The sequence below is a fragment of the Dysosmobacter sp. Sow4_B12 genome (assembly GCF_052116665.1).
Lineage (GTDB): Bacteria > Bacillota > Clostridia > Oscillospirales > Oscillospiraceae > Oscillibacter.
Genome location: NZ_JBQKKR010000002.1, coordinates 1 through 54,682, shown reverse-complemented (window position 1 = coordinate 54,682; position 54,682 = coordinate 1). Strand labels below are relative to the sequence as shown.

The window sequence follows — 54,682 nt, the reverse complement described above, 5'->3', positions numbered from 1 at the left end:
TAGGCGGCATTTCTGCCTACTATTATTATGGCAAAATTATACAAACTTCGCAAAAAATCAAACTTTCATCACCAAATGCCTTGTCGAAAAGCGTCTCAAATTGAGACGCTTTTTTAACCGCACATCATACCTCCACCGCTTTCACGCACCAGCGATATTCCCGCTGATCCCGGACGCAGGTAAAGAGCGTAATGCGGTTATCCGTTGTGGCAGCAGTATCGCTGGTATCGTTCTCGCTGATTTTCTCCACACTGATAACGGAATAGGTACGAGTCCCCAACTTCGTTGTCAGGGTGATCCTGTCTCCCGGTTCCAGCGTGTGGATCTTGGCAAAGTGGTTGTTCACACCCCGGTTATGTGCCGCGATGCAGGTATTCCCGGTAAAGAAGCTGGTGTTTTCAAAATGCCCCGCTCCTTTTGCCAAGGCCGTGCTGGTTCCTTCATAGACCTTGACGGTCAGGCCGATAGCAGGAATTTTCAGTGTCCCCAAATGGCCGCCGCTGTAATAGAGGTCAGAAGTCACTTCCGTAAAGGGTGCGGTGGTCGTCGTTCCAGTCCAGGTACTTCCGCCGTTGATGCTGGGATAGGTCACGCTGCCGACAGAGGGGATCAGGCCACCGTCTAAGGCACCGGGGACAAGGTTGGGAGTCAGGTACTCACCGCTGCCGGGCAGGTAGCTGGTGGGCGTACCGAAACCGGGCGGGATCAAAGCGGTATTCTTGCTCCTATCCACATTTACCGGCGCCTGTTCATAAATCGTCTCGTCGCTGGTGGGCCGTCCGAACAGGTAATCGTCCGGGGCGCCGATGTCATATTCCAGCGCGTGAGCCGGAGTAACGGCCAAAGATGCCATCAGAGCTGTGAAGATCAGCAGATGTTTCCAACGCTTCATTTCGTGAACTCCTTCCATTCCTTTTTGGATTTGAATTTCTTGTACTGGGACACTCCCAGGAAGGCCAGTCCTCCAACACCGGCGCAAAGGGGGAGCGCCGCAAGCCATGACAGGCCGCCTTTCTCTGCGTTATCATTCTGATCCGCAGCCTGCTCCTGTGCGTCCGCGCTTCCGCTGAATACGGCGGTATAGGTGACTGTGCCGCCTGTGATCCGGGAAACATCCCCGATGTAGTCGGCGGTAATGATGTAGCCCTTGACGTAGCTGCTGGTAGCAACGCCTGTGTAGGTTGCCGTGGCGTGATAGAGGCCGTTGTCCTCCTGCCAGTCCACATCAGCCAGGGTCAGCGTCCGCTTGTTGTCCTCTGTGGTTTTGGGGATCAGGGACACATCGGCATCGGACAGGTTCGGGTAGCTTCGGGTCGCGGTAACAGTACGGGTAGAGGAGCCGTAGCCGGACGCCTCGGTTTTAATGCTGGTGGTATCCAGCGTCAGCAGGCCGGTATAGCCGTCCTCTGTGGTGACTTCCCTGGTGGCCGCAAGTTGGGGTAGGATTTTCTCCATATCTTTGCTGTCGCTCTCCAGAGTAATGGTCTCCGTATGGGGCTTCGTCTCGCGTTCCACGTTATCCTGCCGGGTCATATCCAACAGGGTATAAAGAACGCCTTCCCGTTCAAAGTCAGCGGTGGGAATGGCGGCGGGGTCCTCCCAGGTGTTCAGCACATAGATTTTTTCCAGCCGCGGGCAATCTCCGTCAGTATGCTCCACGACCTCCGTGGGATAAAGGGCGGATGAGGGGGCGGTGTCAGCGGCCAGGGCCACGCAAGGCAGAGCGCCGCAGAGCGTGAACATGGCAAGGATAAGGGCAATCGTACGTTTCATGTGGTTTCCTCCTGATTCATTGTAAATGATCGAAATATGTCTCAAATTGAGACGTATTTCCAGACTGTTGCCCCGCCGATGGCTTGCGGCGGGGCGTAGGGCTGGCAAGTTTGCTGAGCGTGCCAGCCAGCGGGACGGCTCCCAGCATAGCAAAAGCCGCCATTGGCGGCTTTTGGGGTGTTTTCCCCTTGATTACCGCATAAGACGGCGAACGGCCCAGTCAAGGCCCGGCCAGTCCGCAGACTGGCCGGCTCGCGGGCGATTGCGCCAGCAATCGTCCGGCCTTGACGGGGATGCTTGCCGTCTTATCATCCCCGAAGGGGAAAACACCCCGTACAAAGGTTTTACCGGGCGGCCCGGTTGACGGGGGCACGGCTCCGCTGCTGGGGTGTGATGGCCTGCTCGATGGAACCGCCGATCTTCTTGCTTATATCCTGGATGCTGTCAAGGGCGCCCCGGCGCTGCTGTGCGTCCCAGCCCTCGTACAATTCCGGCAGGCGGCTCATATCGGGGAGGTCGCGTTCAATACCAAATCTTCGGCAAAGGATGTAGGACACGCTCTGGGCGTCCAGCTCACATTCCTGCCGGTCATAGGAGGCGTTGTATCCTTTCGCATGGATGCGGGTATGGGCGATCTCTGCCGCAATGGCGGAAAAGGCTTCGCTGTCCGGGTAGTTGGGATTGATATACAGCGCCATTTCCTGCATATCGTAGAAAGCGGCCTGGTCCAGTTCCGGGTCACTGTTCACCGGAACCACGGCATAGTTGAGAAGTGTAGCGAGGGCGTTCTCCATTTCTTTCGTGTCATCCTGAAGCTGGAAATGCTTCAGCTCCCGCCCTTGCGTCTGCGACAAGTCGTAGGCATCGGAGAGAGAATAGCCCTTGCCCAGCGTAGAGCGGGCAAAGATTTTCATGCCCTTGTTGGCTTCCGTATCAATGACGGAGCGGTTCAGGGTTTTCCAGCGTTCACGGGTGCCGAAGATCGTGGCCTTCTCGTTTTGCAGCATGGCAAGGGCGATGTTGCCGGCGCTGTATGTGGGGTTATCACCCTGCATTTCCAGATACCGGGCGTATGCCTCCGGGTTGCTGGTGATCTCCGTTACACCGGCGTCCTGCATAGCGACGATGCTTTCACGCTCTGCCTGCCGCTGGGCCTTCCATTGGGTATCTGCTTCCGTTTTTCTGCTGATAAGGGCTTCCAGATTTGCCATGATATATGTTCCTCCTATACATGATTATCGGGCCTTGGGTGGGGCGCTGCGGCCCTGCGGTGTTTTCGCTGTTTTCATGCTCTCGGACGCTGCTTGCAGGGCTGCCAGCCGTCCTTTGACGGACGGCTTTTCAGAAGTCGGTTCCGCCGTACTCGTCCTCCTCTGCGAGGGATTCGAGGTATTCCCGCGCTGTGGTGAGAAGCTGTCTCGTTGAGCGCGGGGGCCGTCTTTTTTTGGCGATTCCCCCTGGACCGGTGCGGGATAGCCCCGGCGCTCCATAAACAGATTGACCTGGGACACGAAATCCGCATTGGTGATAAGGTCTACCATACCGCTGTCGGAACGTTTATCCTTGACGGCCGCATACAGGACATTTTTCTTGGCAAACACCTGAAACTCCGCCAGGTCACTTTCCTTGACGCGGAACACTTTCAGCTCTTTGCCCTCTTTCAGCAGGCGGGCCATGTTGGTCTTGCCCACCAGTCTTTTGTTGTCCTTTGCCAGCGCCCAAAGAAATGCAGCCAGGTTTTTGCTCCCAGCCGCCAGCAGCTTGATACTGGCCTCCGTCAGTTGGATGCTCTCTTTCACCATCAGGTCGGCCACTTCTCCGCTTACATCCATGTTGGTTCACCTCCCGTTTTTCAAATATGGTTTCCTGGTTGGATGCTCTTTTCCAGGCCCCCTTTCATCCGCCTGCTGGTTCGATACACGTTCCCGGACGCTGGGGATGTCTCCCTCGATACGGGCGCACAGCTTCAATTCCCGGCGCAGCGTCCGCAGGCGGTCAGTGATGGCGGCGATCTCGCCGTCGATAGCAGTGCCGCCTTGGCCCGCCCTGCGCCATTGGTAAAGCTCCCGGCGCTGGTCTGTCAGGGCGTCGATCTCCGCCTGGATGGCGTCATACTGCATGGAAAGCTGCTCCGCTGTTTCTATGCGGGTTTTCATCAGATAGCGAAATTGTTCCTGATAGCGGTCAAACTTGATGATCTCACTCCGCATAGGAAAAGCCGCCCGGTTTCCCGGACGGCGTGATGGTATAGCTCCCAGCAGATACAGATACTTGAAGTACAGGGCGCGAAAGCCGGTCAGTTTCCGTGGCCGACCTATCCTGCCCTGAACACGATACCGCCGTCCCGGAGACAGGCGGCAGGCCATTGGAGGCGGTGCCGTTTCTGTAACAGGCGAGGGGACTTCGCCGGAACGGACGGCAGCCAGTCGGGCCGCCAGAACTTCCTCGGTATAGCCCAGCTTCTGACTGTCCAGGCGGATGAACCGCTGTCCGCCCGGCGGCTTGACGGCGGGGTGGACGATGTTGGGGCCGTGCTTGACGGTGTAGCCCATCTGCTCCAACTGCTGCCAGAAGGAGCGCATGGTGTAAGAATTGGCGATGGCGGTTTCTATATCCCGCCGGACCATGCCCCGGAATGTTGGCTTTCCTTTTTGCTCCGCCTCCCACTCGGCCCGGCTGACGACGGAGCCTTTCAGCGGTTCGCTGGGTTCGATGATGGACAGGCCGTGTTCCAGACAGATAGCGTCCGATGTGCCCCGGATGCCTACGCCGTCTCCTCCGAACAAGTCCTTGAAGGTGTCCCGGTACATGGCCCCGTCCAGAAAGGAAACGCTATTGAACACCAGATGCGAGTGCAGATGCGCTTTGTTCAGATGGGTGGACACGACAACCTCATAGCGGTCGCCCAAAAGCCGCTGTGCCAGCTCCACGCCAATGGCGTGGGCCTCCTCCGGCGTGACCTCTCCGGGGGCAAAGGACTGGATCACATGATAGCCTTTTCGCCTGCGGTCAGCCTTGCCCCAGCGCCGTTTCGTGTCCATCATGTCCTGATAGACGCGCTCACGGTCACAGTTGACGGCTGTTTCAAAGCAGGTGCGTTCTGTTTTTTCACGGTTCAGTGCGTAGTCAATGGCTGCTTCCAGCGAAGTCTTTTCCTCGTCCTGGGTGTAGTCCACACACTTATCCAGCCGATTGTGTATCACAAGTATTTTGGTGTAGGCCATCAGATATTCCTTTTGCCTTTTGTGTTGATTTAGATTTATCCACCAAACCTTTCGTCGATTTGACTGAAACAGGCAGAAAAAAGGCTCCACAGGATTTCGAGAATCTTGTGGAGCTTCTTTCGCTATATTCAGTTATGAACAGTAGTCTTTGTTGAGACAGGCAAACTGGAACTTACGCATATCCACATGTCATCAATCTCCACGGGCCGCCTTTAGAACGTGCAAGCCACCATCCCCAACCCGTATATTCTTCATCAACATTCCATGGCCCACTGTTTTCCTTAGGAGAGTGAAAATCACTTTTGAACATGATGCATTGGTCAAATTGTTCATTTAGATCATTAGCCGCTGCCAGTTCATTCATCCATGCTATGTTTTCAGAATTGCATTCATCATCCGATACATAGGTAATGCTGTGAAGTTCGCAACCCTCCCATGCGCTGAAGGTGTCTTTTATCAGCAGTATTGCTGCATTCATATCTTCTTCTGAATAGAGCGCGGAATTTCCATAATCTATTTTCACCTCAGATATGGAATTATCTCCACATCCAACCAATCCGAAAATACAAATCAAGGATAATAAAAGTTTTATGATTCTTTTCATGTTTTACCCCCAATAATTTCGATTTGTGGATTTCATCATACCACGTTACGGAACTGTCTGCAATAAAGGATAATTGGTGAGATTGCCAAAGATGATTTCATCAACACTTGGGGAAAAAGGAGTGTCAGAATGCGTCCTTGACCATCCGCCATGCCTGCCGTACCAGTTGGGCCGCCTCGCTGATCTCCGCTTTGGTGGCATCATCCCTGGCATTGGCTTGATGGGCAAGCTGGTTAATATTATTTCCGATGGCGGACAGTTCCCGGAGTAGGGCGGCATAGCTGTCGGGAGGACGGGGACGGAGATTGACGCCCATGATGAGCTGACGCAGCAGCGGCTCCATTTTCAGGCCGGTCATCTCTGTCTGCTGTTTCAGGTGGCTATATTCATCGGCGCTGAGCCGCAAGGTGATGGTCTTAAATACTTTGCCCATATTGAACTCCTTACCGGACACAGGCGGAACGGCGCCGCCGCTGTCTGGGGCGGGGATGAATCGTGCGGCTCTCCCGGCGGGCTTCCCAATAGCCGGGATTGTACCTTTGAAGGCTTCTGTCAATGTCCCGCTCAAAGGCCACTGTGTCTTTGACCCAGCTCGGAACATTCTGCCTGTCCCGGTCCAGCAGTTCCCGCAGGACAACACAGGCTTGACAGTCCTCCTCATAGCAGAGGTAGATACCATCCCAAAAGCCACATTCGCGGGCCGCGTCGGATAATGTCCGGGTAACGGTATTCGATACCAAGATGCCGCCGTGGCTGGCGGTCGAGATGAAAAAGATACCCGGCGCAAGTGTTTCACACCGCTGTATTTCGCCCCAGGGCGAGTATTCAGGTTCACAATACATTGGCATTCCTCCTGTAAAATGAAAAATGCGTCTCAAATCGAGACGCATTGCAAAACGTATGGGGTTTTAGGGGTCTGGCCCCTAACCAGTGGAATTTTGCTGTCAAAATTCCATGCTGGCGCGGACAGCGACGCCGAAGGCGCCGCTGTCTACCGTGTCGGGGTACTGCTCCTGTGCTTATGGGGCGGGGGCTTCTTATGGGGTGGCTGATTTGCATTTGCCACTGACGGTGAGGCATCCTCGTCCTCCAAAAAGCTAAGCAGTTCATCGGCCACCTCCTGGGGTGTCCGCTTTGGGGCTTCCACGGTGTAGCCGGGAAGCAGAACGCCATTGACGCAAAAGCGTTTCTCATGCTCTGCCGGGATAGGCGGTGAGATTTCTTTGAACAGGTGGACATAGGCATTGATGCGGCCTTGCAGATATTTTTCCATCGTGGCTTTTTCTCCAAAGCGTTTCCGCTCCTGCCCAGCGATTTGCCGTCCAGATCCGGTGAAGTCGGGTTCTCTTGGCGTGTTGTAGGTGAGATACCAGGATAGTTCCCATGAGACCGGCACAGATTTTTTCTGCGTACTATCCCAGCGGGTATTCTCATAAGAGCGCCATATAAATTTGTAGACCATGTTGCTTATTTCATGCCAATCATATTCACCCTTGACCCACTGATTAGAGGTATGCGTGACAGGCAGCGTTCTCAAATAAGCCTGGGCCTTACGGTAAGCAACCGTTTCATACGCCTGCTGCTTCCACCGGGCAACTATCGCAAGCGCCTCTGCGTAGATAGTCTTTTCCTTTTCCATACTGGCCTGTGCCAGCTCATCTAACTTTGCTGGCGATAACTGTACCAGCGCGGACATGTCCGAATTGCCATCGCAGGAATACACGCGCTCAACGATCTCACATTCCTGCCCAAGCTCAAGGTGTGTATATCCCATTGCAGCTAACCTCTTTATCTCACAAATGTAGCCCGCTTTTTCTTTGGAGCGGGATCTTTTATCTTCGGCGTGCTGCTTTGGGATTTCGGGGGAGAGCTGACCGGTGCTGGCTGCACCGGAGACTTGGCGGGGTCCACAGCGGGCGGCATCAAGTCTCCGTCATCCAGCAGGCCCAGCAGATCATCGGCAACATCCTGGGTCGTCCTTTCTTTCGGCGCCATGGTATAGCCTTGAAGCAACTGCCCATTGACACAGAAAAACATTTTTGCCTTTGGGGGGATGGGTGGAGACAGCTCCATGAACAAATGCGCGTACTCGTCGTATTTGCCTTGGATATATTTCTGCGCTCCCTCCAGGGTCTTATACTTCTTGCTGCCTTCGCGCTCAATGCGGGGCCGGGGGCTGTTATCGTAGGGAGAGTAATAGGTAGGCGGTTTATAGCCCGGGGAGGTATATTCCAGTTCCCAGGTCAGCTTCCACTCATCCCTGACCTTCTCGATGGTATAGGTCATTTTGTAAACAAGGTTGCTGATTTCCCAAGTGCCGTCTTTCCGCTGTTTCCACTGATTTGCGGTATGCTGGACCTCCGGGGTTTTCAAATACTCGATTGCCTTTTGAAGCAAGAGGGTCTGCGCCCCATGCTCGTCCCAGGCTTTCGCCGCCTTTTGCAGTCCATCATAAATTTTCTTTTCCTCCGCCTTGCTGTCGTTCAACCGCTTTTCCAATTCCTTTTGTGGAATATTCAAAAATGGCTTGAAGTCAGCATATTGGCCTCGATAGGTCATTTGGCGCTGTATGCAGATTTCACTGCCTTCCCGCAAAACCCCGGTATAGCTTCCCACTTCGTAGAATTGATTTTTGCTGTTTGCCATACTCGCCTCCTATCGCTCTCTGCGCTGGGGAACCGTTTTTCCCCTGCCGTGTTTTGGGACAGTCGGGAACTCAAGTGCGATTTCAAACTGCCGCTGCAATTCCTCTATTCTTATACTGTCCAGCGGTTCATAGGCGTTGGTGTCTGGATTTCTGCGGGTCAATCGCTTTTCCTCCGGGATGTGGTTGCGCCGCTCCCATGCACCGACAGCCTGCGCCTGAACGCTCATGCGTTCCTTGATGTCGGGATTGTCTCTTGCGGGGCGCAGCTCATAATCATTGATCTGCTGCGGTGACAGAGGACTGTTGTATGCCAGCACGCCCCAGGCAAGAACTGTACCGTTCTCCACGAGTTTACGCTCACTGAAAAACGTCATGTTCACCGCGGGGGCATCTGGTAGCTTTGGGTATGTCCCTATATCAATAGGGCGCTGGGTGGAGTAGTATCTGTACTTCATACAGGGGTCACGGCCTTTCTTGCAAATATGTACCTTTTACCCGAAGTGTTGATGAAATCATCTTCGGCTATTTCACTAATTGCGTCTGTTGCAGGCAGTTCTGGATTATGATATGATAAATTTAATAAGAATTTACAGAAGGGAAAATGCCCGAAATGAGAAGACCACTTACAATTGCGATTGTGGTATTGCTTGGAGCATTAATTAAGGAAGGGAAAATCTGAATTTGTGTAAACCTATATATACTCTTTAGGAGAAAAATAATGGAAGTATGTAGTAAAAAGCAGAAACTGTATGTGCTGGGAATTGTATTAATTTTAATTGTCACAGGCTCCCTTTTATCAAAGAGAAGCAAACCTTCTGGAGAAAACACATTACAGCCCCTGTTGGTTCGTGAGATGTATGCGAGCGGGTCAATGCTTGAACGCTCAAAAACGTTTGCTGCTCGGTTTGAATCCTATATGGAAACTGCGGCAATTCCAAATATAAGAGAAGACTCAACAGGCCAAGATACAGCGATCATAACAGATCCGAAATCCGATTTGACACTGCTCCAGGAATTTCCCGAACAGGACATTTATATTTGGGGATATAATGATGTGGAGGAACCGGGGTATGGATTAATATTTGATGTTGGGGACACGCCGCATATTGATTCCTTTCCATATTTTTATGAGAGCAATCACGGAATCCCGCCGGATTTCATATTAAGCGCTGATGGAAAAACTATTTTCTGTATCTGCCATACCGGATTTGGAACGGGATTTTCAGTCTCCGAACTGATTCTATTTCAACTTGAAGATTTTCAAATTGAGCCATATTACTTAAATATAGATGAGCTGAGTGACAGGCTGAACGATACGATTCAAGTCGTGTATGATGCGGATATGGATGCTGTCACAGTTTCGGCAGGAGGATCAGATCCTAAATCATATCGCTTGAGTGCGGTTGGAGCAGAGTCTGGCGAACGGATCATCCCAACAGGATATTTCTGCGGGAATTTTCTTTCGTTTAGCTTACAGGGGGAACAGCTCTTTGTACATTTTAAGCCGACACTCTATACGGATGCTCCAAACGCAGCGATATATTTGGATGATTTTCTGGAAGTTACAGCGCAAATCGTTTTTCAATATGATGACTCTGGGAAAATAGATGGATATGAGATTTGCGAGACAAATATTTTGGAGAAAAAGTAACTCACAGGGCGAAAAGCCAAACCGCAGGACCTCTCCGTTCCTGGAAAGGTCCTGCGGTGTTGCCATAGATATCGGTAGTCCTTGTTCCTGCATGCCCAAGGATTGCTGCAATCGTTGCTAATGGAATACTGTTTTAAGCCATCGTTGATGCTGCATTATGGCGCAGCATACATAATTAGCAAATACGCAATATCAACATAAAGAGTAAACGGGGCCAAAATATCGGATACGGCCTTTAACCGAACCTTTGGAGGAAAACGTCGAAATGCGTCTCGATTCGAGACGCATTTCATCTAACTGCGACTGGCTGCCCCCGGTGCAAACGGCGGTACGCTTTCGGCGTTTCAAAGGGCCTTCCTGCAAACGTGATCTCACGCAAGGGGCGGTAATGCGACAATACGCCGTCCCGCAGGCTGGCAAATTCCATGTAATCGGCCTTGCTGAAGCTACGGTTACATCTCATCTGCCGCTGGGACATCGGCCATCCGTCACCATAGAGAAGATGAAAAATTTTGATGTTATCGGAGACCAGTTGCAGGGAACCGTCCGAATTATCATAGTAGGCTGGGGCGTCTCCCTCACGGCTGAGATAGCAGTTTTCGGATTTTCCCAGATACACCCGCCCATCCTGGCCGACCAGGGCGCTCATACCCTCGTAATTGCTGACAGCTCCCGACGCGATAGGAATATCACTCAAATAATCCAAATGGGTTCCTCCTTTATCTGACATTGGATGCCCGCCGCTTGGAGCGGCGGGTGTGTTGGGGCTTTTGCTCCCGCCTGGGCGGTGTTCTTTCCCGTCCTTCCATCCCGTCGATCAGTTCGGCAGCGGTGGCCCGTATGCGCTCAAGAGACGCTTTCAGCACAGTCATGTCCTGGTCCCGGCTCCAGCCCGCAACATAGGCAAAGGAATAGTCCGATGTGTCGATACCCAGGTGCTGACACACCACATAGGCGACGCTCTCGGCCTCTACCTCGCGGGCCGTCCGGCTTGGCCTTTCTGCGGGGTCTGTGCCTGTGGGAAGATGGAGCTTTGCATGAGCGATCTCATGGACCAGCGTTTTGACAGTCTGCTGTTGGCTCATATCCGGTTGTATTACGATGCGCTGCTCCGCATAGCTGCAATAACCCTTGGCGTCCCTGGGAAACGCCTCAAACACCACCGGCAGCGGGGACAGGGTTTTCAGCTTTTCCAAAATCCCATCGTATTCCATTACATCCCCGGTCAGCTCGGAAACGCCCAAAACAGGCAGTTCCTTTCCCTCGGTCTGGGATATATCAAACACACTCACGACCTTGTATCTGACCCGTTGCTCCCGGACCCACTCCATGACTGGCTGACCGTCCGCTCCTTGTACCGGCAGGCCGGTCTGCTCGTTGATCTTCTGCCGCTGTGTCCATTTGTTGCAGAAGCACGGGGCCAAAATCTGTATGCCCTTCTCATGGGCCTTTACCTGTCGGCCGAACACGTTTTTCCAGTCGTTATAGCCTGCAACATGGGTGGCATCCGGGCGCTGCATGAAAATCAGCAGGGAATTGCTGAAGCTGTAATGATGAAATCTTGACATGGCGGCGAGATATTCCGCATACTGGCCGCTCTGAAAAATATCCGAAACTCCATTTTCCAGCTTGTCAGTAAGGGCCTTTAGCCGTCCATTTGCGGAAGTGTTTTCCTGCATGGCGTTTTACTCCCGGCTATGAGGCTCATCCCGCCCTTTTTCATGGTGGGGATTGCTGTCCACGGTTTTGGGCTGTACCTTCAATGTGACTGGTGTATTTCCTTTTGCCCCTATCAGAATTTCCGCATTATGAAATTCCTTCTTATAGGTTTTAATCTGGTCCGGGGTCAGGGAGCAAAAATCTTCTGCTCCAACGCCGCAGACGAAAAACGGGCCAAACACACCACCGTACCCTCCAGGTACGCTGCGATTAAAGGGCATCCCTAAAAAAATGCCCTCATCATTACAGACGACTGCCACTTTGTCCTCAAAGGGATAGATGGCTTGAATCAGTCCGCCTACAATAGCCTGCATCTCATGCAATCCATTGATCTCGGCTTCATACGGGGCATATCCCGGCTTGACGATCAGCACCTTCGTGTTCCATCACCTCGCTGGTTCAGATTTTTTCTTAGGGTCCTTTTCAGCTTGAATTTTGGCTCTCTGACGCTCCAACGCCTTTTTCCGCAGGTCAAGTGCCTCAAACACGCCTCGCTTTACATCCGGGATCGTCGTCCGCTTATCCGGGAAGTAAGGCCGCAGGTCCTCCTCGGTCAGCGTGATTTTCAGCGGAGGGGTTTCTTCCCGCTTGGTGGGGGCCACAGCTTTTTCAATTTTCTCTGTTGTCAGCTTTCCTTCCTGACTGGCCTTTTTCAGTTCCACCGCCTGGGAACCGGATGGCACCTTGTCCTCCTTTTTGATGGCGTCGGCTACCGCTGTCTGTTCTTCCTTTTTCAAGTAGGAAAGGTCGGCGGCGGTATGAACAGGGAGTTTCTTTTCCTCTACCATCTGCTGCAATTCCGGGGTCAGGCTGTTCAGCCGGACAAGTTTCTGAATATTACTGCGGCTCTCACCGGTCTGCTGGGCCAGTTCCTCGTCAGCTCGCATCGGCTTTTTGCCAGCCGCTTCCATCGCGGCAACTTCTTCTTTGGTGCGCCGGCCAGCCTTGTGCTTCATGGCTTCCAGTTTCATGGCATAGGCGCGGGCCTTTTCCATGGGACTGATGTTTTCACGCTTTAGGTTGGCGTCCACCATGGAGATCACGGCCTCGTCCCGGTCAAGCTGACGGACGATGACCGGCATGGTGGTAATTCCGGCCAGTTCGCAGGCCCGACGGCGGCGGTGTCCAGACACCATCTCGTAACCGCCCGCCTTACGGGGGATGACTACCACAGGTTCCAGAACGCCGAACTTCTTTACGCTGTCCACCAGGTCCATCATGTCCTTATCATCCTTGACGTTAAAAGGATGGCCCTCAAAGGGGTGGATTTCAGATACTTTCAGTGTGGTGATGATTTCCGACTGTCCCTCTTTGGTGATGGGCAGTTTGAAGTCCTTGGGGATTTCTTCTTCCGTATCCTTTGCCTTGGGCGGTTCGTCGGGTTTCTTGTCCCCACCGGGTTTGCCGGGGTCAGCCGTGGCAGGGGCTTTGGGGTCAGTTGCAACCTTGGGCTGCTCGGTAGGTTTCTTGTCCTCTCCGGGTTTGCCGGGGGCAGCAGCGGCGGGAACCTTGGGGTCAGTTGCGGCCTTGGGCGGCTCGATAGGTTTCTTGCCCTCGGCGGGTTTGCCGGGGGCAGCAGCGGTGGGAGCCTTGGGGTCAGTTGCGGCCTTGGGAGGCTCGACGGGCTTCTTGTCCTCGCCGGATTTGCCAGGGGCAGCAGCGGCGGGGGCCTTGGGGTCAGTTGCGGTCTTGGACAGCTCGACGGGCTTCTTACCATCGGCGGATTTGCCGAGGTCAGCAGCGGCGGGGGCCTTGGGGTCAGTTGTGGCCTTGGGCGGCTCGACGGGCTTCTTGTCCTCGCTGGGTTTGCCAGGGACAGCAGTGGCAGGAGCCTTGGGGTCAGTTGCAGCCTTGGGCGGCTCAACGGGCTTCTTGTCCTCGCCAGGTTTTCCGGGGTCAGCAACAGGGGGCTTGGGGTCAACCGTAATCTTGGGCGGCGCGGCTGACTTTTTGCCCTCATCTGCTTGCAACGGTTCGGATGCCTTGGGCAGCGTTTCCGCCACTGGCGTTCGGAACGCTCCAATCAACGGGTTTTTTCTTCCGTCTGCCATAGGGATACCTCCATTTTTTAGAATTATGTCGAAAAATGCGTCTCAAACCGAGACGCATTTTCAACCGTTATCAAGGGCCGAAGTCATGCTGGACCGCTGCCTGGTAGTAGTTGCTGATAGTAGCCGGTGCGTTATATAAGGCAGTCAGCAGATAGGCCCGGATATTTCGGATCTCCGTTGTGTTTTTCCGCAGGCAGTCAAATACATATTCCAGATGCCCGCTGTCCAACTGAAAGAAACGACTTTTCACCTGTTCGGTGGGAAGCGCCTCTCCGCCAACACGGAGTGTAGACCGGGTGCTGCACAGAACATCGGTCATCAGCTCCACCACCTCATTTACATCCTCACGGTTGTATTGGGCGCAGAGGTTGTCGTATCCAATGTTTTCGCGCACTGCTTTCTGGCAATCGTACCGATCTATCAATCCTGTGCTTGGTGCGGAGGGTGATGGATGGATAGATGGATCAAGCTGACTGAACTCAGTCTGATTAGATTTAATATAACTTGCGTCCGATTTTCCGAAGTCTGCACTTCCGAAAATCCGAAGTGCAGACTTCTGTTTTTCCGACTTCTTGACTTCTGCTTTTCCGAAGTCTTGACTTCCGAAAACCGGAAGTCTGGGAATGTCTTGCGGCTCAGAGGGCTGCGGTGGTTTTTGGCGTGTGGTGAACCGCTTGACATAGATTTTCGTGGGCCGTCCCTGCCCCTGCTTCACGCGCTCGATCAAGCCAAAGCCTTTGCCGGTATCCAGCTCGGCCAACATTTTTACCGCCTTTTCGTGGCCGCAATTCATGTCTGCCTGTATCTCAGCCAGCGTGTAATAGATATACACCCGACCTTGTTCGTCGTACCAACCATGCTTGGCGGATAAGCCCATACGGTCCAGCAGCAGGCCGTAAAGCAGTTTGGCATCGGTGGAGAGATTTTTGAATCGCTGGCCGGTTACTAATAATCGGGGGAGGCGATAATAGCTAAATTGTTCGGATTCATCGCCGTAAAAGTAATCTGACAAGATAACTTTCGGCATAGCGGCATCCTCCTTTGAATTTTGAAAAAGAAAAAGCGCGATTTTTTCAATCGTGCTTTTTCGACCTTATCATATTGCTTGTCCATTGGAAAACTTGACAAATTCAAAAAACGTATACAGATATTGTTTCAAGAATCCTTGATTTGCAAGGGTTTCAGCGTGTGTGCTAACAATTCCCACTCATAGGTCATGAGCAGCACCGCGTCGGAGGCGGCGGCAACGGCGGCGTAGTCATGGCCCTCGTACAAAAGCCCCGGCTGGGCGGCGGAGGTCTTGGGGGCCAGGGCCGCCCACAAGAAGAAGCCCTGGGCCGCCAGCAGCCGCCGCAGCCGGGCCAGAAAGGCGGCGTAGGCCGCGGCCAGCCGGCCGGGAAGATATTCAAAGTCCACGTCCACACCGGCATAGCCCCGGTAGCGGACGGTTTGCAGAATTTCTGTGATGAGCTGGGACTGGGCGGCTTCATCCGTCAGCACCAGGGCGCCCCGCTTCGTGTCGAACTGGCCGGACTCTGTCAGAGTGGACAGGTGCATCACCGGACGGGTGCCCCGCTGCCGGGCGGCGGCCAGCAGCCGGTCATCCTCCAGGGGAAGGAGGCTCCCGCTGGCGGTGATGCCGTAGGTGAAGGGAGCCAGAGTGGTGAGATAGGGCAGCTGGGCGTCCAGCAGCGCCTGGTCGATAAAGGGGTAGGCGTAGCCGTTGAGGACGGCGGGGCCCAGCTTTTCGTCAAAATAGGAAATGACCAGCACATCCCCCGGATGGATGACCGACTGGCCCCCCAAGGGCCAGTTGTTCCGCCACAGCTGCCGCAAGGAGATGCCGTAGCGGTCCGCGATGGAGGTCAGCGTCTCGCCGGACCGGACGGCATGGACCTGCCGGGGAAAGCGGACCACCAATGTTTGTCCCACCGCCAAGGCACCGGAGGGGGGCACGGCGTTATCCGCCGCCAGACGGGCAGGGTCCACCCCATAGGATTCCGCAATGGAACCGACAGTTTCTTGCGCGCGCACCACATGAACGATCATTTCCCCATCACCTCTGTGGCAGGATATGCGGCGGAGAGAAAAAACAGAAGCACATTTTTACAAATGGCCTTGCCTTTTGCGGACGAATCCTGTAACATGAAGCTGGATATTAAAAAACATCCGGTGTTAAGCAAGTTTCATGAGAGACTTTCATGCGAATAAACCGGAGGTAAGGGAGGCTGGCAGCGTGAATATTCGAAAGTATGAGGCCTTTGTGCGGGCGGTGGAGCTGGGGAGCCTGTCCAAGGCGGCGGAGGAACTGGGTTACACCCAGTCCGGCATCAGCCACATGATGCAGTCGCTGGAGGATGAGGTGGGCTTTCCGCTGATGGTGCGGACCTCCGCCGGTATCCTCCCCAACACGGAGGGCGAAATGCTGCTGCCCATTATCCGCCAGCTGCTGCGGACCAATGAGTCCTTGGAGCAGAGCATCGCCAAGATCAAAGGCGCCGACACCGGCCGCATCCGCATTGCCGCCTATCCCAGCGTGGCCACCTACTGGCTGCCCGGCATCATCGCCAGCTTCCAGAAGGATTATCCCAATGTGGAGATCCAGATCATTGAGGGCGGTACGGACATCATTGAAGGCGCCATGGAGCGCCGGGAGGCGGACCTGTGCCTCTATGCCGGCGGCGAGGGAAAAAATTTTGAGTGGCTGCCCCTGTGCGAGGATCAGATGCTGGCGCTGGTGCCGCCGGGACACCCGCTGGCGGAGGGGGAGTTCGTGCCGCTGGAGGGCTTTTTGACGGAGCACTTCATTATGCCCATGCAGGGCTACGACGGTGAGGTACATGACATCCTTGCAAAGCTCCCCCAGCAGCCCCACATCCTGTTTTCCGCGTGCAGCGACTACGCCATCATCTCCATGGTGGCCAAGGGATTGGGAGTCTCCATTCTGGCGGAACTGCTGCTGCGGAACTATCCCAACGACGCTGTGGCCCTGCCCATCCGGCCGGCGCAGTCTCGGATGCTGGGCATGGGCGTGCCCCAGGTGAAGGCGGCGTCTCCCATGACGAAAAACTTTATGCGGTATGTCCAGGCGTATGTGGAGGACCTGGAGCGGAAATAAATGAAAAAGGTCAATAGACATGCCGGGGAGCCCACAGGCTCCCCGGCATGTTTTGCATGCGGGACCTCCCGCCGCACCGAACGCGGCGGGAGGTGTTTTTTTCTCAGTCGCCCTCGGCCATGCGGTAGCCTACGCCTACCTCCGTGAAAAGATACCGGGGGGAGGCGGGGTTTTCCTCAATCTTGCGGCGGATGTTGGCCATGTTCACCCGGAGGATCTGGTTGTCGCCGCCGGCACGGGGGCCCCAGAGCTCCTTGATGATGAAGTCGTAGGTGAGGACCTTGCCGGCGTGCTTGGCCAGCAGGGCCACGATGCGGAACTCGCTGAGGGTCAAACGGACATTTTCGCCCCGGACCAGGGCCTGGTGCTTGTTGAAATCCACCACCAGGTCCCCCACCGTGTAGGTCCCCTGCTGGGCGATCTCGTTGTTGCCGGAGGTGGTGCGGGTGTGGCGGATGGCGGCACGGACACGGGCCAGAAGCTCGTCAGTACCGAAGGGCTTGGTGAGATAGTCGTCGGCGCCCAGGTCCAGGGCACTGACCTTGTCCCGCTCGTGGGAGCGGGCGGAAACCACCACCACCGGCAGACTGGTCCAGCTGCGCAGCTGGCGGAGGATGTCCATGCCGTCCATATCCGGAAGGCCCAGGTCCAGAATGATGAGGTCCGGGCAGTGGGAGGAGATCATGGACAGGGCCTCCTGGCCGGAGCGGGCCTGCATGGCCTCGTAGCCGTTGGTGTTCAGAATGGTGGAGATGAAATGGGCGATGCTCTTTTCATCCTCCACCACCAGGATCTTTTCTCGGATGTTCATTGACTACCTCCTGTTGACAAGGGCAGACGGAAGGTGAATTCCGCACCGTCCGCCAGGTTTTTGGCCGCCATGGTGCCGCCGTGGGCACGGACAATGGCCAGGCACACGGACAGGCCCAGGCCCATGTTGCGCTTGCCGTCGCCGGAGCTGGTTTCGCTGTGCTTGAGTGTGCCGTCGAAAAGAGTGGGCAGCAGACTGGGGGGGATGCCCTGCCCATTGTCCCGCACGGAAAACAGAGCGTCGCTGCCGTCGCTTTGGACGCTGAGACGGATGTGGGAGGTGGTTTTGCCGTGGAGCACGGCGTTTTCCAGCAGGTTGGACAGGACCTGCTCAATGAGAATGGCGTCCATGGGGACGAACAGCAGCGTTTCCGGGGCACAGACCTCCACGGAGACAGCGGGATAGCGCTTACGGAATTTCTGCACGGCGACGCCTAAAATCTCCTCCGCCGGTTCGGCCTCCTTGTGGATGCGGGCCTGGTCGTCACCGATGCGGGTGATGGAGAGCAGGTTCTCCACCACCTGGATCAGCCACTGGGCGTCATCACGGACATCCTCCAGCAGGTCCCGCTGTTCTGCCGGAGAGAGGGCGGGCGTCTCCAAAATGGTGGAGGTGGCGCCAACGATGGAGGTCAGCGGTGTGCGGATGTCATGGGAGACGGAGCGCAGCAGATTGGCCCGCATCTTTTCCTTTTCGTTCTCCACCCGCAGCTCCTGCTGCTGCTTGGCTTGGGAGGTCAAGGTGCTGGTGATGATGGAGACTGTCAAAAAGGCCAGAAAGCTCAGCGGATAGCCGGAGAGGGTGAAGTTGAGGGCCAGATACGGGTATGTAAACACGTAGTTGACGCAGATGACGCCCAGCAATGAGGCGATGAGACCGTACAGATACCCGGTGGTCAGGCGGGAGATGAGCAGAACGGCCAGGACGAAAATGGGGGAGGCGAAGCCGTCGCCGCTGTTGGTCAGACGGAGCAGGGCGCAGAAAACCACCGCGCAGAGAAAGATGACCGAGGAGATGAGAAGGTCCCACCGGGAGAAGGGGAAGAGGCGGCTCCAGAGTTGTTTTTCGTGGTGCAAGGCAGTTGCTCCTTTTCGTAACGGTATGACCACATTATAGCAGGTCACCTCTATTATAACAGACGGGATGTTAAAATTTTGCTAAAAAACACTGGCAGCTAGGAGGGAGAAAAGAAAAAATCTCCGGCCTGCCGCACAGCGGTGTGCGGCAAAGGCCGGTGGGGAGACCAGGGGTGCGGACAAAAGGAGGCGGAGAGATGGCGAACATGGAGCGGTTCTGCCGGGCGTACCTGCGGACCATGGACCCGGAGCGGGCCGCCCTGGAGGCGGGGTGCCGGGACGGCTTTACCTGTCTCGCGGCACCGGGGACGCAAAAGCGCCTGGACCGGATGCGGGAGGCCGCCGCGGGGCAGCTGCGGCGGGAGGATGTCCTGCGGCGGCTGGCGCAGCTGGCGTTTGGACAGGCCAACGACGGCGTGAGGCTGGCCATGCAGGGGCAAAGCGCCCTGGCGGAGGGGCTGGACCTGTCGGCGGTGGCGGAGATCCGGGTGACGGACAAGGGCGGCGTGGAGATCAAATTCGTGGACCGTGTGCGGGCGTTGGAGACACTGTGTGAGCTGCTGGGCGGAGAGAGCGTCTCCGGAGCGGAGGAGCTGTTCAGAGCCTTGAGCGCCGCCGGTACGGAAGAGGAGGGAGCGTGGGAGCACGGCTGAGGTGTTGCGCTTTTCTCCCAAGCAGCGGCGGGTTTTGACCTGGTGGTGCCGGCCGGAACAGCACTGGGAGGCCATCATCTGCGACGGGGCGGTCCGAAGCGGAAAGACCTTTTCCATGGGGCTGTCCTTCTTCCTGTGGGCCCAGGCCTGCTTTAACGGACAGCAGCTGGGCCTGTGCGGCAAGACCATCGTGTCCCTGCGGCGAAACCTGCTGTCGGAGCTGCTGCCCTGCCTGCGGCAGCTGGGGTTTTCCTACCGGGAGAAGCGGTCGGAAAATTTGCTGATCGTGCGGTACGGCGGACATGAAAACCGCTATCTGCTCTTTGGCGGCAGGGATGAGACCAGCGCGGCTCTCATCCAGGGCAGCACCCTGGCGGGCGTACTGCTGGACGAGGCGGCGCTGATGCCCCGTTCCTTCGTGGAGCAGGCCTGCGCCCGGTGCTCCGTGGCGGGGAGCAGGCTCTGGTTCAACTGCAACCCCGAGGGGCCCCAGCACTGGTTTTACCAGGAGTGGATCTTGAAGGCGGAGGAGCGGCGGGCGCTGTACCTCCACTTTACCATGGACGACAACCCCGCCCTATCGCCCCGCATCCGGGCACGCTACCGGCGGGCTTACTCGGGGGTGTTTTACCGGCGGTTCGTGCTGGGAGAGTGGACGGCGGCCCAGGGCCTGGTGTACGACTTCTTTGACTGCCAGCGGGACACGGCGCCGGTGCCGGCGGGACCTTTCCGGCAGTGGCGCATCTCCGTGGATTACGGGACCGCCAACCCGGCGTCCTTCGGCCTTTGGGGGCAGATGGACGGCGTTTGGTACCGGGTGGCGGAGCGGTATTTTGATTCCCGGAAGGAAGGGTGGCAGAAAACGGACGCCGAATACGCGGCGGACCTAAAGGGCCTGGCCGCGGGAAGAGAGATCCAGCGGGTCATCGTGGACCCGTCGGCCGCCAGCTTTATCGAGACGCTGCGGCGGGAGGGTTTTACCGTGACGCGGGCGGTAAACGATGTGGCAGACGGCATTCGGGTGACGGCGGACCTGCTGAAAAAACGAAAAATCATCATCTGCCAGGGCTGCAAAGACTGCCTACGGGAGATGGAGCAGTACTGTTGGGACGAGCGGGGCGGAAAGGACGCGCCCCGAAAGGAGCACGACCACGCCATGGACGACATGCGGTATTTTGCCATGGATTTGGTGCGGGACGGCAGCGGTGGATTCGCGGCGACATATGTGGAGCGGCGTCCATGAAGCGAGCAAAGCGAGCCGCGGCGAAGCCGCGTACAAGCGTTTTCCGCCTGCGGAAAACCTTGGGACCGGCGGGCTTTGCCCGGCGGACCAGAGTTGAAAGGAAAGGGCTCCCATGGACGAAGGCCATGGGAAAACGACATGCGGTATTTTGCCATGGATTTGGTGCGGGACGGCAGCGGCGGATTCGCGGCGACGTATGTAGAGCGGCGGATGTGACGGAAAGAAACGGAGGCGGATATCAAACGTGAGATGGTTTAAAAAGCGGGAGAGTGTGTCAGCGGCGCCGGTGCAGCTGCGCAGCGGGGAACAGCACCCCTTTGGCATGCTGGGGGACTATGTGCCCCTGCACAGGGGAGAGGACCAGCTGTACCGGGCGGTGCGGGAGGCGGTGCCTCTGGTGGACGCGGCCATTTACAAGCTGGTGCGGATGTGCGGCGGCGTGTCGGCCCGGTGCGGCGACCCGGCGGCGGAGCGGGAGCTGGCGGAATTTCTGCGGACGGTGCCCACGGGGCGGGGACAGTTTGGCATGAACGCCTTTCTGGACTGCTACCTGGATTCCCTGCTGACCTACGGCAGGGCGGTGGGGGAGATGGTGCCTGCCGGCGGGAACCGGGACATTGCCGCGCTGCTGTGCGGACGGGTGGACCGCATCGACATCCGGGAGGGAGAGCACCCCCTGGACTTTGTGATCTGCGGCCCGGATGAGCACGGACACATCCAGCCCCTGCCCTACCAGCACCTATTGCTGTTCACGCCCTTCCACCCGGAGGCGGAGAACCCCTATGGCGTGTCACTGCTGCGGTCCCTGCCGTTTCTGGCGGATATTCTCATGAAAATTTACCACACCATCGGCGTCAACTGGGAGCGGTGCGGCAATGTGCGCTTTGCCGTCACCTGCCGGGACGGCGAGGGACAGGCGGCGGAGCGGAGCCGGCAGCTGGCCGGGGAGTGGTCCAGAGCCATGGCGGACAGCCGCGGCGGAAGCGTCCGGGACTTCGTGGCGGTGGGAGATGTGGACATTCGCGTCATCGGCGGTGACGCGCCCATCCTGGACAGTGAGGTGCCGGTGCGGCAGGTGCTGGAGCAGATCGTGGCAAAGACCGGTATCCCGCCTTTCATGCTGGGGCTCAGCTGGAGCTCCACGGAGCGAATGAGCGCCCAGCAGGCGGACCTTCTGACCACGGAGATCACCGCCATCCGCAGAATGCTGACGCCGGTGGTGGAACGGGTGTGCCGGATGTGGCTGCGGATGCATGGCTATCCCTGCGGCTGCGAGGTGGTCTGGGACGACATCAACCTCCAGGACCAGGTGGAGGAGTCCCGGGCGGAGCTTTACCGGGAACAGGCCAGGCGGCTGCGCATCGAAAATGACCGGGCGGAACAGGAAAAACAGGGAGGCGTGTAAAAGAAATGGCGACAGAGGAAATGCAGGAGGAGCTGAAACGCATCAACCAGTTTGCCAAGACGCCGCTGACGGCGGAGCAGGTGTACACCTTTACGCTGCGGCTGTGCGACAACGAGGTGGACCGGGACTTGGAGCGGTTCGCCCCGGAGGCTTTGGAGGAGCTGGGCAGGCTGTTCGTGGGCAAGAGCGGCGTGTTTGACCACCAGTGGTCCGCCCAGGGGCAGACCGCCCGCATCTACCGCACGGAGGTGGTGGAGGAACCGGCCATGACCACGGCGGCGGGAGACGGATACCGCTGGCTGAAGGGCTGGGCGTATCTGCTGCGGACGGAGAAAAACGCAGACCTTATCGCGGAGATCGAGGGCGGCATCAAAAAGGAGGTCAGCGTGGGCTGCAGCATGGGCCGGCAGGTGTGCTCCATCTGCGGCGCCGAGGGCGGCTGCCAGCACGTAAGAGGGCAGCGGTATGGGGACAAGCTGTGCTTTACGGAGCTACGGGAGCCGCTGGACGCCTATGAGTGGTCCTTCGTGGCGGTGCCTGCCCAGCCGGGAGCCGGTGTTTTGAAGCGCTACGGCCAGGAGGACCGGCAGACAGCCTTGCTGCGCAAGCAGGCGGCCCTGGGGGAGCGGTACATGAAGGAGCTGCGCCGGGAGGTGGTGCGCCTTGCCATGTTGGCGGACGACGGCCTGGACGGAGGCGTGTTCGCCGCGGCGGCGGAGCGTCTGGAGGAGCCGGAGCTGCGGGAGCTGAAGCGGGCCTATGAAAAGCAGGCGGCCCGGCGCTTTCCCGCCATGCCCCAGCTGCGGGACAGAGCCCCGGAGGAGCGGGGCGATGAGACGGCATTTCTCGTCTGAGGACGAAAATAAGAAAGGAGAGCATGCATGAATTACTCGTATGAGGGGATCGGCCAGTGGACGGCCACATTTGCCGGTGAGGCGGCGGTGGAGGACCAGGTGGTCAAGGTGTCTGACAGCAAGACCGTGGGGCCCTGCCAGAGCGGCGACGGCTTTTGCGGCGTGGTGCGCAGCGTCAGCAGGGACGGTGCGGCCTGCACCGTGGCCCTGGGCGGCATGGTGCGCGTGAACTACACCGGCACGGCACCTGCCTTGGGCTGGAGCGGCCTTTCCGCCGACGGCTCCGGCGGCGTCAAAGCGGACAGCGCCGGCCGCAGCTACCTGGTGGTGGATGTGGACAGCACCGGCGGCACCGTGACATTCGTACTGTAAGGAGGAGATAGAGATGGCTTATCATTACGAGAACATTCGCCTGGAGAAGGGCATGTACGGCCGCAGCGGCCAGAGCTTTGCCAAGACCCTGGAGGAGTTGGACCCCAGCGAAAACTACCGCGGTACGCCCTTGGAGGGACTGGACGCCTTCCAGCGGCAGCTCAAGCGCTTCGACATCAAGGTCAAGGGTGCAGGCAGCGACATGGTGGAGAAATTTTTCCACACCACCGAGTCCTCCGTGCTGTTCCCGGAGTTCGTGTCCCGGGTGGTGCGCCAGGGCCTGGAGGAGGGCAGCATTCTGCCGGACCTGGTGGCGACCGTGACCCATTTTGACGGCATGGACTACCGCTCCATCGCCTCCGTGCCCACTGAGGAGGACAAGAAGCTCCGCCGGGTGGAGGAGGGCGCCGCCATTCCCGAGACCGTGGTCCGTACCCAGGAGAATCTGGTGCGCCTGCACAAGCGGGGCCGCATGCTGGTGGCCTCCTACGAGGCCATCCGCTTCCAGCGTCTGGACCTGTTTTCCGTGACATTGCGCCAGATCGGCGCCTACATCGGCCGTATGCACCTGGAGGACGCCATCGGCGTCATCCTCAACGGCGACGGCAACGACAACAAGGCCAAAAGCTATTCCGTGGGCACCAAGCCTGTTTCCGGCACCGCGGGCACCCTCAGCTATGAGGCGCTGGTGGACTTCTGGAGCCAGTTTGACCCTTACACCATGAATACCCTGCTGGTGGGCAACGACATGATGCTGGCCATGCTGAAGCTGCCGGAGTTCCAGAATCCCTTGACCGGCTTGAACTTCCAGGGCACCGGCACTTTGACCACGCCCCTGGGCGCAAAGCTCCTGCGCAGCGGCATGGTGCCCGCCGGAACCGTCATCGGCCTGGACAAGCGGTACGCTCTGGAACAGATCAGCGCCAGCGAGATCCTGGTGGAATATGACAAGCTCATCGACCGCCAGCTGGAGCGTGCCGCCATCACCTCCGTTTCCGGCTTTGCCAAGCTGTTCACGGACGCTTCCAAGGTCTTGAGGGTGTGAGCGGTATCCGACAGGGAGGGATGACGCATGGAACAGACGATCCGAAGCCTGGCACAGAGCGTGTGCGGCGCCGGGGCGGATGAGGCGGCACTGCTGGAGGCGCTGTGCGGTGCGGCTGTCCGCCGCTGGAGGGGACGGCTCCGGGAGGGGCTGACGGCGGAGGACTGCGGCACAGCCTTTGCCTGCGCGGCGGCGTTTACCGCGGCGGCGGATATGATGGCCGGCGGTGGCGGCGATGTGGCGTCCTTCACAGCGGGGCAGGTCTCCGTCAAGGGCAGGACGGCGGCGGAGACCGCCGCCCTGGCCGGCTCCCTGCGCCAGGCGGCGGAGGAGCTGATGGCGCCGTACACCGAGCCGGGAGACTTTGCTTTTCTGGGGGTGCCGGGATGAGCCGGGCGTGGACGGAGCAGCTCCTGTGCCGGTGGGGACAGGCGGTCACTGTGGAGACGGCGGCCGGCACCGCGGAGGCCAGGGCGTTTTTGCAGCCGCTGACCCAGCAAAGTGAGACAGTGCCCGGCGGCATGACCAACATCGGCTGGGATGATGGGAGGCTGTGGCTGTATCTGGGGGATGCGGCGGCAGATACCGGCGCTGTGGTCACATGGAACGGACGGCGCTTTCGGGTGCGGAGCGGCCGGCCCTGGTACGTGGGCCAGCGGCTGGACCACTGGTGGGCGGTGTTGGAAACCGAAAAGGAGGCGGCCACATGAAGGAACTGACGCTGGTGCGGGACGAGGTGGTCCGGGCCCTGCAGGAAGCGGGGCTTACCGCCTTTGCCGCCTGGCCTCCGGAGCGGAGGCGGGATCATGACGGCGCCGTGGCGGCGGTGGACGTGGGTACTGTGGAAAGCGGCGCACTGGGGTTTTGCAATTACCTGGGGCAGAGCTACGACCAGGCCTTGGGCACGGTGCGGGAGCTTTACGGCAAGCAGCTGGCGGCGGAGATCCTGGTGGACATACGGGCGGAACGGGCCGCGGACTGCGAGAGCGCCTGCGGCCGGGCGGCGGATGTACTGCTGGGAGGCCTGCCCACCGGCATCCGCTGCGGAGAGCTGTCCTGGGAGGGCATCCAATGGGAAAAGGACACGGGGATGTTCCGCCGGCGGGGCCGGCTGCAGTGCCGGGCGGTGTTCGTGGCGGAGAGCGGCGGAGACGATGAGGCGTTTTTGGACTTTCGACTGAAGGGAGTTTTGACCACTTGAGTGAAATGAGACATGAGCGGCCGGGGGTTTACTCGGCCTATGACGCGTCGGCGGTGGTGTCTGCCGGAGCGGCGCCGAAAAGCATCGGCGTGGCGGCCAGGGCCGCCGGCGGCACCGTGGGCGAGGCGGTGATGCTGACCAGCTATGCCGCCGGTGTGCGGGCCTTCGGGGAGGACACCGAGGCGGGCATGTGCACGATCTTGAAGCTGCTGTTCCAAAACGGCGCTTCCACCGTGACGGCGGTGCGTGTGGCGGACGAGGGCACCTTGGCGGACTACGAGGCGGCATTTGCTGTGCTGGAGGGCCAGGAGGCGCAGGTGGTGGTCTGCGACAGCGCCGATGTAAGCGTGCAGCAGGCGCTGCGGGCCGCTGTGGAGAACGCCTCCGTCTGCCGCCGGGAACGGATCGCCGTAGTAGGCGGCAACGGCGAAACGGCGGCGGAGCTGGTGAGCCATGCGGCGGAGCTGAACAGCGAGCGGATGGTGCTGGTGGGCCCTGACATGCTGGACGGCGCGGGGCAGACGCTGTCGGGTGTGTTCGCGGCGGCGGCTGTGGCCGGCGTCATCGCCGCCGGCACCGACCCGGCAGTCCCTCTGAACGGCGCGGAGCTGCGGGGTCTGGGCGGCTTGGCGGCTACTTACAGCGACAACGAGATCGACCTGCTGGTGCGGGGCGGCGTCACGCCGCTGGAGTGTGTGGCGGGCGTCACCGCTCCGGTGCGGGGCATTACCACCCGCACCACCACGGGCGGCGCGGCGGACGCCACCTGGCGGGAGCTGACCACCATCCTCATCGTGGACGATATCGTCCCCGCGGTGCGGGACGCCCTGCGCAGCAAATTCGCCAGGACGAAAAATACCGCCCGGAACCGGGGAGCTATCCGCTCCCAGGTCATTGTGGAGCTGGAGAAAAAGGTGGCCGCTGAGATCATCGACAGCTACGGCGAGGTGACCGCCGCCGCGGACCCCGACGACCCCACCGTGTGCCTGGTGGAGTTCAGCTTTGCTGTGGCCCACGGGCTCAACCAGATCTATCTGACGGTGCACATCACCGTATAACAGGGGAGGGAACAGACGATCATGAAAGGATTTCCCACGAGCTCGGACATCTATCTGGAGCTGGATGGCCGAAAGGTGGCGGTGGTGCAGAGCTACACCGCCAAGGCGGTCAAATCCTCCCAAAGCGTGGAGGCCTTCGGCGAGAGCGAGCCAGTGGCCACCATCGAGGGACAGAAAAAATACACGCTGGAGCTGACGCGGCTGTATGCTACCGACGACGCGGTGTCCGACGGCATCAATTTTTATGAGCTGAAGGACTTTTCCCTGGTCATCTGCAAACCGGACCGGAAGATCATTTACAGCGGCTGCGAGTGGAGTGCCATCCAGGAGGAGGGCCAGCTGAACGCCATGGTGGCGGAAAAGGTCACGGTGGTGGCCTCCAAGCGCATTGAGACTGGCGCATGAACAATGTGGATGAGCTGCGGCCGCTGACGGCGGCCCGGCTTCTGGCCATCTGGCGGGAGAGCGGCCGGGAGGCGGAGGACCCGTTGGAGCGGAGCCTGCTCGCCAACGCCCGGGTGCTGGCGGAGTGCTGCTGGTCGCAGGGAGAGCCGGCCTTCCAGAACAGCGGAGCTGTTCTGGAAGAGCTGACGGCCCGGGAAATGGAATCGTTTTTGGAGATGCTCGGCGGACAGCGGGAGACAGAGACCGTAAATCCCGCCTTTGACCCGGAGCGGTTTCAGAAACTGCGGGAGGTGTGAGCGTGGATTATATCCGGCAGGAGCTGCTGCGGCAGCGGGCGGCGCTGGCCCGCCTGCTGCTGGGCAAAAACGCGGAGGAAAGCGCGGATGGCCGGACAGGAGCATCCCAGGCGGCTGGCGCCGGCAGGGAAGAGGCCGGCTCGTGGTCCGGGGAGACCGTCCCGGAGGCGGTGTGGGGCGGTTTGTCTCGGGCGCTTCGGACAGCGGGAGGAAAGAGGCTTGCGGACATCGCTGCGGAGGGCGGCGCACCGTCTGGGATAGGCTCCCCACAGGGCGGCTATGAGACCGTGGCCGCTGGATGGGATGAAGAGGAGAACGCAGGGGAAACGCTGAAAAGCGGGCGGCGGGCCGCCGGGGACGAGAGAGCCCCGGCGGCTGCCGGGAAACGCCGGCCAACGGTGGGGAACGCCGGTGGGGCGGCTTGGCTGGAGACGCTGGCGGAGGAGGAGACCGGGGAGCGCTCCGGGGAGCGGGCGCTGTCCCGCCTCATCCAGCGGGACGCCCGCCGGTATGACGGCGGATTTTCCCTGTACTGAAAGGAGGCGCGGCGATGAGGCTGACACCGATGCGATATAAGAATTTTACCTGGCCACACAACCCGGAGGTGTACCAGGTGGAGCGCCGCAGGGAGGTGGCCGTGCACAAGGTGCCCTTCGGCGGATGTGTGCTGCAGGACCTGGGCGGCACATACAAGGTCCTGCAGGGAGAGGGGACCTTCGCGGGACGGGACGCCTATGAGACCTTCCGGGCACTGGAGCAGGTGTTTTTGCAGGAGGGGCCCGGCCTGCTGGTCCATCCGGTGTGGCCGGCGTCCCGGGCGCATTTCGTGTCCTTGGAGCTGACGGAAAAGCCCCTGCCGGACTATGTGCGCTACCGCTTTGCCTTCTGGGAGGACCTGGGAGGCTACACGGCGGGCTTGACGGCGCTGGAAAATCAAGAGGAGCAGACGGCTGCCGCGGCAAAGGCGGCTGAGGCGGAACACGCCGTGTACACTGTGAGGAAAGGAGATACCCTGTGGGGGATCGCAAAGCGGTTTGGCGTCAGTCTGACGGCGCTGATCGCCGCCAATCCCCAGATCAAAAACCCCAATCTGATCTATCCGGGAGACAGGGTGTATATCCCATGACAGGAAGGCTCATCACCTGCCGCCACGAGACCTGGGAATTGCCCGCCCTGCTGGCGTGGAAGGTGCTCCACACCGGAACGGTGCCCTGCGACAGCTATTCGGTGACGTTTTTGTACGATCGATCCATGGCGGGGCCGCTGCATCTGGCGGCGGGATTTTTGGCCATGGAGGGGGAGAATGTCATGCTGCGGGGCATTGTGGACGAATACACCGTGGCTCTGGGCAAGTCTGGACTGACGGCCACCGTCAGCGGCCGGGGATACGCGGCCCGGCTGCTGGACAACGAGTCCAGGCCGCTGACCTATCAAGGAGCGACACTGCAGGAGATCATCCGCAACCATGTGACGCCCTACGGCATCCAGGCGGCGGAGACGGCCCAGGTGCGGGCGGATTCCGCCTATACCGTGGCGGCAGGCAGCAGCCAGTGGAAGGCGCTGGAGGGGTTTTGCAGGACCTACGGCGGCTTTTCGCCCCGGTTCGGCCGGGACGGCCGCCTGCTGGCGGCACCGGAAAAGGAGGGAAAGCGGCTGCGGATCACCGGCGGCGACCCGGTCCTCTCCTGCGTGCTGCGGGAGGACCACTACGGCGTCTTGACAGAGGTGCTGGTCATCGACAAGACCCGGAACACCGCGTACAGCGTCCGCAACCAGGACATGCTGGACCGGGGCGGCCAGTGCCGCCGGGTGGTGTATACGCCGGGACAGAGCACCTGGGCGGCCATGCGGTACACCGGGGAGTACCAGATCCAGCAGTCCAAAAAGGGGGAGCGGACCGTGGAATTGGCGCTGCCCGGCAGCTTTCTGGCCTTCCCCGGGGATACGGCGGAGTTGGACCTGGAGTATCTGGGACTGCGGGGAACTTTCCGGGTGGCGGAGGCGGAGAATACGTTTTCCCGGGAAAACGGCGCCCAGGTGACGCTGACATTGGAGGAGCGTGTGTGATATGTGGATTTCCAGACAGATGAAACAGACACCGCCCACGGCGGACGCGGACTTAGGCGTGACCACCATCGCCGGCGGCAGTGCCGGCGTGGTGACCCGGGGAGAGGTGCGGTCACTGCCGGTCTACGGTCCCGGCGGCTATATCTGGATGCCGGAGAGCGGCGGAGCAGTGCTGGTCATCAAGGGCGGTCCCGGCGGAGAGGAACAGTGCGTGGCGGGGACCCGGCAGCAGCCGGCACCGGAGGGGATGCAGCCGGGAGAGGTCTGCATCCAAGGCCCTGGCGGCGGAAGCATTTACCTAAAGCGGGACGGAAGCATCCGCCTTCGGGGCGACATACAGCTGGAGGGAACGCTGCGCGTCAACGGAGAGCCCTATGTGCCCTGCCGGTGCGGCGAGGAGGAGACAGTGTGACATGGCGGAGTTGAAGCTGGAAAACGGAGACTATGTGAAAAGCGGGAACCGCCTGCGTCTGGCGGAGGGACGGGATGCTCTGCTGCAGCGGGTGCTGTTCAAGCTGACGGCCCGGCGGGGGAGTTTTCCCTTTCTGGAGGAACTGGGCAGCCGTCTGTGGCAGCTGGACACGTTTCCCTGCCAGCGCCGCCAAGCGGCAGCCCAGCAGTTCACGGCGGAGGCGCTGGCGGAGGAGCCTGTCTCGGTGGAAGCAGTGACGCTGGAAGAGGGGGACGGCGTAATGGCCCTGACAGCCCGTCTTCTTTACGAGGGAGAGGAGCTGGCGGTGACGCTGGATATGAAGTGAAAGGAGAACGGGCTTGAAAGGCGTTGAGGAGATCTATCAAGAGATGCTGGCGAAGCTGGAGGAGCGCTGCGGCTTCCGGCCGGAGGAATCCTGTGACCTGGCGGTGCGGCTGTATGCCGCTGCCGCCCAGGTGCAGGCGCTGAATATTCAGACGGAATGGGTGCTGGACCAGAGCTTTCCCCAGACGGCGCAAGGCATCTATTTGGACCGTCACGCCGCCATGCGGGGACTGCGCCGTCTGGAGGCGGTGAAAGCGGTGGGAACGCTGCGATTTTCCGTGGAGCGGGCTTCCACGGTGGACCTGGAGGTCCCGGCGGGAAGCATCTGCATGACGGAAGAGGAGGTCCGGTTTCAGACCACCGCCCGGTGCGTGCTGAAGGCGGGGGAGCTGTTCGTGGATGCGCCGGCGGAGGCATTGGAAGGCGGCAGCGCGTCTAACGCGGCGTCCGGGACCGTCACCATCATGACGGCCTGCCCGGTGGGCATCACCGCCTGCACCAATCCGAAGGCGTTTTCCGGCGGAAGTGACCCGGAGAGCGACGAGAGCCTGCGGGCCAGGGTGCTGGAGAGCTACCGCCGTCTGCCCAACGGCGCCAATGCGGCCTGGTATGAGCGCTCGGCCATGGACCATGAAGGCGTGACGGCGGCCCAGGCGGTGGGCAGGGCGCGGGGCATCGGAACGGTGGACGTGTACATTACCGGAGAGAGCGGACAGCCGGATGCAGCACTGCTGGAAGAGGTCCGGGCGGACCTGCAGGAAAAGCGGGAGATCGCCGTGGATGTGCGGGTACTGGCTCCCCAGACGCGGACCGTGAATGTGACGATGGAGGTGGCCGCCGGAAGCGGCTGGACATTCGCGGCGGTAAAAGCGACGGTGGAGCAGGCGGTGGCCTCCTTTTTCGGCGGGCATCTGCTGGGTAAACCAGTACTGGCGGCGGAGCTCATCACGCTGGCTTTCCAGCAGGAGGGCGTGGCAAATGTACGGCTGGTGAGCCCGGCGGCGGACGTGGCGGCGGCCGTTGGGACTTTGCCTGTGCTGGGCGGTCTGAGCGTGACGGAGCTGGAGGCGTGAGTACATGGGCTATGCGGCGTATTTGAAAAACCTGCTCTTGCCCCTGGGCGTCTATGACCTGTCGGTGGGGAGCGTCAGCGAGGGGGAACTATATGCCCTGGGCAGCGCACTGGACACGGCGGCGGAGCGTTTGGAGACCGTGGAGCGGGAAAGTCTCACCGCCACGGCGGAGGACGAGGGGCTGGACCGCAGAGAGGCGCTTTTTGCCAGAAAGTCCGCCGCGTTGACGGCAGAGAGCCGCCGGGCGGCCATCGCTGCGCTGCTGCAGATCGACGGGGACAGCCTGACGCCGGAGGCAATCAACCGCACCATCCAGGGCTGCGGCGTCCGGGCTAAGGCGCTGGAGGTGGACACAGGCCGCCTGCGGGTGATTTTCCCGGATGTAAACGGTGTGCCGCCGGAATTCCGGGAGATCGAAAATATCGTGCTGGACATTCTGCCCTGCCATTTGGAGGTGGAATTTTATTTCCGCTATCTGACCTGGCAGGAGTGCGAGGCTATGGAGTTGACCTGGAAGGGCGTGGAGGCGGATCTCCACACCTGGGAGAGCTTTGAGCTGGCAGTGCCGGAGGAACAGGCCTAAAAGGATAAGCAAAGGAAGCCGGCGCCCCCTGCGGGGCGCCGGCTTCCTTTGCTTATCCAATAAACAGTTGGGTCCAGTAATTGCCCTTCGCAACGTAGCCGACACCAATTTGGGTGTAGGAGGCGTTCAGAATGTTGGCCCGGTGGCCGCTGGAGTTCATCCAGCCGTCCACAACAGCCTGTGGAGAGGCGTAGCCCCGGGCAATATTTTCTCCGGCGGTACGGTAGGAGAGGCCAAAGGCGGTGATCATCTGGAAGGGGGAGCCATAGGCGGGGCTTGTGTGGGAGAAATATCCCCGGTCCCGCATGTCCTGGGACTTGTAACGGGCCACCCGGGACAGCTCCCAATTGGCACTCAGCGGGTGCAGGCCGTTTTTCCGGCGGACCTCGTTGACCAGACGGATGACCTCCGATTCATAACTGGCCTCCGTGCTGTCCAGCTGGGGGATCTGCAGCAGCTGGCCCGGATAGATGAGATTGGGGTCATCCACCTGTGGATTTGCCTGGATGATCTCGCTGGTGCCCACCTGATACTGTACGGCCAACTTCCACATGGTGTCGCCGGGAACGACCTCGTGGGAAAGCGCGGCAGCGGGGATGGTGAGCAGGCTTCCCGTCAAAACAGCTGCGGTCAGCATAATACGCGTCTTTTTCATAGCAATACCTCTCAAAAATATCATTTCGTGCACGAATGATACGATTGTAACCGTTTTGTAACTATTTTGCAAAGGTAATATCTGCCTTGAACCAGAGCAGGCGCCCTCTATCCCGCCGCTGTAAGGGATATCAGTGGATCAGAACGATTTTTCGGAGCGGCCGATAGCTTGAATTTTACTTAGCATTTTACTTAGCAAAATCTAATTCAAAAAATAATAGATAATAGATCACAGTTAACGAAATAATTTGTATTTGGGCAGGTGGAGGTATTGATGTATAAGGGACGATCCCGGAAGCATTGATTTTTCAATGCTTCCGGGATCGCCATGCGGCTTCCATCTGGATGTTTTTGTTCATCTGCATTTCATGTTAAAGCCTTCGTATATCAAGGTTCTCTGCAAAAAGAGTTCTCTTTTTCGGGAAAATGTTCGAAAAAGAGAACTCTTTCATATGTTAGGTAGCTTCATTCCGGATATTTTCGTTTTCTTATCCGAACCGGAATCCAGCGGAGCGAATCGCGGTCGGAAAGGAGGAACGACGGAATGAGTGAGAGATGACGTTTGCTTTGAAAAAGAAAACGTCGTCGCGAACGATATGCAGTCCGCGACGACGTGTCAGGTGGCTTCATTCCGGATATTTTGAGACCATCCCAAATTTTGTGTAAAGCTCCGATGTGGTGTAGAATAGAAGCACCACATCGGAGGTTTTACATATGGCCAGAAAGAATCGTACTCCAGAAGAAAACGCCCGGCGGGAGAAAATCCGAGAACTGTCGCAGATGGCAAACATCGGCAGCATGGATGACATTCAGAGCCTGTTTAAGGAGGCAATCTCAGAATTCATGGAGAATGGCCTGGAAGCAGAGCTGGATGATGAACTGGGCTACAGCAAGTATGACTACAAGAACAAGGACACAGATAACAGCCGCAACGGTCACAGTCATAAAACACTGCGGACCAGCTTCGGAGATGTAGCGGTATCGGTGCCTCGAGACCGGAAAGGCGAGTTTGAGCCTCAGGTGCTGAAGAAAAACCAAACCAGCATCAGCCAGGACATCGAGGAAAAGATCTTGTCCATGTATGCAAAAGGAATGACCACAGGTGATATTGAAGCGCATATTCAGGATATCTACGGCGTAGAAGTCTCAGATACAACTGTAAGTCGCATTACGGATAAGATCCTTCCCATCGCAAAAGAATGGCAGCAGCGGCCTTTGGAAAGCGTATACGCAGTGGTTTTCCTGGATGCCATCCACTATCATGTTCGCAGTGAGGGGCAAATCGTCAAAAAGGCCGTATACATAGCCATTGGTATCAATCTGGACGGCAAAAAAGATGTTCTGGGCATGTGGGTCGGTGAAAATGAGAGTGCCAAATTCTGGGCAACGGTGCTCAACGGCTTGAGGAACCGGGGCGTAGAAGATATTTTCATTGCCTGTACGGATAATTTGACCGGATTTGCCGCTGCGATCGAAGCAGTGTTTCCCAAGGCAGAGATTCAGAACTGTATTATTCACCAGCTTCGGAATTCCAGCAAATATGTATCTTACAAGGACTTGAAAGTACTCATGGCCGATTTGAAGGCTGTTTACGCTGCGGTAGATGAGCCTACCGCTTTGGACGCACTGGACACCTTCGCTGAGCGATGGGACAAGAAATACCCCAAAATTTCTCAGTCCTGGCGGGATAATTGGCCCAATCTGAGTACCTATTTCAAGTATCCCCAAGAGGTTCGTCGCTTGATATATACGACCAATGCAATTGAGGGATTCAACCGTCAGCTTCGGAAAGTAACCAAGGCAAAATCCGTGTTCCCCACCGATGACAGCCTACTGAAAATGCTGTATCTGGCCATGATTGATATCACAAAGAAATGGACTGGCCGGAGACAGGATTGGAGCATGATTCATGCTCAGCTGGCAGTATTCTTTGCTGATCGCATGCCGGAATAACCTGCTGCATACCGGCATGTCAAGGATCAAGATGAACGGGGGCTGGCGCCCCCGCCCTTGACATGCCCACTATCCACTGCTATTTTGAAAACAAGGCGGCAGCAGCTTGCGCCACTTCCGCCTTGAATAAATTTTGCTCTATTTGCACCGCATTTCGGTGTTTACACAGAATTTGGGACAGACCCGATATTTTCCTTTTTTGATGTAGAAAATCGCTGGTGCTGAAAACTACGCCTGTATAAATTCTGAAATTTCTCTCAGCCATCCTATAACCTCATCAGCAGGATCACGGCTGTGAAGCAATTCCATTGTCATTCTGGGGGCTCCTAATTTGTTCAATTTCCTTTTTACTGTTTCGGGGCTATATGCCGTTGGATTTCTCGCTTGCAATAGTGCGGAGATTTCACGTGGCACGTCCATTGTGTCGCTTATCTCAATCTGGACACCAAAGAGGTCCCTTACAACATCGCTATGTATGTAATTTTCCATTTCGCGTTTTGCTGTTTCTCTTGCAGAAGAACCATCGCCGCGGCGATTAATTTGGTCACAAATTCCGGCGTGTGCATGTGTATTATCACTATCATATATGTGATACTCAGGTGTGTTAAGCTTTTGAAGATAATTGTGATTTACCCACTCCTTTAGAGTGTTGCCCCCTAAAGGAATAATCACAATGTAAGGTGAGCTATTCAAATCAACAATACTTGGGTCTGCTTGATGTGCAGTTCGACTAATTGCTGTGAGGAACGCTACATCATTTGGCCCCTCTACGCAGATAACAAGTTTTACATCATGATGCTGCGGAGCCAATGGCGGAGTTAAATCTGGGAGTACTCCTAATGTGTCAGCAATTCGTGCCAGAATTCCAGCGTCTTCCGTTCCGACTGCAACCTCGGGATAGCCTTCGCTATTTGTAATATAGCGCAGGCTCTGAATTGGAAGCAGAGCTGCTAACCCCGGGACGTGAGTTGTGATAATTATCTGACACCCGTTCTTTTCCGTCATCTCTTTAAATGTGTTTACTATCATCCTTTGGGCATCTGGGTGTTGGGAGGTTTCTGGTTCCTCTACTGCATAGATAATATTTTTGCCTTCAAAAAGGGCAGATTCAGTTGTAGCCCTAAAGAAACTAAAAAGCACAAGTCTCCGAATTCCACTTCCGCGCTTATTCAAAGGGATAGAATTTTCTCCCGTCAAAGAAAAAGAAAATGCCTTTTCCCATGTCGGTTCTTTTTTGAATTTAGGGGTTAATGTTGCAGCGAGCTCTGGATCAAACTCCCTTAATTTCTGAATAGTATTGGTGGCAACTTCCGAAACCTTTCGCTGTACTTCATTGGCAATGGCGTTCAACTGCTCTGATTGTTCTTCAAGTGCGGTCTTCATTGCATGTTGCATAGGATCTTGCGCTTCTTGGTCTTCGTCAGAACTCGGCCTGTCCGCTTTGAACAGCCGATAGGATGGCAACAGCGGTTCAATTTTGGGCCACAATTTTTTCTCATCAGCTTGATCCGCACTAATCTCTCTTGCTTCAAAGGTAATTGTATCACCTAAAGATGCCCATAATGCTGCACGCATAGCTGAATTAATGGATAGATTTACACCGTCTTCCAAGTGCGCAGCTCGAATCATTGCTTTCAACTCATTATTCTTTTTTAACAGCAAATCATTAAATCCGTCATTAGATGGATGATTGGCATAAATCCAAATGGTTGTTTTTCCATTAGTAGGATATTTCTTCAAAACCTCCAAGTTCCCATCTCGGTTAAGCAGGTATTCTTTGGAGAATGAAGTAGTTACATTTTCCAATGTAATTTCGGCGGGGAGATCATCGAAAACACATCCGATTACAGTTTCTTCACCCATATGGAATACATTTCTATCTACAGAATCGATTTTTGACTGATTAAAAAATATATCAAGAGCCTCGAGAATAGTGGACTTCCCAACATCATTCTTACCAATCAAAGCAGTCAGATCATCAATTGTTATTCTTGTTTCGGCATAGTAGCCCCTGAAGTTCTTTAAAATAATCTCGCGTAATTTCACAATATTCCCTCCTTTGCCTATTTTTGTATATGTCCTTATACTATTATAGTTAAATTATACCATATTTGAGAGTTTAATCAACATAGTTTTAGCACTTTCGACAATCCTCGGCGCATATTTGACAGTACTGTGTTGCATTTTATAATAGGCTCATCATATCTAAGGAGATGAGGCTATGCCAATAAAATACCCAACTGAGTTCAAAGTCAAAGCGATCCGGCGCTATGAAAAAGGCGAATCCATTAAGGAACTCTGCAAAGAATTGAACATATCTCAGAGTACCCTCTATCATTGGAGAAAGCAGTATTGCTCCATTCAAACAGATACCCGCACTTATACTCCAGCAGAATTTGATGCTATTTCAAGGCGGCTTCGAAAAGTAGAACATGAGCTGGAAGTCATCCGTTTATCAGGTTATATTACCCGTATCCCTTTGCAGGATAAGCTGGCAACTTTGGAACACCTACATAATGAAATGGCAGATCTATACAGTGTCCATGAACTATGCGAAGCGCTGGATGTATCCCGTGGCACATTTTATAACCACATTTTCCGCCGGGTAAACCGCAGCCAGTATGAAGAGGAAAAAGCTCAGCTTATGCTGAAAATCAAACAAATATTTGATGACAGTGAGCAGCGATATGGTGCCGATAAGATTCGCTCGGTTTTAGTGAAGACTGGTATGCACGTCAGTACAAAACGCGTTTCAGCCATTATGCATGAACTCGGCTTATACAGCATCCGCACAGATGCAAAAAAGCTATACAAAGCTCAACAGCAACGCAAAAAACAAAACCTGCTAAACCGTGAATTCAATGCTGATCATCCAAATCAAATCTGGGTAAGCGATATTACTTATTTCAGAATTAAAGATTCTTGGATGTACCTTTGCGCAATCATTGACCTGTTTTCTCGTAGAGTGGTTGGGTATCGCATATCCCGTACTGCCAGTACACGGCTTGTGACAACAACTTTTCGGGACGCTTATGCCGAACGCGGAAATCCAAAAAATCTGACTTTTCATAGTGACAGAGGTGGACAGTACATTTCTGATGCACTTTCCAAACTGCTGCAACAGTTTGGGGTTAAACAATCCTTTTCCGCAACTGCCCGTCCTCATGACAATGCTGTTGCAGAAGCGTTTTTCGCAACATTTAAGAAGGAAGAAGCCTATCGGAGGGAATATACATCTGAAAAGCACTTCCGGAAAAGTGTAAATGAGTACATTCGCTTTTACAATGAAGTCCGGCCACATCAAACCCTAAAATATAAGACACCACGAGGGTTTGAGGCTGCATACGATGGCGGTTATATCGAAAAGTCGTGTTCAAATAGCGGATCTGAATAGAGAAAAGTTCTTTGCGATTTTAGCATTTCACGAAAACCCCGTGGAAATATAGAAAACGGAAAACCCTGATAAATCAAGGTTTTCCGTATAAGAAACCACCCGTGTTTCGATAAAAAAGTTCGAAACATGGGTGGCGTTCATATGGTGCCGGTGGTGGGACTCGAACCCACACGGTGTCGCCACCAACGGATTTTGAGTCCGTCACGTCTACCATTCCATCACACCGGCATTCATGTACCTGCACATTATACAAGAAGCCGCGGCAAAATTCAAGAGGAGATTTCACGAATGGATAAAAAATGAACAGACCGTTAAATAGAGGGAAATTCGGAAGAAAAGCCTACACAAAAAAGGGGAAACGTGGTATTATATATCAGTTAATTATGCGGTTTTATGCCTTGGCGGGAAAGGAGGCGGGCGGATGAAAAAAATATTGGCCGCATGGATACTGGCCTTGACGGCAATTTTGACCTGCGGCTGTGACCTGGCCCTCTCGCCGCAGGAGCTCTACTGCCTGCCGAAGCTGCCGGCGGAGTACACGGCGCTGGACAGTGAAATCAACGCGATTCTGGCGGAAGGCGCAGAATATGCCGCGCCCACCTCCGGGCGGAACATTCAGCCGGTACAGCTGGAGGACCTGGACGGCGACGGGCAGGAGGAGGCGGTGGCCTTTTTCCGCAACGCCTCCGATGAAAAGCCTCTGAAGATCTGCATTTTCTCGGCTGACGGAGAGAGCTACCGCCAGACAGCCCTCATCGAAAGCAGCGGCACCAGCATTTACAGCATTTCATACAGCGACTTGAACGCGGATGGCCATACGGAGCTCATTGTGGGCTGGCGGGTCACCACGGACCTGCTGGCGCTGGTGGTGTACACCGTGGGGAACGGCGGGGCCGTGGAGCTGCTGCGGACCAACTATGTCCGCTATGCCGTCACGAATCTGAACCAGGACCAGACCCAGGAACTGGTGGTGCTGCGGGCCGTGGACGAAAGCGGCAGCGTGGCGGATTATTACACCTGGCAAAACGGCGAGCTGCAGCTGCGCTCCTCCGCCCGCATCTCCATCACCATGGCGGAGCTGAGCCAGCAGGGACGCTTGACCAGCGGCACACTGGAGGACGACGTGCCGGCGCTGTTTGTCACCGGCGTGGAGGAGTCCGCCTGGACCATCACGGATATTTTGACCATTCGCAACGGGGACCTTATCAATGTGGCATTGTCGGACGCCACGGGCGTGTCCAGCGTGATCTCCGCCTTCCGGTCCCTGTATCCCACGGACATCAACGGCGACGGCATCACGGAGGTGCCGTGCCCTGTGAACCTGCCGGACCGCGGCAATGAGGATGCGGAGGTATACCAGCGTATCGACTGGCGCAGCTATAACAGCCAGGGCGAGCCCAGAAGCGTTTTGAGCACCTACCACGACATGGAGGACGGCTGGTACTTCCTGCTGCCGGAGGAATGGAACGGGCAGATCACCGTGGCCCGGAGCGTTTTGCCGGATGAGGCCAGTGTGACCTTTTACCGGCTGGGAGACGCACAGGCGCAGCCGTTCCTGCAAATCACCGCCATCACCGGCAGCAGCCGCGGCATCAAGGCGGTACGCGGCAGCCGCTTCACCCTCAGCCGCCAGGCAGAGACTACCTATACGGCGGAGCTGCTGGAGGGCAACAACGGATGGAGCCTGGGCATGACGGAGGACGAGGTCCGGGCGGCGTTCAATCTCATTACCAAAGAGTGGATGTACGGAGATAACTGACGGAGACAGAAAGGATGGACCATGAAAAAAGTTTTGGTTTTGGAGGATGAATCCAGCATCCGCAGCTTTATCGTCATCAACCTGCGCCGGGCGGGATACGACGTCATCGAGGCAGAAAGCGGCGAGGAAGCCTTGGATCGGCTGAAGGAGCATCCCGACACCAAGGTGGCACTGCTGGACATCATGCTGCCCGGCATTGACGGCTTTGAGGTCTGCCGCCGCATCCGGGCCACCAATACAAAGATCGGCATCATCATGCTCACCGCCCGCTCCCAGGAGATGGACAAGGTGACAGGCCTCATGACCGGCGCTGACGACTATGTGACAAAGCCCTTCTCCCCGGCGGAGCTCACCGCCCGGGTGGACGCCCTGTTCCGCCGGGCCGGCGGCGAGGAGCCGGTATCCTCCGGCGAGATCCGCCAGCCGCCCTTCCTGCTGAACACCCGCAACCGGACGCTGGAGAAAAACGGCCAGCGCATCAAGCTGACCCAGGTGGAGTACTCCATCATGAAGGTGTTTATGGAAAATCCCGGCAAGGCACTGTCCCGGGAGGAGATTTTGGACATGGTGTGGGGCCGGGATTATTTCGGTGAGCTGAAGATCGTGGATGTGAACATCCGCCGCCTGCGGCTGAAGATCGAGGACAACGTGCAGAATCCCACCTACATCACCACCGTCTGGGGCTACGGATACAAATGGGGCTTTTAAAGCGGGAATCCGCCTGGACAAAGGAGTACCGGCAGGTCTGGCAGCGGGAGCAGCGGTTTCTGGAGCGGTATGAAACGCCGGCGGAGACCGCCTTGGAGCGGAAGCTGGATGCGAAGATCCCGCCCGCCCTGCGGGAGACCATCCATGGGGCCTTCGTGAAGGCCTTTGAGGTGGTGTTCAAAAAGGGCGACACCGTTATTCGGAAGGCGGGACGGCAGGAGAGCCGGAAGCAGGATTATATGATCCGCGCGTATCTGGCGGACCGGCGGGAGAGCCGGAGAAACCTGCGCGCCTTCCGCAAAGCCGCGGCCGCGGCTGGCCGGGGGAATGTGGCCCTGTCCGGCGCCGCCGGTGTGGGCATGGGCTTTTTCGGCGTGGCGCTGCCGGATATCCCGCTGTTTACAGGATTACTGCTGAAGAGCATTTACGAAACGGCGGAGACCTTCGGCTTCCCCTGTGACGAGGAGAAAGAAAAAATATTTGCCCTGCGGCTCATCGAAACGGCCCTTTCCGGCGGAGCGGAGCTGCGGGAGGGCGACCGCCGGATCAACGAATTTTTGCAGACGGACCGCTGGCCGGACCAACCGGAGCTGGAGGCGTGCATCCGCGCCGCCGCCCGGAAGCTGTCCCAAGCGGTGGCCTACGGCAAGTTCCTGCAGAATATCCCGGTGGCCGGCGCGGCGGGCGGCGCCAAGGACGCGGTGTGCCTGCGGCGGGTGCAGCAGTACGCGGCCATCAAATATCAAAAGCGGTTCCTCATCCGCCGGCGCACCGGCGGATAAGCGGCGCGGAGGAAGGAGGCGGAGAAACGCCATGGCAGAGGAAGAACGGGGCGCCCGGGGCCGGGCGCTGCGGATACGCGGCCTGCGGCAGCGGTGGATCGTCAACAGCATCATGCCCATCCTCATTCTGTTGGGGCTGCTGGTGGCGCTGTTCTCCGCCGGCATTTCCAGCTACTACTACGGCACCATGCAGGACGGCCTGGAAAAGCAGGCCCGGGCGGAGGCCGGTGCGTTCAACGACTATTTCATGGACAACGGCTATACGGAGTATCTTCAGCGGGCCACCCAGGCCACCACGAACTTCACGGACAAGGACCGCATCGAGCTGCAGTTCATCAACAGCGCCGGCCGCGTCCAGGTATCCTCCACCTCCAGCTTGAAAACCGGCGCCAAGCCCGGCACGGATGAGATCAGCCGGGCCATCAGCCAGAAGGAATCCGCCGTGTTCCAGGGCCGGGACCCGGAGACGGGAGAGAGCATCATGGCGGTCTCGGCACCGCTGGTATACAGCGGCAAGGTGGTGGGCGTGCTGCGGCTGGTGACCTCCCTGCGGGCGGTGAACCGGCAGATCCTCATTGCCGTTGCCGCCATCTTCCTGGTGGCGGGCATCTGCATGACCATGGTCGTCATCGCGAACCTGCTGTTCATCAACAACGTGGTGGAGCCGGTGGCGGTGGTCACTGACGCGGCCAAGCGCATCTCCGCCGGCAGCTACGGTATCCAGATCGAAAACAAGTACACCGACGAGCTGGGCGAGCTGGTGGACAACATCAACGACATGTCCTTGAAGATCGGCCAGAACGAGAAAATGAAGAGTGAGTTCATCTCCTCCGTGTCCCACGAGCTGCGCACGCCCCTCACCGCCATCAACGGCTGGGGCGAGACCATTCTGGAGGACCCCATCGGCGATCCGGAGCAGCTGCGGCGGGGCATCCGCATCATCTTGAACGAATCCCGCCGCCTTTCCACCATGGTGGAGGAGCTGCTGGAGTTTTCCAAAATGGAGGACGGCCGCTTTACCCTCCGGGTGGAGCAGGTGGACCTGCAGGCGGAGTTTGAGGACGCCATCTTCACCTACCGGGAGCTGTTCCGACAGGAGGGCATCGAGCTGGAGTACAGCGCCGAGGACCAGATGCTGCCGCCCATCTCTGGCGACCCGGAGCGGCTGAAGCAGGTGTTCTGCAACGTGCTGGACAACGCCGCCAAGCACGGCGGCGCCGGCAAGCGCATCTCCGCCGCCGTCTCCCGGGAGGGGGACATGGCGGCCATCCGTGTCCGGGACTACGGCCCCGGCATCCCCGAGGCGGAGCTGCCCTACGTGAAGCAGAAATTTTACAAGGGCTCCTCCAAGGCCCGGGGAAGCGGCATCGGCCTTGCCGTGTGTGACGAGATCGTGAACCTCCACGGCGGCACCTTTGACATCGGCAACGCCGAGGGCGGCGGCGCGGTGGTCACCATCAAGCTGCCGCTGAAAGAAAATTGAACCGGGAAAAATAGAACAAATGTTTGCATATTGCAGGCAAGTGTGATATGATTTTAATGATAGAAAGGAATTCCCATGGCAGAGAATAAATCCTGCGCCTTCCGCACCAGCATCGGCGGACAGGCGCTCATTGAGGGCATCCTGATGCGGGGCCCGGAAAAGCAGGCCATTGTGGTCCGGGACCAGGACGGCAGCCTGGTGGAAAAGGTGGAGGAGCTGAAGCTCATCAAGGACCGCTATCCCATCCTGGGCTGGCCGCTGGTGCGAGGCACCGTCAACTTCCTGGACTCCATGGTCAAGGGCGTCAAGGCCCTCATGTACTCCGCGGATTTTTATCCCGACGAGGAGGCGGCCCAGCCCTCCAAATTCGAGCTGTGGCTGGAAAAGCACCTCAGCAGCAAAAAACTGGAGAGCGCGGTGGTGGCTCTGGCGGTGGTATTGGGCGTGGGAATGAGCCTCTTTTTGTTCATGGCGCTGCCCACCTTCCTCACCGGCGGCCTGACCCACTTTTTCCCCGGCTTCCCCATGTGGGGCCGGAACCTGCTGGAGGGCCTTTTGAAGATCGCCATTTTCCTGCTGTACCTCTTTTTCTGCTCCCGGCAAAAGGATATTTACCGGGTGTTCCAGTACCACGGCGCCGAGCACAAAACCATTTTCTGCTATGAGGCGGGCCTGCCCTTGACGGTGGAGAATGTCCGGGTGCAGCCCCGGCACCATCCCCGCTGCGGCACAAGCTTTTTGTTCGTGGTCATCTTCGTGTCCATCCTCATCTCCAGCGTGGTGTTCGGCATCTGGCCCATCACCAATGCCCTGCTGCGGACAGCGGTCCACCTGCTGCTGCTTCCCCTGGTGGTGGGCATCACCTATGAGTTCAACCGCTGGGTGGGCCGCCATGTGCAGGACAGCGGTCTTGCCAGAGTCCTGACGGCTCCCGGCATGTGGATGCAGAACTTCACCACCAACGAGCCGGACGACAGCATGATCGAAGTCGCTATCCGCTCCCTGGAGCTGGTGCTGCCCAGTGAGAAGGGGAAGGACGAGTGGTAAGCCCCAAAAACTGATTGCGGAGTGTACTATGGCCATCACATATAACAATTTGTATTTGGATATTCGCCAGCAGCTGCGGCAGGCCGGCATTGAGGAAGCCTCCCTGGAGGCCCGGGAGCTGGTATGCTTCGGCACCGGCAAGAGCCGGGAGCAGCTCCAGCGGGACGGTGGGCTGTACGCCTCCCCGGAGCTGGAGAGCCGGGTCCGGGACCTGGTGGCCCGCCATCTGGCGGGAGAGCCGGTGGCCTATCTCATCGGCGAGTGGGAGTTTTACGGCCTGCCGCTGGACATCTCCCCCGACGTGCTCATCCCCCGGCCCGACACGGAGGTTCTGGCGGGACAGGCCATTGAATACATCAAGACGTTGGGAGAGTGCCGGGTGCTGGACCTGTGCGCCGGCAGCGGCTGCATCGGCCTGGCGGCGGCGTCCCAGGCGCCCAAGGCCCGGGTGGTGCTGGGAGAGTGGTCCGACGGCGCGCTGAAGATCTGCCGCCAGAACATCCGCCGCAACGGCTTGACCGCCAGGGTGGTGCCCATGCAGGTCAACGCCCTGGAAAAGCCGGACCGGTCCCTGGGGGAGTTCCAGTGCATCGTCTCCAACCCGCCCTACATCCCCGCCGGGGATATTGCGGGGCTGGATGTGTCCGTGAAGGACTACGAGCCCCACATGGCCCTGGACGGCGGCGAGGACGGCCTGGACTTCTACCGGGCCATTTCCGAAAAGTGGAAGGAGGCCCTGGTCCCCGGCGGCCGGCTGTATTTTGAGGTCGGCATCGGCCAGGCGGACGAGGTGCTGCGCATCATGCGCTCCCAGGGCTTCGGCGACATCCAGATCGTCAAGGACCTTCACGATATCCCCCGGGTGGTTTACGGGACACTGTGCACGGAGATTTGAGATGGACGCGCTGGTAGGACTGTGGATGTATATGGAAGCGACTGGAAGTCCCAGAGCGCTTCTGCTGCTTCTGCTGTGGCTGGCGCTGCTGGCGGCGGACTGGGGACTGATGGTCCGGGGTGTTCACCGAAAAAACCGGAAATTACGCGGTACAGCCTATGGACTGACGGCACTGTCGCTGTTGCTGGCCTGGAAAACCGCTTGGTATTTTGACGCCGTCCTCGGCGGACCTTCGGACTACGCCCTCTGGGACCCGGCGTGGGACCAATTGCCTGCCCTGCTGGCGACTGCCGTGTACGGCATCATGCTTTTCGGCTTCCTTTGCTGGGGCTTTTATCAAAGGACAAGAGAATTGACGGAAGAAACCGATATAGATTGATATATAGATTTAGGAGGAAACACATATGGCAAAAGACAAAGCGCCCCTGCCCACCGCGGCACCCGCCAGTGATAAAAAGAAAGCAATCGACACCGCCATGGCCCAGATCGAGAAAATGTACGGCAAGGGCTCCATCATGCGCTTCGGCGACCAGACGAACCTGAATGTGGATTTCATTCCTACCGGCTCCCTGGCCCTGGACGTGGCTTTGGGCATCGGCGGATTGCCCAAGGGCCGCATCGTGGAGATCTACGGACCGGAGTCCTCCGGTAAGACCACCCTGGCCCTCCATGTGGTGGCGGAGGCTCAGAAGCGGGGCGGCGAGGTGGCCTTTGTGGACGCTGAGCACGCTCTGGACCCCACGTACGCCCGGGCTTTGGGCGTCAATGTGGAGGATATGCTCATCTCCCAGCCGGACACCGGCGAGCAGGCCCTGGAGATCACCGAGGCTCTGGTCCGCTCCGGCGCCATTGACGTCATCGTGGTGGACTCCGTTGCCGCCCTGGTGCCCCGGGCGGAGATCGAGGGTGAGATGGGCGACAGCTATGTGGGCCTCCAGGCACGGCTGATGAGCCAGGCCCTGCGCAAGCTCACCGGCGCCATCGGCAAGACCAACACCATCGTTATTTTCATCAACCAGCTGCGGGAAAAGGTGGGCGTCATGTACGGCAACCCCGAGGTCACTACCGGCGGCCGGGCCTTGAAGTTCTACGCCTCCGTCCGCATCGATGTGCGCCGTATCGAAGCGCTGAAAAACGGCAGCGAGATCATCGGCAACCGTACCCGGGCCAAGGTGGTGAAAAACAAGGTGGCGCCCCCCTTCCGGGAGGCGGAGTTCGACATCATGTACGGCGAGGGCATTGCCCGCACCGGCGAGCTCATTGACCTGGGTGTGAAGCTGGACCTGGTCCAGAAGTCCGGCTCCTGGTTCTCCATGGGGGAGGTCCGCATCGGCCAGGGCCGGGACGCCGCCAAGAAGTACCTCCAGGACAATCCGGAGATCGCCGCCAAGCTGGAAGCGGATATCCGCAAGAATTTTGACAAGCTGATGACCGGCCAGTCCCGGGTGGCCGCCAAGGCCGCCGGCCGTGCCGTGGATGTGAGTGCCGACGATTTCGACGATGCGGATTGAGCGCATCGAGGCATCCAAGCATAAACGGGGCCGGGTGCTGGTGTTTCTGGAGGACGGCGCCTGCTTGAAGATCACGGAGCAGGAGCTGCTGGACTTCGGCCTGCGGGCAGGGGACCGGCTGGATGAGACTGCCCTTGCCCACTTGAAGGAGGCCGCCGGTGTGTCCAATGTGAAGGCCGCGGCGGCGGACCTCATCGGCAAGCGGGCCATGAGCCGCGCCGTGTTGGAAAAAAAGCTGAAAGAAAAGGGCGCCAGCGAGGCGGAGGCCCGCTACGCCGCCGAATGGCTGGAGGCCATCGGCGCCATCAACGACGCCGAGTACGCCGCCTTGCTGGCCCAGCACTGTGCCCGCCAGGGCTACGGCCCCGCTCGGGTCCGGGAAAAGCTCTACGAAAAGGGCGTTCCCCGGGAGCTGTGGGACGACGCCCTGGACACTCTGCCGGACAGCGCGGAGGCGGTGGACCGCTTTTTGGCGGGCAAGCTTCACGGCCGAGCGCCGGAGGAAAAGGAGAAAAAGCGCTTGACGGACGCCCTGCTGCGCCGCGGCTTTTCCTGGGGCGATGTGAAAGCCGCCTGGGCGCGGCTGGGGGAGGAGACCTGGGAGGATTGACCCCAGACCTCCCCGGCGAAGTCCGCACCGAAGCGCAGACCCGCCCGGAAGGATTCCAGAGCTTCCCACTGCCGCATCTGATAGCTGAGCTCGTCATAGCGCCGGAAAAAGTCTTTGCCCAGGGCGCGTTCAATTTGCGCCTCCATCCCGCAGAGGGTGTCCATGCCGGCCCTGTATGATGCGTCTTCCGGCGGAGCAAGGTGCTCGGTGCAGAAAAAGTGCAGGTCATCGAGAAATTGGTTCATAGTGGTCCTCCAATATCCATACAAAATTCAGATTAAATCTGATTTTATAATATCAGATTTAATCTGAAAAATCAAGAGGTTTCTATGCTGCATTTAGAAATATTTGGCGAACGCTTGCGAAAATTGCGGAAAGAACATAATATGGTGCTGGCAGATGTAGCGAAGCTGCTGGGAACCAGTAATACACAAATTGGAGACATGGAAAATGGAAAGTCCGGGACCAGTCTGGCACGGCTGGTCACCCTGGCCGAATACTTCCATGTCTCCACGGACTACCTGCTGGGCATCACCGATGACCCCACCTGGCGGGGCGGACCACTTGAATAAACGGAGGAAACCACTTTGAGCTATAACGTGTCATTCATTTCCCTGGGCTGTGCCAAAAACCAGGTGAACTGCGAGCAGATGATGGCCGCGGTCCAGGCCGCCGGCCACAGCATCCAAATCGACCCGGAGGGGGCCGACGTGGTGGTGGTAAACACCTGCGGCTTCCTGGCCTCCGCCTGCGAGGAGGCCATCGACAACATCCTGGAGATGGCCCAGCTGAAAAAGGACGGCAAGGTGAAAAAGCTCCTGGTCACCGGCTGCATGGCCCAGCGGTACAAGGAGGATGTTTTGAAGGAGCTGCCGGAGGTGGACGGCGTCCTGGGCACCGGCAGCTACGGCGACATTGCCCAGGCCATTGACGAGGTGATGGCCAAGGGCCTGCGCCCCTGCCACATCGGCAACATCCACACCGCCAACCAAAGCGGTGAGCGCATTTTGTCCACGCCCCCCTGGTACGCTTACCTGCGCATCGCCGAGGGCTGCGACAACCACTGCGCCTACTGCATCATCCCGTCCCTCCGGGGCAAATTCCGCAGCCGTCCCATGGACGAGCTGCTGGACGAGGCGGCGGAGCTGGCCTCCGCCGGCGTGCAGGAGCTGCTGGTCATTGCCCAGGACATCACCCGTTACGGTACGGATCTCAACGGCGAGCACCAGCTGGCAAAGCTCCTGCGGGAGCTGTGTAAGCTGGACTTCCACTGGATCCGCCTCCACTACCTCTATCCCGACGAGATCACCGACGAGCTCATCGACACCATCGCGGCGGAGCCCAAGATCCTGCCCTATCTGGATATTCCCATCCAGCATTGCAATGACACCATTTTGAAGGCCATGAACCGCCGGGATACCAAGGCCAGCCTCACAGCCATGCTGACGAAGCTCCGGGCGCGTATTCCCGGCCTGGTGCTGCGGACCAGCATCATCTCCGGCCTGCCCTATGAGGATGAGGCGGCCTTTGAGGAGCTGTGCCAGTTCCTGCGGGAGATGAAGATCGAGCGGGCCGGCGTCTTTCCCTTCTCTCCCGAGGAGGGCACCCGCGCCGCCCAGATGGACCACGTGGACACGGAGGAGGCCCGCCGCCGGGCGGAGCTGCTGGTGGACGTGCAGTCCGACATTATCGACGCCTACAACGAATCCCTCCTGGGCGAGACCCGGGAGGTCCTGTGCGAGGGCTTTGACGGACAGGCCCAGATGTTCTTTGGCCGCAGCTACGCGGAATCTCCGGACATTGACGGCCGCATTTACTTCACCGCCGACGATGAAGTGGCTCCCGGCTCGTTCGTGGAGGTCCGCCTCACCGGCACCATGGACGGCGAGCTGACCGGCGAGATGGTTTGAGACGGCGGAGCCGCGGAAAGGACAAAACAATGAATTTGCCTAATAAATTAACTCTTTTGCGCATTATATTGATTCCTGCGTTTATGGTGGTGCTGTATTGGGGCTTTCCCGGCGCCTCCTGGGTGGCCCTGGCCATCTTTATCATTGCCAGCTTGACGGACATGCTGGACGGCAAGATCGCCCGGAAGTACAACCTGGTGACGGACTTCGGCAAGTTCGCCGACCCCCTGGCGGACAAGATGCTGGTGACCGCCGCCATGCTGTGGTTCGTGGAGATCGGCCAGATGCCCGCCTGGGCGCTGCTCATTGTCATCTGCCGGGAGTTTGCCGTCAGCGGCCTTCGGATGATCGCCGCCGACAAGGGCCGGGTCATCGCCGCCGGCTGGTCCGGCAAGGTGAAAACCGCCGCCACCATGGTGTGCGTGGTGCTGATGTTCCTGCCCATCCCCGCCGTGGTGAACACCCTCTGCGTCTGGGTCATCACGCTGACCACCCTCTACTCCGGCGTGGAGTATTTCATGAAGAATAAGGACGTTATTCAGTCCGCGTGAGCAAACGTGGAAAGGAAGGGTAACGGATGTTTCGTGAAATGCGCAGAAAAATGCAGGCGCTGACCGCTGAGGAGACCGCGGAGATTCTCAAGCGCAACACCTCCGGCGTGCTGTCGCTCAACGGTGATGATGGATATCCATACGGAGTGCCGCTGAGCTATGTATATCTGGATTCCAAGCTCTATTTCCACTGTGCCGGGGCAGGCCATAAGCTGGACAGCATTTTGAAGGATGACAAGGTCTCCTTCTGCGTCATTGACCAGGACCAGGTGGTGGGCGAGGAGTATACCACGTATTTTAGGAGCGTGATTGCCTTTGGCCGGGCCAGAGTTCTGGAGGGTGCGGAGAAGCTGCGGCCTCTGGTGGAGCTGTGCGAAAAATACTATCCCGGTCATTTGGAGCAAACCCGTCAAAAGGCGGAGCATGCTCTGAAGAATGTCAGTATCGTGGAAGTTACCATTGAGCATATGACGGGCAAGACCGCCATGGAGCTGGTGAAAAAATAATGGCAAGAACAGCCGCCGGCTACACCGGCGGCTGTTCCTCTGCCCAGCGGCCGGAAAAGCGGGCCGGGTCCATGCCCCATGCCTGTACCACCTCCAGCAGAGGAGAAGCCGCCAGATCCGCCACCGTCACCAGCCGTCCGCCGTCGCTGTCCAGGTCAAAGCCCTGGGCAAACCAGGCGTACCAGGGCAGGTACGCGCACTGAACGGAGGACAGCGGCGGCTGCGCGGCCTTTTCCCCCAAAAGTCCGCTGGAAAACCCGTAGGGCACATCCCGCAGGTCCCGGAGCGCCAGCTCCACTGCCGCTGTCCGCTGCTCCGGGGAGGCGGATTTGACCCGCAGCACCAGCAAGGTGGGATAGGTGCGCCAGCTGTCCAGAGGCGCAAGGCCGCTGGGTACGCCCGGCATGGCGGCCTCCAGCACGGTCTCACTGTCGATGACCAGAGCGGCGTGGCCGTGGCGCCAGCCCAGCGTGTGGGTGGAGAAGGTGATGAGCAGGTCTCCCGGCTCCAAGGGCGCCAGTGGGACGGCGGCGGAGCGTTCCTCACAGGTGACGCGGAAGGGGAGAAGTGCCCGGCAGGTCGCCTCCGGCGGAGTATGCAGGGCCTGCTGGCAGGAGAGGATCTCTTCTGCCCGTCCCTGTGACAGCAGCTGTTGGACCGCCAGGGGAGAAAGGCCGCTCTCCGCCGTGAGGAGGCCGTACGTCTCCTCGGACAGCGTGCCGCTGTCCAAAAGCGGACCAAGCGCAGCGGAGGGTCCCCCACAGGCGTAAGGAGGATGCCGGTGGGCCCAGGCGGTCTGGAGCAGCCAGACCAGCAGAAGCGCAAGGCAGAAACAGCGGAAAAAGCGCCGCAGGCAGACCAGGAGGACCCCTCCTTTACAGAAGAATACCGATAGTCTGCCCGCCGCGAAAGCAGGGCTATCTAAAATCTGGTGTTGTTTTCGGGGAAATTTTTCAAATACACAAGAAAGAAAATAGTGTGGCTGCAAGTCCGAACAATGAGCTGATGATATTCCAGTGAGAGTCCCGTCTAACGATGGAGCACCGGGCATCTGTGGCCCGTCCTATGGGCCTTTAGACCACAGACACGGGAATTATCGTCAGCCAAAAACCAAAACAGAGATTTGTTCAGAGGGATATTCTATCAACACCAAATCTTACAACAGTTGGGATATGTTTCTGACCCTCCATCCACACCAGATTTAATATAGCCGAAAGCAGTTCAGTCTTGACACACCGGACAATTCCTGCTAATATACTATGGTAATCCAAACTGCGCGAGGAACGGAAAGAGTAACAGCTCGACCAAAGGACAGAGAGGGCGCGCCACCGGCTGTAAGCGTGCCCACGGAGGAAGCTGCGAAGTGCATCCGGGAGCGCGGGGCGTAATGGCCCCCGGTGTGGCCGCCGTTATCGGGCTGTCCGGCTGTCTGGCCGGCATGAGCGAATGCAAGAGTGGAACCGCGTAATTGTACGCCTCTTGTGCCCTGGTGGGCGCGGGAGGCGTTTTTGTTTTGCCGATGGAGGACCCTGTATGAGAACTGGTATGATGACTCACTATGACAGCTGCCGATGTTGCCTGTGACGGGCAGCCGTCCCGCTCCGGCAAAATCTTGATTTTGTGAAAAAGGAGCAACCCAATATGACAAAGCGCGTTACCCGTTTGGGCGGCCTGCTGGCCGCTTACCAGCGCCGCGACCCCGCGGCCCGCAGCAAGCTGGAGATCTTTTTGCTGTACCCCGGCGTCCACGCCGTTATTTACCATCGCCTGGCCCATTGGATGTACCGCCACCGCTGGTTTTTCCTGGCCCGGTGCGTCTCCCAGTGGAACCGCTTCTGGACCGGCATCGAGATCCACCCCGGCGCCACCATCGGCCACCGCCTGGTCATTGACCACGGCATGGGCATCGTCATCGGCGAGACCGCTGAGATCGGCGATGACTGCCTGCTGTACCAGGGCGTGACCCTGGGCGGAACCGGCAAGGATAAGGGCAAGCGCCACCCTACCCTGGGCAATAACGTGCTGGTGGGCTCCGGCGCCAAGGTGCTGGGTCCCTTCACCGTGGGAGACAACGCCCGCATCGCCGCCGGCGCCGTGGTCCTCAGCGAGGTCCCGGCCAACGCCACCGCCGTGGGCGTGCCGGCCCGCATTGTCCGCATGGCCGGAAAGCCCGTGTACTACGCCGACGATGTGGACCAGATCAACATGGAAGACCCGGTGCGCCAGGAGATCAACAGCCTGGCGGAGCGCATCGGGGAGCTGGAGCGTCAACTGAACGAACAAAAGCATACGAAAGAGAGGACTGCCTGATATGTATCTTTACAACTCCGCCACCCACAAAAAAGAGGAATTCAAGACCCATACCCCCGGCCATGTGGAGATGTACACCTGCGGCCCCACGGTGTATCACTTCGCCCACATCGGCAACCTGCGCTCCTATATCATGGAGGACGTGCTGGAAAAGTACCTGCGCTACGCCGGCTATGACGTGAACCGCGTCATGAACATCACCGACGTGGGCCACTTGACCTCCGACGCTGACGAGGGCGAGGATAAGATGCTCAAGGGCGCCAAGCGGGAGCACAAGTCGGTCATGGAGATCGCCCAGTTCTATACGGACGCCTTCTTTGAGGACTGCCGGAAGCTGAACATCAAGCGTCCCGACGTGGTCCAGCCCGCCACGGGCCTCATTGACGATTTCATCAAGATCGTGCAGAAGCTGCAGGACACCGGCTACGCCTACTTCGCCGGCGGCAACGTGTATTTCGACACCTCCAAGCTGGGCCGCTACTATGTGTTCAACGACCACGACGAGGAGGACTTGGCCGTGGGCGTCCGGGAGGGCGTGGAAGAAGACACCAACAAGCGCAATAAAAACGACTTTGTCCTGTGGTTCACCAAGTCCAAGTTCGAGGACCAGGCCTTGAAGTGGGATTCTCCCTGGGGCGTGGGCTATCCCGGCTGGCATATCGAGTGCTCCGGTATTTCCCTAAAGTATAACGGCGAATATCTGGACCTCCACTGCGGCGGTGTGGACAACGCCTTCCCCCACCACACCAACGAGATCGCCCAGTCGGAGAGCTATCTGGGCCATCCCTGGTGCCCCCAGTGGTTCCACGTGCACCATCTGAACACCACCACCGGCAAGATGTCCAAGTCCAAGGGTGAGTTTTTGACGGTGTCCCTGCTGGAGGAGAAGGGCTATGACCCCCTGGCCTATCGGTTCTTCTGCCTCCAGAGCCACTACCGAAAGGCGCTGGTGTTCTCCTGGGAGAACCTGGACAACGCCCAGGGCGCCTACAATAAACTGCTGAAGAAGATCGCCGCGCTGTCCCCCGAGGGCCAGGTGGACGAGGCTGTGTTCCAGGAATACAAGGAGAAATTCACCCAGCAGTTGGGCAACGATCTGAACACCTCCATGGGCGTCACCGCCCTGTACGACGTGTTGAAGGCAAAAACCAACGACGCCACCAAGCTGGCCATTCTGGACAGCTTCGACCAGGTGCTGAGCTTGAGCCTGCTTGCCAAGGCGGCGGAGCTGCGGGAGAAGGCGGCGTCCCAGACGGCCTCCAGCGCCCAGGGTGGCTACACCGTTACCGGCGAGGGCGACCCTGCCATCGACGCGCTGGTCATGCAGCGCTACGAGGCCAAGAAGGCCAAAAACTTCGCGGAGGCCGACCGCATCCGTGACGAGCTGAAGGCCCAGGGCATCGAGATCGTGGACGCCAAGGACGGCGCTTCCTGGAAGCGGGTATAACGTAAAAAACGAGAAGCGGGATGGCAAAGCCATCCCGCTTCTTCTTGACAGAAATTGCAAAACAGGGTACTATAAAAGTCGAACCAGACAATATACTGGCGGATTTTCGGGAAAGGACGGAGCGCCCATGGAACTGACCCGGGCAGTGGGGGAGAATATCAAGCGCATCCGCAAAAGCAAAAAGCTCAGCATGGAGCGGCTGGCGGCGGAGTCCGGCGTGTCCCGCAGCATGCTGGGGCAGATCGAGCGGGGAGAGGCCAACCCCTCTGTGGCCATCCTGGGCAAGCTGGCGGCGGCGCTGAAGGTGCCGGCGGAGGTGCTGCTGGAAAACGACGATTTCCAGACCCTGCAGCTGGTGCGGGAGCTGGACACCAAGCCGGTGCGGATGGACGGCGGCAAGGCGGTGCTGCGGCCCTCTTTCCCTTATGACGATACCACCCGGCAGGAGAATTATTTCCTGGACCTGTACATCAGTGCCCGGTATGCGCCGGAGCCCTCGGTGCCCGGCTGCGTGTGCCACGCCACGGTCCTCTCCGGCACCGTCAGTCTGACGGCGGAAGGGGAGCCCTTCCAGCTGCTGGAGCGGGACGCCCTGCGGTTCGCGGCGGACCGGCCCTATGCGTTTACCAACATGACCAATTCCACGGCCCGGCTGCTGCTGAGCTACCGCTATTTGAAATAAGGAAGTGTTTCCCATGCGTATCCGAACTGCCTCCATGGCGGACCTGGCCGCTGTTGCGGCGGTGGAGGGCGCCTGCTTTCCCGCCGCCGAGGCTGCCACAGAAAAAGACTTTGCCGCCCGCCTCGCGGTGTATCCCAACCACTTCTGGCTGCTGGAGGAGGATGACGGCACCCTGGTGAGCTTTGTCAACGGCCTGGTGACGGACGAGCCCCTCCTCCGGGACGAGATGTACGCCGACGCCTCCCTCCACAACGAGCACGGCGTCTGGCAGATGGTCTTCGGTGTCAACACCCTGCCCCAGTACCGCAGGCGGGGGCTGGCCGGCCAGGTGCTGGAGCGGGTCATCGCCGACGCCCGCGCCCAGGGACGGAAGGGCTGCGTCCTTACCTGCAAGGACAAGCTCATTCATTACTATGAAAAATTCGGCTTTCAAAATGAGGGCGTGTCTGCTTCCACCCATGGCGGCGTGGTGTGGTACGGCATGCGCTTGACCTTTTGAGAAAGCGGGGCGGACCATGAGCGGACAGAAAAAGGACAGCCCGGCCGGAGGGCTGGGCATCCTGGCGGCGGTGGGTTGGCTTTGTGTCAAGGAGCTGAGGCGGGTGGACGCCCGCTTGAAGAAAAAGGCGGACGCCAAACGGAAAGAAACGTAAAACATTCCCCGGCCAGATGGCCGGGGAATGTCAGGCTGTCGAAAAAGTCCAGCATAGCTGGGCTTTATCGCATTTATATGGTAAAATAAGCATGGGTGATGAAAGATGCTGGAACGAGGGAAACTGGATCGCGGAATCGTA

64 protein-coding genes and 1 tRNA gene are annotated in these 54,682 nt (G+C 58.3%); 42 read left to right on the top strand and 23 right to left on the bottom strand.

All coding sequences use genetic code 11. From position 1 onward, the window contains the following. Window positions 1-124: 124 nt before the first annotated feature. From ACTQ4R_RS04160 to ACTQ4R_RS04110, 11 genes are all read right to left on the bottom strand, one after another. Window positions 125-892 carry a class D sortase gene (locus ACTQ4R_RS04160; RefSeq protein WP_441626153.1) on the bottom strand — a complete coding sequence of 256 codons (768 nt, stop codon included), beginning with the start codon at window positions 890-892 and terminating at the stop codon, window positions 125-127. After that, a complete protein-coding gene (locus ACTQ4R_RS04155) occupies window positions 889-1,773 on the bottom strand; it encodes a hypothetical protein (protein WP_441626151.1) in 885 nt (294 codons plus the stop codon). Before ACTQ4R_RS04155 ends, ACTQ4R_RS04160 begins: the two co-directional genes overlap by 4 nt. 344 nt (window positions 1,774-2,117) lie before the next feature. Beyond that, window positions 2,118-2,984 carry a hypothetical protein gene (locus ACTQ4R_RS04150; protein ID WP_441626149.1) on the bottom strand — a complete coding sequence of 289 codons (867 nt, stop codon included), beginning with the start codon at window positions 2,982-2,984 and terminating at the stop codon, window positions 2,118-2,120. Window positions 2,985-3,008: 24 nt separating this feature from the next. After that, window positions 3,009-3,575 carry a PcfB family protein gene (locus ACTQ4R_RS04145; protein ID WP_441626147.1) on the bottom strand — a complete coding sequence of 189 codons (567 nt, stop codon included), beginning with the start codon at window positions 3,573-3,575 and terminating at the stop codon, window positions 3,009-3,011. Between the two features lie 36 nt (window positions 3,576-3,611). Further along, window positions 3,612-4,976, bottom strand: coding sequence for a relaxase/mobilization nuclease domain-containing protein (locus ACTQ4R_RS04140; RefSeq protein WP_441626145.1), 1,365 nt, complete (start codon window positions 4,974-4,976; stop codon window positions 3,612-3,614). A 193-nt stretch (window positions 4,977-5,169) separates the two neighbouring features. Beyond that, window positions 5,170-5,601 (bottom strand): LptM family lipoprotein, encoded by a 432-nt coding sequence (locus ACTQ4R_RS04135; protein ID WP_441626143.1) that lies wholly within the window; start codon window positions 5,599-5,601, stop codon window positions 5,170-5,172. 124 nt (window positions 5,602-5,725) lie between these two features. Next, window positions 5,726-6,034: a MobC family plasmid mobilization relaxosome protein gene (locus ACTQ4R_RS04130; protein WP_441626141.1), complete on the bottom strand. Its 309-nt coding sequence runs from the start codon at window positions 6,032-6,034 to the stop codon at window positions 5,726-5,728. A gap of 10 nt (window positions 6,035-6,044) precedes the next feature. Next, on the bottom strand, window positions 6,045-6,443 hold the full coding sequence (locus ACTQ4R_RS04125) for a DUF7007 domain-containing protein (RefSeq protein WP_441626139.1): 399 nt from the start codon (window positions 6,441-6,443) through the stop codon (window positions 6,045-6,047). A gap of 149 nt (window positions 6,444-6,592) precedes the next feature. Then, window positions 6,593-7,375 (bottom strand): hypothetical protein, encoded by a 783-nt coding sequence (locus tag ACTQ4R_RS04120; RefSeq protein WP_441626137.1) that lies wholly within the window; start codon window positions 7,373-7,375, stop codon window positions 6,593-6,595. Window positions 7,376-7,389: 14 nt separating this feature from the next. Next, window positions 7,390-8,247, bottom strand: a complete 858-nt coding sequence (locus ACTQ4R_RS04115; protein WP_441626135.1) for a hypothetical protein — start codon at window positions 8,245-8,247, stop codon at window positions 7,390-7,392. 9 nt (window positions 8,248-8,256) lie between these two features. Beyond that, on the bottom strand, window positions 8,257-8,703 hold the full coding sequence (locus ACTQ4R_RS04110) for a hypothetical protein (RefSeq protein WP_441626133.1): 447 nt from the start codon (window positions 8,701-8,703) through the stop codon (window positions 8,257-8,259). A 263-nt stretch (window positions 8,704-8,966) separates the two neighbouring features. On the opposite strand from ACTQ4R_RS04110, the gene ACTQ4R_RS04105 reads away from it, so the two are divergent. Next, entirely contained in the window at window positions 8,967-9,899 is a 933-nt protein-coding gene (locus tag ACTQ4R_RS04105) for a hypothetical protein (RefSeq protein WP_441626131.1), read from the top strand. 289 nt (window positions 9,900-10,188) lie between these two features. Here ACTQ4R_RS04105 and ACTQ4R_RS04100 read toward each other — a convergent pair whose 3' ends face one another. The 6 genes from ACTQ4R_RS04100 to ACTQ4R_RS04075 form a co-directional block, all read right to left on the bottom strand. Continuing rightward, window positions 10,189-10,605 carry a hypothetical protein gene (locus tag ACTQ4R_RS04100; RefSeq protein WP_441626129.1) on the bottom strand — a complete coding sequence of 139 codons (417 nt, stop codon included), beginning with the start codon at window positions 10,603-10,605 and terminating at the stop codon, window positions 10,189-10,191. Window positions 10,606-10,618: 13 nt separating this feature from the next. Beyond that, window positions 10,619-11,578, bottom strand: a complete 960-nt coding sequence (locus ACTQ4R_RS04095; RefSeq protein WP_441626127.1) for an ArdC-like ssDNA-binding domain-containing protein — start codon at window positions 11,576-11,578, stop codon at window positions 10,619-10,621. Window positions 11,579-11,584: 6 nt separating this feature from the next. After that, window positions 11,585-11,992, bottom strand: coding sequence for a DUF3846 domain-containing protein (locus ACTQ4R_RS04090; RefSeq protein WP_441626125.1), 408 nt, complete (start codon window positions 11,990-11,992; stop codon window positions 11,585-11,587). A gap of 12 nt (window positions 11,993-12,004) precedes the next feature. Then, entirely contained in the window at window positions 12,005-13,669 is a 1,665-nt protein-coding gene (locus ACTQ4R_RS04085) for a ParB/RepB/Spo0J family partition protein (protein ID WP_441626123.1), read from the bottom strand. A 70-nt stretch (window positions 13,670-13,739) separates the two neighbouring features. Beyond that, a complete protein-coding gene (locus ACTQ4R_RS04080; RefSeq protein WP_441626121.1) occupies window positions 13,740-14,696 on the bottom strand; it encodes a DUF6017 domain-containing protein in 957 nt (318 codons plus the stop codon). A 128-nt stretch (window positions 14,697-14,824) separates the two neighbouring features. Further along, entirely contained in the window at window positions 14,825-15,658 is an 834-nt protein-coding gene (locus ACTQ4R_RS04075; RefSeq protein WP_441626119.1) for a LysM peptidoglycan-binding domain-containing protein, read from the bottom strand. Window positions 15,659-15,706: 48 nt separating this feature from the next. Between ACTQ4R_RS04075 and ACTQ4R_RS04070 the strand changes: the two genes are divergently transcribed. Both ACTQ4R_RS04070 and ACTQ4R_RS04065 read left to right on the top strand, forming a co-directional pair. Continuing rightward, window positions 15,707-15,880 (top strand): hypothetical protein, encoded by a 174-nt coding sequence (locus ACTQ4R_RS04070; protein WP_441626117.1) that lies wholly within the window; start codon window positions 15,707-15,709, stop codon window positions 15,878-15,880. 25 nt (window positions 15,881-15,905) lie between these two features. After that, a complete protein-coding gene (locus ACTQ4R_RS04065; protein WP_441626115.1) occupies window positions 15,906-16,787 on the top strand; it encodes a LysR family transcriptional regulator in 882 nt (293 codons plus the stop codon). A gap of 103 nt (window positions 16,788-16,890) precedes the next feature. On the opposite strand, the gene ACTQ4R_RS04060 is transcribed toward ACTQ4R_RS04065, so the two are convergent. Both ACTQ4R_RS04060 and ACTQ4R_RS04055 read right to left on the bottom strand, forming a co-directional pair. Then, on the bottom strand, window positions 16,891-17,598 hold the full coding sequence (locus tag ACTQ4R_RS04060; RefSeq protein WP_441626113.1) for a response regulator: 708 nt from the start codon (window positions 17,596-17,598) through the stop codon (window positions 16,891-16,893). After that, the gene (locus ACTQ4R_RS04055; RefSeq protein WP_441626111.1) at window positions 17,595-18,674 is read right to left on the bottom strand and encodes a sensor histidine kinase; all 1,080 of its coding nucleotides are present in this window, start codon (window positions 18,672-18,674) and stop codon (window positions 17,595-17,597) included. Before ACTQ4R_RS04055 ends, ACTQ4R_RS04060 begins: the two co-directional genes overlap by 4 nt. A 197-nt stretch (window positions 18,675-18,871) precedes the next feature. Here ACTQ4R_RS04055 and ACTQ4R_RS04050 point away from each other — a divergent pair, with 197 nt between their 5' ends. From ACTQ4R_RS04050 to ACTQ4R_RS03960, 19 genes are all read left to right on the top strand, one after another. Then, the gene (locus tag ACTQ4R_RS04050; protein ID WP_441626109.1) at window positions 18,872-19,327 is read left to right on the top strand and encodes a terminase small subunit; all 456 of its coding nucleotides are present in this window, start codon (window positions 18,872-18,874) and stop codon (window positions 19,325-19,327) included. Window position 19,328: 1 nt separating this feature from the next. Beyond that, the gene (locus ACTQ4R_RS04045; RefSeq protein WP_441626108.1) at window positions 19,329-20,570 is read left to right on the top strand and encodes a PBSX family phage terminase large subunit; all 1,242 of its coding nucleotides are present in this window, start codon (window positions 19,329-19,331) and stop codon (window positions 20,568-20,570) included. A gap of 244 nt (window positions 20,571-20,814) precedes the next feature. After that, the gene (locus ACTQ4R_RS04040) at window positions 20,815-21,975 is read left to right on the top strand and encodes a serine/threonine protein phosphatase (protein ID WP_441626106.1); all 1,161 of its coding nucleotides are present in this window, start codon (window positions 20,815-20,817) and stop codon (window positions 21,973-21,975) included. A gap of 5 nt (window positions 21,976-21,980) precedes the next feature. Then, window positions 21,981-22,829, top strand: a complete 849-nt coding sequence (locus ACTQ4R_RS04035) for a hypothetical protein (protein WP_441626104.1) — start codon at window positions 21,981-21,983, stop codon at window positions 22,827-22,829. 27 nt (window positions 22,830-22,856) lie between these two features. Next, the gene (locus ACTQ4R_RS04030) at window positions 22,857-23,201 is read left to right on the top strand and encodes a hypothetical protein (protein WP_441626102.1); all 345 of its coding nucleotides are present in this window, start codon (window positions 22,857-22,859) and stop codon (window positions 23,199-23,201) included. 13 nt (window positions 23,202-23,214) lie between these two features. Further along, window positions 23,215-24,246, top strand: a complete 1,032-nt coding sequence (locus tag ACTQ4R_RS04025; RefSeq protein ID WP_441626100.1) for a phage major capsid protein — start codon at window positions 23,215-23,217, stop codon at window positions 24,244-24,246. A gap of 27 nt (window positions 24,247-24,273) precedes the next feature. Next, window positions 24,274-24,636, top strand: a complete 363-nt coding sequence (locus tag ACTQ4R_RS04020) for a hypothetical protein (RefSeq protein ID WP_441626099.1) — start codon at window positions 24,274-24,276, stop codon at window positions 24,634-24,636. Beyond that, window positions 24,633-24,956, top strand: a complete 324-nt coding sequence (locus tag ACTQ4R_RS04015; RefSeq protein ID WP_441626097.1) for a hypothetical protein — start codon at window positions 24,633-24,635, stop codon at window positions 24,954-24,956. Before ACTQ4R_RS04020 ends, ACTQ4R_RS04015 begins: the two co-directional genes overlap by 4 nt. Continuing rightward, window positions 24,953-25,447: a hypothetical protein gene (locus tag ACTQ4R_RS04010; RefSeq protein ID WP_441626095.1), complete on the top strand. Its 495-nt coding sequence runs from the start codon at window positions 24,953-24,955 to the stop codon at window positions 25,445-25,447. Before ACTQ4R_RS04015 ends, ACTQ4R_RS04010 begins: the two co-directional genes overlap by 4 nt. A 5-nt stretch (window positions 25,448-25,452) precedes the next feature. Next, entirely contained in the window at window positions 25,453-26,505 is a 1,053-nt protein-coding gene (locus ACTQ4R_RS04005) for a phage tail sheath C-terminal domain-containing protein (protein WP_441626455.1), read from the top strand. Window positions 26,506-26,526: 21 nt separating this feature from the next. Beyond that, entirely contained in the window at window positions 26,527-26,910 is a 384-nt protein-coding gene (locus ACTQ4R_RS04000) for a hypothetical protein (RefSeq protein ID WP_441626093.1), read from the top strand. Beyond that, window positions 26,907-27,206: a hypothetical protein gene (locus tag ACTQ4R_RS03995; RefSeq protein ID WP_441626091.1), complete on the top strand. Its 300-nt coding sequence runs from the start codon at window positions 26,907-26,909 to the stop codon at window positions 27,204-27,206. The genes ACTQ4R_RS04000 and ACTQ4R_RS03995 overlap by 4 nt, the downstream gene beginning before the upstream one ends. 2 nt (window positions 27,207-27,208) lie before the next feature. Continuing rightward, window positions 27,209-27,742, top strand: coding sequence for a hypothetical protein (locus tag ACTQ4R_RS03990; protein WP_441626089.1), 534 nt, complete (start codon window positions 27,209-27,211; stop codon window positions 27,740-27,742). 14 nt (window positions 27,743-27,756) lie between these two features. Then, entirely contained in the window at window positions 27,757-28,332 is a 576-nt protein-coding gene (gene safA / locus ACTQ4R_RS03985) for a SafA/ExsA family spore coat assembly protein (protein WP_441626087.1), read from the top strand. Continuing rightward, window positions 28,329-29,273, top strand: a complete 945-nt coding sequence (locus tag ACTQ4R_RS03980; RefSeq protein ID WP_441626085.1) for a hypothetical protein — start codon at window positions 28,329-28,331, stop codon at window positions 29,271-29,273. The genes safA (ACTQ4R_RS03985) and ACTQ4R_RS03980 overlap by 4 nt, the downstream gene beginning before the upstream one ends. A 19-nt stretch (window positions 29,274-29,292) precedes the next feature. Continuing rightward, a complete protein-coding gene (locus tag ACTQ4R_RS03975) occupies window positions 29,293-29,685 on the top strand; it encodes a hypothetical protein (RefSeq protein WP_441626083.1) in 393 nt (130 codons plus the stop codon). A 1-nt stretch (window position 29,686) separates the two neighbouring features. Further along, window positions 29,687-30,031, top strand: coding sequence for a hypothetical protein (locus ACTQ4R_RS03970; protein WP_441626081.1), 345 nt, complete (start codon window positions 29,687-29,689; stop codon window positions 30,029-30,031). Window positions 30,032-30,044: 13 nt separating this feature from the next. Further along, the gene (locus tag ACTQ4R_RS03965; RefSeq protein WP_441626079.1) at window positions 30,045-31,103 is read left to right on the top strand and encodes a baseplate J/gp47 family protein; all 1,059 of its coding nucleotides are present in this window, start codon (window positions 30,045-30,047) and stop codon (window positions 31,101-31,103) included. 4 nt (window positions 31,104-31,107) lie between these two features. Then, window positions 31,108-31,686: a hypothetical protein gene (locus ACTQ4R_RS03960; RefSeq protein WP_441626077.1), complete on the top strand. Its 579-nt coding sequence runs from the start codon at window positions 31,108-31,110 to the stop codon at window positions 31,684-31,686. A 52-nt stretch (window positions 31,687-31,738) separates the two neighbouring features. Here the strand turns inward: ACTQ4R_RS03960 and safA (ACTQ4R_RS03955) are convergent, their stop codons facing one another. Further along, complete coding sequence (gene safA / locus ACTQ4R_RS03955; protein WP_441626075.1) at window positions 31,739-32,341, bottom strand: SafA/ExsA family spore coat assembly protein; 603 nt, start codon at window positions 32,339-32,341, stop codon at window positions 31,739-31,741. A gap of 713 nt (window positions 32,342-33,054) precedes the next feature. Between safA (ACTQ4R_RS03955) and ACTQ4R_RS03950 the strand changes: the two genes are divergently transcribed. After that, entirely contained in the window at window positions 33,055-34,293 is a 1,239-nt protein-coding gene (locus tag ACTQ4R_RS03950) for an IS256 family transposase (protein ID WP_441626073.1), read from the top strand. A gap of 228 nt (window positions 34,294-34,521) precedes the next feature. On the opposite strand, the gene ACTQ4R_RS03945 is transcribed toward ACTQ4R_RS03950, so the two are convergent. Then, window positions 34,522-36,339 (bottom strand): ATP-binding protein, encoded by a 1,818-nt coding sequence (locus ACTQ4R_RS03945; protein ID WP_441626071.1) that lies wholly within the window; start codon window positions 36,337-36,339, stop codon window positions 34,522-34,524. 175 nt (window positions 36,340-36,514) lie between these two features. On the opposite strand from ACTQ4R_RS03945, the gene ACTQ4R_RS03940 reads away from it, so the two are divergent. Then, a complete protein-coding gene (locus tag ACTQ4R_RS03940) occupies window positions 36,515-37,687 on the top strand; it encodes an IS3 family transposase (protein WP_441626069.1) in 1,173 nt (390 codons plus the stop codon). A 142-nt stretch (window positions 37,688-37,829) separates the two neighbouring features. On the opposite strand, the gene ACTQ4R_RS03935 is transcribed toward ACTQ4R_RS03940, so the two are convergent. Beyond that, window positions 37,830-37,915 (bottom strand) — tRNA-Leu (locus ACTQ4R_RS03935). A 193-nt stretch (window positions 37,916-38,108) separates the two neighbouring features. Between ACTQ4R_RS03935 and ACTQ4R_RS03930 the strand changes: the two genes are divergently transcribed. From ACTQ4R_RS03930 to ACTQ4R_RS03870, 13 genes are all read left to right on the top strand, one after another. Beyond that, complete coding sequence (locus ACTQ4R_RS03930; protein WP_441626067.1) at window positions 38,109-39,446, top strand: FG-GAP repeat domain-containing protein; 1,338 nt, start codon at window positions 38,109-38,111, stop codon at window positions 39,444-39,446. 21 nt (window positions 39,447-39,467) lie between these two features. After that, a complete protein-coding gene (locus tag ACTQ4R_RS03925) occupies window positions 39,468-40,154 on the top strand; it encodes a response regulator transcription factor (RefSeq protein WP_441626065.1) in 687 nt (228 codons plus the stop codon). Next, window positions 40,142-40,936 carry an EcsC family protein gene (locus tag ACTQ4R_RS03920; protein ID WP_441626063.1) on the top strand — a complete coding sequence of 265 codons (795 nt, stop codon included), beginning with the start codon at window positions 40,142-40,144 and terminating at the stop codon, window positions 40,934-40,936. Before ACTQ4R_RS03925 ends, ACTQ4R_RS03920 begins: the two co-directional genes overlap by 13 nt. Window positions 40,937-40,967: 31 nt before the next feature. After that, window positions 40,968-42,419, top strand: a complete 1,452-nt coding sequence (locus ACTQ4R_RS03915; protein WP_441626061.1) for an ATP-binding protein — start codon at window positions 40,968-40,970, stop codon at window positions 42,417-42,419. Window positions 42,420-42,494: 75 nt separating this feature from the next. Continuing rightward, window positions 42,495-43,466 (top strand): DUF1385 domain-containing protein, encoded by a 972-nt coding sequence (locus ACTQ4R_RS03910; RefSeq protein ID WP_441626059.1) that lies wholly within the window; start codon window positions 42,495-42,497, stop codon window positions 43,464-43,466. Window positions 43,467-43,494: 28 nt separating this feature from the next. After that, entirely contained in the window at window positions 43,495-44,361 is an 867-nt protein-coding gene (gene prmC / locus ACTQ4R_RS03905; protein ID WP_441626057.1) for a peptide chain release factor N(5)-glutamine methyltransferase, read from the top strand. A gap of 1 nt (window position 44,362) precedes the next feature. Further along, the gene (locus ACTQ4R_RS03900) at window positions 44,363-44,740 is read left to right on the top strand and encodes a hypothetical protein (protein WP_441626055.1); all 378 of its coding nucleotides are present in this window, start codon (window positions 44,363-44,365) and stop codon (window positions 44,738-44,740) included. Window positions 44,741-44,765: 25 nt separating this feature from the next. Continuing rightward, entirely contained in the window at window positions 44,766-45,872 is a 1,107-nt protein-coding gene (recA, locus tag ACTQ4R_RS03895) for a recombinase RecA (RefSeq protein ID WP_441626053.1), read from the top strand. Next, window positions 45,862-46,482, top strand: coding sequence for a regulatory protein RecX (locus ACTQ4R_RS03890; protein WP_441626051.1), 621 nt, complete (start codon window positions 45,862-45,864; stop codon window positions 46,480-46,482). Before recA ends, ACTQ4R_RS03890 begins: the two co-directional genes overlap by 11 nt. 329 nt (window positions 46,483-46,811) lie before the next feature. Next, window positions 46,812-47,054, top strand: coding sequence for a helix-turn-helix domain-containing protein (locus tag ACTQ4R_RS03885; RefSeq protein WP_441626049.1), 243 nt, complete (start codon window positions 46,812-46,814; stop codon window positions 47,052-47,054). Window positions 47,055-47,069: 15 nt separating this feature from the next. Next, window positions 47,070-48,392 (top strand): 30S ribosomal protein S12 methylthiotransferase RimO, encoded by a 1,323-nt coding sequence (gene rimO, locus ACTQ4R_RS03880; protein WP_441626047.1) that lies wholly within the window; start codon window positions 47,070-47,072, stop codon window positions 48,390-48,392. A 29-nt stretch (window positions 48,393-48,421) separates the two neighbouring features. After that, the gene (pgsA, locus tag ACTQ4R_RS03875) at window positions 48,422-48,943 is read left to right on the top strand and encodes a CDP-diacylglycerol--glycerol-3-phosphate 3-phosphatidyltransferase (RefSeq protein ID WP_441626045.1); all 522 of its coding nucleotides are present in this window, start codon (window positions 48,422-48,424) and stop codon (window positions 48,941-48,943) included. Between the two features lie 26 nt (window positions 48,944-48,969). After that, window positions 48,970-49,449, top strand: coding sequence for a pyridoxamine 5'-phosphate oxidase family protein (locus ACTQ4R_RS03870; protein ID WP_441626043.1), 480 nt, complete (start codon window positions 48,970-48,972; stop codon window positions 49,447-49,449). A 19-nt stretch (window positions 49,450-49,468) separates the two neighbouring features. Here ACTQ4R_RS03870 and ACTQ4R_RS03865 read toward each other — a convergent pair whose 3' ends face one another. After that, window positions 49,469-50,179 carry a hypothetical protein gene (locus ACTQ4R_RS03865; protein ID WP_441626041.1) on the bottom strand — a complete coding sequence of 237 codons (711 nt, stop codon included), beginning with the start codon at window positions 50,177-50,179 and terminating at the stop codon, window positions 49,469-49,471. 911 nt (window positions 50,180-51,090) lie between these two features. Here ACTQ4R_RS03865 and epsC point away from each other — a divergent pair. The 5 genes from epsC (at window position 51,091) to ACTQ4R_RS03840 (ending at window position 54,541) form a co-directional block, all read left to right on the top strand. Continuing rightward, window positions 51,091-51,759, top strand: coding sequence for a serine O-acetyltransferase EpsC (gene epsC, locus ACTQ4R_RS03860; RefSeq protein WP_441626039.1), 669 nt, complete (start codon window positions 51,091-51,093; stop codon window positions 51,757-51,759). A gap of 1 nt (window position 51,760) precedes the next feature. Continuing rightward, on the top strand, window positions 51,761-53,206 hold the full coding sequence (gene cysS / locus ACTQ4R_RS03855) for a cysteine--tRNA ligase (RefSeq protein ID WP_441626037.1): 1,446 nt from the start codon (window positions 51,761-51,763) through the stop codon (window positions 53,204-53,206). Between the two features lie 127 nt (window positions 53,207-53,333). Further along, the gene (locus ACTQ4R_RS03850) at window positions 53,334-53,888 is read left to right on the top strand and encodes a helix-turn-helix domain-containing protein (RefSeq protein WP_441626035.1); all 555 of its coding nucleotides are present in this window, start codon (window positions 53,334-53,336) and stop codon (window positions 53,886-53,888) included. Window positions 53,889-53,901: 13 nt separating this feature from the next. Continuing rightward, window positions 53,902-54,387, top strand: a complete 486-nt coding sequence (locus ACTQ4R_RS03845; RefSeq protein ID WP_441626033.1) for a GNAT family N-acetyltransferase — start codon at window positions 53,902-53,904, stop codon at window positions 54,385-54,387. Between the two features lie 16 nt (window positions 54,388-54,403). Continuing rightward, the gene (locus tag ACTQ4R_RS03840; RefSeq protein ID WP_441626031.1) at window positions 54,404-54,541 is read left to right on the top strand and encodes a hypothetical protein; all 138 of its coding nucleotides are present in this window, start codon (window positions 54,404-54,406) and stop codon (window positions 54,539-54,541) included. The last annotated feature ends 141 nt before the right edge of the window (window positions 54,542-54,682 follow it).

Bases quoted from the DNA above. Each gene is read 5' to 3' on its own strand.
- ACTQ4R_RS04160 (WP_441626153.1), bottom strand. From the start codon at position 892: ATGAAGCGTTGGAAACATCTGCTGATCTTCACAGCTCTGATGGCATCT.
- ACTQ4R_RS04155 (WP_441626151.1), bottom strand. From the start codon at position 1,773: ATGAAACGTACGATTGCCCTTATCCTTGCCATGTTCACGCTCTGCGGC.
- ACTQ4R_RS04150 (WP_441626149.1), bottom strand. From the start codon at position 2,984: ATGGCAAATCTGGAAGCCCTTATCAGCAGAAAAACGGAAGCAGATACC.
- ACTQ4R_RS04145 (WP_441626147.1), bottom strand. From the start codon at position 3,575: ATGGTGAAAGAGAGCATCCAACTGACGGAGGCCAGTATCAAGCTGCTG.
- ACTQ4R_RS04135 (WP_441626143.1), bottom strand. From the start codon at position 5,601: ATGAAAAGAATCATAAAACTTTTATTATCCTTGATTTGTATTTTCGGA.
- ACTQ4R_RS04130 (WP_441626141.1), bottom strand. From the start codon at position 6,034: ATGGGCAAAGTATTTAAGACCATCACCTTGCGGCTCAGCGCCGATGAA.
- ACTQ4R_RS04125 (WP_441626139.1), bottom strand. From the start codon at position 6,443: ATGTATTGTGAACCTGAATACTCGCCCTGGGGCGAAATACAGCGGTGT.
- ACTQ4R_RS04120 (WP_441626137.1), bottom strand. From the start codon at position 7,375: ATGGGATATACACACCTTGAGCTTGGGCAGGAATGTGAGATCGTTGAG.
- ACTQ4R_RS04115 (WP_441626135.1), bottom strand. From the start codon at position 8,247: ATGGCAAACAGCAAAAATCAATTCTACGAAGTGGGAAGCTATACCGGG.
- ACTQ4R_RS04110 (WP_441626133.1), bottom strand. From the start codon at position 8,703: ATGAAGTACAGATACTACTCCACCCAGCGCCCTATTGATATAGGGACA.
- ACTQ4R_RS04105 (WP_441626131.1), top strand. From the start codon at position 8,967: ATGGAAGTATGTAGTAAAAAGCAGAAACTGTATGTGCTGGGAATTGTA.
- ACTQ4R_RS04095 (WP_441626127.1), bottom strand. From the start codon at position 11,578: ATGCAGGAAAACACTTCCGCAAATGGACGGCTAAAGGCCCTTACTGAC.
- ACTQ4R_RS04085 (WP_441626123.1), bottom strand. From the start codon at position 13,669: ATGGCAGACGGAAGAAAAAACCCGTTGATTGGAGCGTTCCGAACGCCA.
- ACTQ4R_RS04080 (WP_441626121.1), bottom strand. From the start codon at position 14,696: ATGCCGAAAGTTATCTTGTCAGATTACTTTTACGGCGATGAATCCGAA.
- ACTQ4R_RS04070 (WP_441626117.1), top strand. From the start codon at position 15,707: ATGAACGATCATTTCCCCATCACCTCTGTGGCAGGATATGCGGCGGAG.
- ACTQ4R_RS04060 (WP_441626113.1), bottom strand. From the start codon at position 17,598: ATGAACATCCGAGAAAAGATCCTGGTGGTGGAGGATGAAAAGAGCATC.
- ACTQ4R_RS04050 (WP_441626109.1), top strand. From the start codon at position 18,872: ATGGCGAACATGGAGCGGTTCTGCCGGGCGTACCTGCGGACCATGGAC.
- ACTQ4R_RS04035 (WP_441626104.1), top strand. From the start codon at position 21,981: ATGGCGACAGAGGAAATGCAGGAGGAGCTGAAACGCATCAACCAGTTT.
- ACTQ4R_RS04030 (WP_441626102.1), top strand. From the start codon at position 22,857: ATGAATTACTCGTATGAGGGGATCGGCCAGTGGACGGCCACATTTGCC.
- ACTQ4R_RS04025 (WP_441626100.1), top strand. From the start codon at position 23,215: ATGGCTTATCATTACGAGAACATTCGCCTGGAGAAGGGCATGTACGGC.
- ACTQ4R_RS04020 (WP_441626099.1), top strand. From the start codon at position 24,274: ATGGAACAGACGATCCGAAGCCTGGCACAGAGCGTGTGCGGCGCCGGG.
- ACTQ4R_RS04015 (WP_441626097.1), top strand. From the start codon at position 24,633: ATGAGCCGGGCGTGGACGGAGCAGCTCCTGTGCCGGTGGGGACAGGCG.
- ACTQ4R_RS04010 (WP_441626095.1), top strand. From the start codon at position 24,953: ATGAAGGAACTGACGCTGGTGCGGGACGAGGTGGTCCGGGCCCTGCAG.
- ACTQ4R_RS04005 (WP_441626455.1), top strand. From the start codon at position 25,453: ATGAGACATGAGCGGCCGGGGGTTTACTCGGCCTATGACGCGTCGGCG.
- ACTQ4R_RS04000 (WP_441626093.1), top strand. From the start codon at position 26,527: ATGAAAGGATTTCCCACGAGCTCGGACATCTATCTGGAGCTGGATGGC.
- ACTQ4R_RS03995 (WP_441626091.1), top strand. From the start codon at position 26,907: ATGAACAATGTGGATGAGCTGCGGCCGCTGACGGCGGCCCGGCTTCTG.
- safA (WP_441626087.1), top strand. From the start codon at position 27,757: ATGAGGCTGACACCGATGCGATATAAGAATTTTACCTGGCCACACAAC.
- ACTQ4R_RS03980 (WP_441626085.1), top strand. From the start codon at position 28,329: ATGACAGGAAGGCTCATCACCTGCCGCCACGAGACCTGGGAATTGCCC.
- ACTQ4R_RS03975 (WP_441626083.1), top strand. From the start codon at position 29,293: ATGAAACAGACACCGCCCACGGCGGACGCGGACTTAGGCGTGACCACC.
- ACTQ4R_RS03970 (WP_441626081.1), top strand. From the start codon at position 29,687: ATGGCGGAGTTGAAGCTGGAAAACGGAGACTATGTGAAAAGCGGGAAC.
- ACTQ4R_RS03960 (WP_441626077.1), top strand. From the start codon at position 31,108: ATGGGCTATGCGGCGTATTTGAAAAACCTGCTCTTGCCCCTGGGCGTC.
- safA (WP_441626075.1), bottom strand. From the start codon at position 32,341: ATGAAAAAGACGCGTATTATGCTGACCGCAGCTGTTTTGACGGGAAGC.
- ACTQ4R_RS03950 (WP_441626073.1), top strand. From the start codon at position 33,055: ATGGCCAGAAAGAATCGTACTCCAGAAGAAAACGCCCGGCGGGAGAAA.
- ACTQ4R_RS03940 (WP_441626069.1), top strand. From the start codon at position 36,515: ATGCCAATAAAATACCCAACTGAGTTCAAAGTCAAAGCGATCCGGCGC.
- ACTQ4R_RS03930 (WP_441626067.1), top strand. From the start codon at position 38,109: ATGAAAAAAATATTGGCCGCATGGATACTGGCCTTGACGGCAATTTTG.
- ACTQ4R_RS03925 (WP_441626065.1), top strand. From the start codon at position 39,468: ATGAAAAAAGTTTTGGTTTTGGAGGATGAATCCAGCATCCGCAGCTTT.
- ACTQ4R_RS03920 (WP_441626063.1), top strand. From the start codon at position 40,142: ATGGGGCTTTTAAAGCGGGAATCCGCCTGGACAAAGGAGTACCGGCAG.
- ACTQ4R_RS03915 (WP_441626061.1), top strand. From the start codon at position 40,968: ATGGCAGAGGAAGAACGGGGCGCCCGGGGCCGGGCGCTGCGGATACGC.
- ACTQ4R_RS03910 (WP_441626059.1), top strand. From the start codon at position 42,495: ATGGCAGAGAATAAATCCTGCGCCTTCCGCACCAGCATCGGCGGACAG.
- prmC (WP_441626057.1), top strand. From the start codon at position 43,495: ATGGCCATCACATATAACAATTTGTATTTGGATATTCGCCAGCAGCTG.
- ACTQ4R_RS03900 (WP_441626055.1), top strand. From the start codon at position 44,363: ATGGACGCGCTGGTAGGACTGTGGATGTATATGGAAGCGACTGGAAGT.
- recA (WP_441626053.1), top strand. From the start codon at position 44,766: ATGGCAAAAGACAAAGCGCCCCTGCCCACCGCGGCACCCGCCAGTGAT.
- ACTQ4R_RS03890 (WP_441626051.1), top strand. From the start codon at position 45,862: ATGCGGATTGAGCGCATCGAGGCATCCAAGCATAAACGGGGCCGGGTG.
- ACTQ4R_RS03885 (WP_441626049.1), top strand. From the start codon at position 46,812: ATGCTGCATTTAGAAATATTTGGCGAACGCTTGCGAAAATTGCGGAAA.
- pgsA (WP_441626045.1), top strand. From the start codon at position 48,422: ATGAATTTGCCTAATAAATTAACTCTTTTGCGCATTATATTGATTCCT.
- ACTQ4R_RS03870 (WP_441626043.1), top strand. From the start codon at position 48,970: ATGTTTCGTGAAATGCGCAGAAAAATGCAGGCGCTGACCGCTGAGGAG.
- epsC (WP_441626039.1), top strand. From the start codon at position 51,091: ATGACAAAGCGCGTTACCCGTTTGGGCGGCCTGCTGGCCGCTTACCAG.
- cysS (WP_441626037.1), top strand. From the start codon at position 51,761: ATGTATCTTTACAACTCCGCCACCCACAAAAAAGAGGAATTCAAGACC.
- ACTQ4R_RS03850 (WP_441626035.1), top strand. From the start codon at position 53,334: ATGGAACTGACCCGGGCAGTGGGGGAGAATATCAAGCGCATCCGCAAA.
- ACTQ4R_RS03845 (WP_441626033.1), top strand. From the start codon at position 53,902: ATGCGTATCCGAACTGCCTCCATGGCGGACCTGGCCGCTGTTGCGGCG.
- ACTQ4R_RS03840 (WP_441626031.1), top strand. From the start codon at position 54,404: ATGAGCGGACAGAAAAAGGACAGCCCGGCCGGAGGGCTGGGCATCCTG.